The sequence below is a fragment of the Streptomyces sp. TSRI0107 genome (genome assembly GCF_001905845.1).
Lineage (GTDB): Bacteria > Actinomycetota > Actinomycetes > Streptomycetales > Streptomycetaceae > Streptomyces.
Window position 1 is genome coordinate 1 of the sequence record NZ_LIVZ01000021.1, and the last position, 56381, is coordinate 56381.

51 protein-coding genes (1 of these 51 running past the window's edge) are annotated in these 56381 nt (G+C 71.9%); 20 read left to right on the forward strand and 31 right to left on the reverse strand.

Annotated features, from left to right (window positions below; genetic code table 11):
* Positions 1-132: 132 nt before the first annotated feature.
* Both AMK31_RS37285 and AMK31_RS37290 read right to left on the reverse strand, forming a co-directional pair.
* Positions 133-864 carry a prepilin peptidase gene (locus AMK31_RS37285; RefSeq protein ID WP_073945187.1) on the reverse strand — a complete coding sequence of 244 codons (732 nt, stop codon included), beginning with the start codon at positions 862-864 and terminating at the stop codon, positions 133-135.
* A 33-nt stretch (positions 865-897) separates the two neighbouring features.
* Complete coding sequence (locus AMK31_RS37290; protein ID WP_073945188.1) at positions 898-1851, reverse strand: helix-turn-helix domain-containing protein; 954 nt, start codon at positions 1849-1851, stop codon at positions 898-900.
* Positions 1852-1959: 108 nt separating this feature from the next.
* On the opposite strand from AMK31_RS37290, the gene AMK31_RS37295 reads away from it, so the two are divergent.
* Entirely contained in the window at positions 1960-2988 is a 1029-nt protein-coding gene (locus AMK31_RS37295; protein ID WP_198948663.1) for a saccharopine dehydrogenase family protein, read from the forward strand.
* Positions 2989-3086: 98 nt separating this feature from the next.
* Here AMK31_RS37295 and AMK31_RS37300 read toward each other — a convergent pair whose 3' ends face one another.
* From AMK31_RS37300 to AMK31_RS37315, 4 genes are all read right to left on the reverse strand, one after another.
* A complete protein-coding gene (locus AMK31_RS37300; protein ID WP_073945189.1) occupies positions 3087-3665 on the reverse strand; it encodes a Type-2Aa cytolytic delta-endotoxin in 579 nt (192 codons plus the stop codon).
* Between the two features lie 85 nt (positions 3666-3750).
* Positions 3751-4278 (reverse strand): DUF1877 family protein, encoded by a 528-nt coding sequence (locus AMK31_RS37305; protein WP_073945190.1) that lies wholly within the window; start codon positions 4276-4278, stop codon positions 3751-3753.
* Positions 4279-4281: 3 nt separating this feature from the next.
* Positions 4282-5082: a maleylpyruvate isomerase N-terminal domain-containing protein gene (locus AMK31_RS37310; RefSeq protein WP_073945191.1), complete on the reverse strand. Its 801-nt coding sequence runs from the start codon at positions 5080-5082 to the stop codon at positions 4282-4284.
* A gap of 74 nt (positions 5083-5156) precedes the next feature.
* Entirely contained in the window at positions 5157-5546 is a 390-nt protein-coding gene (locus tag AMK31_RS37315) for a VOC family protein (protein WP_073945192.1), read from the reverse strand.
* 201 nt (positions 5547-5747) lie between these two features.
* Here AMK31_RS37315 and AMK31_RS37320 point away from each other — a divergent pair, with 201 nt between their 5' ends.
* Both AMK31_RS37320 and AMK31_RS37325 read left to right on the forward strand, forming a co-directional pair.
* Entirely contained in the window at positions 5748-6272 is a 525-nt protein-coding gene (locus tag AMK31_RS37320; RefSeq protein WP_073945255.1) for a DUF485 domain-containing protein, read from the forward strand.
* A complete protein-coding gene (locus tag AMK31_RS37325; RefSeq protein ID WP_073945193.1) occupies positions 6269-7885 on the forward strand; it encodes a sodium/solute symporter in 1617 nt (538 codons plus the stop codon). The genes AMK31_RS37320 and AMK31_RS37325 overlap by 4 nt, the downstream gene beginning before the upstream one ends.
* A gap of 100 nt (positions 7886-7985) precedes the next feature.
* Here AMK31_RS37325 and AMK31_RS37330 read toward each other — a convergent pair whose 3' ends face one another.
* From AMK31_RS37330 to AMK31_RS37345, 4 genes are all read right to left on the reverse strand, one after another.
* Positions 7986-10406: a SpoIIE family protein phosphatase gene (locus AMK31_RS37330; protein ID WP_073945256.1), complete on the reverse strand. Its 2421-nt coding sequence runs from the start codon at positions 10404-10406 to the stop codon at positions 7986-7988.
* Positions 10407-10544: 138 nt separating this feature from the next.
* The gene (locus AMK31_RS37335) at positions 10545-11237 is read right to left on the reverse strand and encodes a TetR/AcrR family transcriptional regulator (RefSeq protein ID WP_073945194.1); all 693 of its coding nucleotides are present in this window, start codon (positions 11235-11237) and stop codon (positions 10545-10547) included.
* 57 nt (positions 11238-11294) lie between these two features.
* Positions 11295-11924 (reverse strand): HAD family hydrolase, encoded by a 630-nt coding sequence (locus AMK31_RS37340; RefSeq protein ID WP_073945257.1) that lies wholly within the window; start codon positions 11922-11924, stop codon positions 11295-11297.
* A 10-nt stretch (positions 11925-11934) separates the two neighbouring features.
* Positions 11935-13134, reverse strand: coding sequence for an acetyl-CoA C-acyltransferase (locus AMK31_RS37345; protein ID WP_073945195.1), 1200 nt, complete (start codon positions 13132-13134; stop codon positions 11935-11937).
* A 209-nt stretch (positions 13135-13343) separates the two neighbouring features.
* On the opposite strand from AMK31_RS37345, the gene AMK31_RS37350 reads away from it, so the two are divergent.
* Entirely contained in the window at positions 13344-14186 is an 843-nt protein-coding gene (locus AMK31_RS37350) for an alpha/beta fold hydrolase (RefSeq protein WP_073945196.1), read from the forward strand.
* Positions 14187-14299: 113 nt separating this feature from the next.
* Positions 14300-15121, forward strand: a complete 822-nt coding sequence (locus AMK31_RS37355; RefSeq protein ID WP_073945197.1) for an SCO6745 family protein — start codon at positions 14300-14302, stop codon at positions 15119-15121.
* A gap of 29 nt (positions 15122-15150) precedes the next feature.
* Here AMK31_RS37355 and AMK31_RS37360 read toward each other — a convergent pair whose 3' ends face one another.
* From AMK31_RS37360 to AMK31_RS37370, 3 genes are all read right to left on the reverse strand, one after another.
* The gene (locus AMK31_RS37360; RefSeq protein WP_241842857.1) at positions 15151-15903 is read right to left on the reverse strand and encodes a maleylpyruvate isomerase family mycothiol-dependent enzyme; all 753 of its coding nucleotides are present in this window, start codon (positions 15901-15903) and stop codon (positions 15151-15153) included.
* 204 nt (positions 15904-16107) lie between these two features.
* Complete coding sequence (locus AMK31_RS37365) at positions 16108-16881, reverse strand: SDR family NAD(P)-dependent oxidoreductase (RefSeq protein ID WP_073945199.1); 774 nt, start codon at positions 16879-16881, stop codon at positions 16108-16110.
* The gene (locus AMK31_RS37370; RefSeq protein ID WP_107468838.1) at positions 16878-17885 is read right to left on the reverse strand and encodes an NADP-dependent oxidoreductase; all 1008 of its coding nucleotides are present in this window, start codon (positions 17883-17885) and stop codon (positions 16878-16880) included. The genes AMK31_RS37365 and AMK31_RS37370 overlap by 4 nt, the downstream gene beginning before the upstream one ends.
* A 264-nt stretch (positions 17886-18149) precedes the next feature.
* On the opposite strand from AMK31_RS37370, the gene AMK31_RS37375 reads away from it, so the two are divergent.
* The 3 genes from AMK31_RS37375 to AMK31_RS37385 all read left to right on the forward strand — a co-directional run bounded on the left by AMK31_RS37375 (position 18150) and on the right by AMK31_RS37385 (position 20072).
* Complete coding sequence (locus tag AMK31_RS37375) at positions 18150-18374, forward strand: twin-arginine translocase TatA/TatE family subunit (protein WP_073945200.1); 225 nt, start codon at positions 18150-18152, stop codon at positions 18372-18374.
* A gap of 144 nt (positions 18375-18518) precedes the next feature.
* Positions 18519-19496, forward strand: a complete 978-nt coding sequence (locus AMK31_RS37380) for a sporulation protein (protein WP_073945201.1) — start codon at positions 18519-18521, stop codon at positions 19494-19496.
* A gap of 120 nt (positions 19497-19616) precedes the next feature.
* A complete protein-coding gene (locus AMK31_RS37385; protein ID WP_073945202.1) occupies positions 19617-20072 on the forward strand; it encodes a tellurite resistance TerB family protein in 456 nt (151 codons plus the stop codon).
* Positions 20073-20169: 97 nt separating this feature from the next.
* Here the strand turns inward: AMK31_RS37385 and AMK31_RS37390 are convergent, their stop codons facing one another.
* The 6 genes from AMK31_RS37390 to AMK31_RS37415 form a co-directional block, all read right to left on the reverse strand.
* Entirely contained in the window at positions 20170-21114 is a 945-nt protein-coding gene (locus AMK31_RS37390; RefSeq protein ID WP_073945203.1) for a M56 family metallopeptidase, read from the reverse strand.
* A gap of 6 nt (positions 21115-21120) precedes the next feature.
* The gene (locus AMK31_RS37395) at positions 21121-21555 is read right to left on the reverse strand and encodes a BlaI/MecI/CopY family transcriptional regulator (RefSeq protein WP_073945259.1); all 435 of its coding nucleotides are present in this window, start codon (positions 21553-21555) and stop codon (positions 21121-21123) included.
* A gap of 119 nt (positions 21556-21674) precedes the next feature.
* The gene (locus AMK31_RS37400) at positions 21675-22793 is read right to left on the reverse strand and encodes an acyltransferase family protein (protein WP_107468840.1); all 1119 of its coding nucleotides are present in this window, start codon (positions 22791-22793) and stop codon (positions 21675-21677) included.
* Between the two features lie 242 nt (positions 22794-23035).
* Positions 23036-23734: a sulfite exporter TauE/SafE family protein gene (locus tag AMK31_RS37405; RefSeq protein ID WP_385312693.1), complete on the reverse strand. Its 699-nt coding sequence runs from the start codon at positions 23732-23734 to the stop codon at positions 23036-23038.
* Positions 23735-23742: 8 nt separating this feature from the next.
* Positions 23743-25161, reverse strand: a complete 1419-nt coding sequence (locus AMK31_RS37410) for an amidohydrolase family protein (RefSeq protein ID WP_073945205.1) — start codon at positions 25159-25161, stop codon at positions 23743-23745.
* On the reverse strand, positions 25158-26606 hold the full coding sequence (locus tag AMK31_RS37415; protein WP_079187101.1) for a uracil-xanthine permease family protein: 1449 nt from the start codon (positions 26604-26606) through the stop codon (positions 25158-25160). The genes AMK31_RS37410 and AMK31_RS37415 overlap by 4 nt, the downstream gene beginning before the upstream one ends.
* A gap of 367 nt (positions 26607-26973) precedes the next feature.
* Here AMK31_RS37415 and AMK31_RS37420 point away from each other — a divergent pair, with 367 nt between their 5' ends.
* The gene (locus AMK31_RS37420; protein ID WP_073945261.1) at positions 26974-28014 is read left to right on the forward strand and encodes a LacI family DNA-binding transcriptional regulator; all 1041 of its coding nucleotides are present in this window, start codon (positions 26974-26976) and stop codon (positions 28012-28014) included.
* A gap of 414 nt (positions 28015-28428) precedes the next feature.
* Positions 28429-29403 carry an SGNH/GDSL hydrolase family protein gene (locus AMK31_RS37425; RefSeq protein ID WP_073945207.1) on the forward strand — a complete coding sequence of 325 codons (975 nt, stop codon included), beginning with the start codon at positions 28429-28431 and terminating at the stop codon, positions 29401-29403.
* Between the two features lie 706 nt (positions 29404-30109).
* On the opposite strand, the gene AMK31_RS37430 is transcribed toward AMK31_RS37425, so the two are convergent.
* Positions 30110-30565, reverse strand: a complete 456-nt coding sequence (locus tag AMK31_RS37430; protein WP_073945262.1) for an Lrp/AsnC family transcriptional regulator — start codon at positions 30563-30565, stop codon at positions 30110-30112.
* A 123-nt stretch (positions 30566-30688) separates the two neighbouring features.
* On the opposite strand from AMK31_RS37430, the gene AMK31_RS37435 reads away from it, so the two are divergent.
* Positions 30689-31237 carry an RBBP9/YdeN family alpha/beta hydrolase gene (locus AMK31_RS37435; RefSeq protein WP_073945208.1) on the forward strand — a complete coding sequence of 183 codons (549 nt, stop codon included), beginning with the start codon at positions 30689-30691 and terminating at the stop codon, positions 31235-31237.
* Positions 31238-31623: 386 nt separating this feature from the next.
* On the opposite strand, the gene AMK31_RS37440 is transcribed toward AMK31_RS37435, so the two are convergent.
* Positions 31624-32349, reverse strand: a complete 726-nt coding sequence (locus AMK31_RS37440) for a dienelactone hydrolase family protein (protein WP_073945209.1) — start codon at positions 32347-32349, stop codon at positions 31624-31626.
* A gap of 367 nt (positions 32350-32716) precedes the next feature.
* Here AMK31_RS37440 and AMK31_RS37445 point away from each other — a divergent pair, with 367 nt between their 5' ends.
* Both AMK31_RS37445 and AMK31_RS37450 read left to right on the forward strand, forming a co-directional pair.
* Positions 32717-34159: a cytochrome ubiquinol oxidase subunit I gene (locus AMK31_RS37445; RefSeq protein WP_385312681.1), complete on the forward strand. Its 1443-nt coding sequence runs from the start codon at positions 32717-32719 to the stop codon at positions 34157-34159.
* A 7-nt stretch (positions 34160-34166) separates the two neighbouring features.
* A complete protein-coding gene (locus AMK31_RS37450; protein WP_338013070.1) occupies positions 34167-35195 on the forward strand; it encodes a cytochrome d ubiquinol oxidase subunit II in 1029 nt (342 codons plus the stop codon).
* A gap of 258 nt (positions 35196-35453) precedes the next feature.
* Here AMK31_RS37450 and AMK31_RS37455 read toward each other — a convergent pair whose 3' ends face one another.
* Positions 35454-36026, reverse strand: coding sequence for a hypothetical protein (locus tag AMK31_RS37455; RefSeq protein WP_073945211.1), 573 nt, complete (start codon positions 36024-36026; stop codon positions 35454-35456).
* Between the two features lie 42 nt (positions 36027-36068).
* Positions 36069-36536, reverse strand: a complete 468-nt coding sequence (locus tag AMK31_RS37460; RefSeq protein WP_079187102.1) for an asparagine synthase-related protein — start codon at positions 36534-36536, stop codon at positions 36069-36071.
* A 156-nt stretch (positions 36537-36692) separates the two neighbouring features.
* Here AMK31_RS37460 and AMK31_RS37465 point away from each other — a divergent pair, with 156 nt between their 5' ends.
* Positions 36693-38078, forward strand: coding sequence for an MFS transporter (locus AMK31_RS37465; protein WP_198948665.1), 1386 nt, complete (start codon positions 36693-36695; stop codon positions 38076-38078).
* 51 nt (positions 38079-38129) lie between these two features.
* On the opposite strand, the gene AMK31_RS37470 is transcribed toward AMK31_RS37465, so the two are convergent.
* The 4 genes from AMK31_RS37470 to lnt form a co-directional block, all read right to left on the reverse strand.
* The gene (locus AMK31_RS37470) at positions 38130-40097 is read right to left on the reverse strand and encodes a helix-turn-helix domain-containing protein (RefSeq protein ID WP_198948666.1); all 1968 of its coding nucleotides are present in this window, start codon (positions 40095-40097) and stop codon (positions 38130-38132) included.
* A 70-nt stretch (positions 40098-40167) separates the two neighbouring features.
* Positions 40168-40968, reverse strand: coding sequence for a 3-hydroxybutyrate dehydrogenase (locus tag AMK31_RS37475; protein ID WP_073945214.1), 801 nt, complete (start codon positions 40966-40968; stop codon positions 40168-40170).
* A 54-nt stretch (positions 40969-41022) separates the two neighbouring features.
* A complete protein-coding gene (locus AMK31_RS37480; protein ID WP_073945215.1) occupies positions 41023-41502 on the reverse strand; it encodes an NUDIX hydrolase in 480 nt (159 codons plus the stop codon).
* A gap of 89 nt (positions 41503-41591) precedes the next feature.
* Positions 41592-43202 (reverse strand): apolipoprotein N-acyltransferase, encoded by a 1611-nt coding sequence (lnt, locus tag AMK31_RS37485; RefSeq protein ID WP_073945216.1) that lies wholly within the window; start codon positions 43200-43202, stop codon positions 41592-41594.
* 240 nt (positions 43203-43442) lie between these two features.
* Between lnt and AMK31_RS37490 the strand changes: the two genes are divergently transcribed.
* On the forward strand, positions 43443-44477 hold the full coding sequence (locus AMK31_RS37490; RefSeq protein WP_241842858.1) for an O-antigen ligase family protein: 1035 nt from the start codon (positions 43443-43445) through the stop codon (positions 44475-44477).
* Positions 44478-45337: 860 nt separating this feature from the next.
* Here the strand turns inward: AMK31_RS37490 and AMK31_RS37495 are convergent.
* Both AMK31_RS37495 and AMK31_RS37500 read right to left on the reverse strand, forming a co-directional pair.
* Positions 45338-45883 (reverse strand): hypothetical protein, encoded by a 546-nt coding sequence (locus AMK31_RS37495; protein WP_073945218.1) that lies wholly within the window; start codon positions 45881-45883, stop codon positions 45338-45340.
* 93 nt (positions 45884-45976) lie between these two features.
* Positions 45977-46777: a glutamate racemase gene (locus AMK31_RS37500; protein ID WP_073945219.1), complete on the reverse strand. Its 801-nt coding sequence runs from the start codon at positions 46775-46777 to the stop codon at positions 45977-45979.
* Positions 46778-46834: 57 nt separating this feature from the next.
* Between AMK31_RS37500 and AMK31_RS37505 the strand changes: the two genes are divergently transcribed.
* The gene (locus tag AMK31_RS37505; protein ID WP_073945265.1) at positions 46835-48010 is read left to right on the forward strand and encodes a glycosyltransferase; all 1176 of its coding nucleotides are present in this window, start codon (positions 46835-46837) and stop codon (positions 48008-48010) included.
* Here the strand turns inward: AMK31_RS37505 and AMK31_RS37510 are convergent, their stop codons facing one another.
* Positions 48011-49291: a TerD family protein gene (locus AMK31_RS37510; RefSeq protein ID WP_198948667.1), complete on the reverse strand. Its 1281-nt coding sequence runs from the start codon at positions 49289-49291 to the stop codon at positions 48011-48013.
* A 298-nt stretch (positions 49292-49589) separates the two neighbouring features.
* Between AMK31_RS37510 and AMK31_RS37515 the strand changes: the two genes are divergently transcribed.
* The 4 genes from AMK31_RS37515 to AMK31_RS37530 all read left to right on the forward strand — a co-directional run bounded on the left by AMK31_RS37515 (position 49590) and on the right by AMK31_RS37530 (position 54262).
* Positions 49590-50027 carry a DUF6643 family protein gene (locus tag AMK31_RS37515; protein WP_073945221.1) on the forward strand — a complete coding sequence of 146 codons (438 nt, stop codon included), beginning with the start codon at positions 49590-49592 and terminating at the stop codon, positions 50025-50027.
* Between the two features lie 42 nt (positions 50028-50069).
* Positions 50070-50894: an MOSC domain-containing protein gene (locus tag AMK31_RS37520; RefSeq protein ID WP_073945222.1), complete on the forward strand. Its 825-nt coding sequence runs from the start codon at positions 50070-50072 to the stop codon at positions 50892-50894.
* A gap of 214 nt (positions 50895-51108) precedes the next feature.
* Positions 51109-51711 (forward strand): Rv1733c family protein, encoded by a 603-nt coding sequence (locus AMK31_RS37525; protein ID WP_073945223.1) that lies wholly within the window; start codon positions 51109-51111, stop codon positions 51709-51711.
* Positions 51712-51820: 109 nt separating this feature from the next.
* Positions 51821-54262 carry a right-handed parallel beta-helix repeat-containing protein gene (locus AMK31_RS37530; RefSeq protein ID WP_073945224.1) on the forward strand — a complete coding sequence of 814 codons (2442 nt, stop codon included), beginning with the start codon at positions 51821-51823 and terminating at the stop codon, positions 54260-54262.
* A 4-nt stretch (positions 54263-54266) separates the two neighbouring features.
* On the opposite strand, the gene AMK31_RS37535 is transcribed toward AMK31_RS37530, so the two are convergent.
* Positions 54267-56381, reverse strand: the 3' portion of a protein-coding gene (locus AMK31_RS37535) for a hypothetical protein (protein ID WP_073945225.1). It continues 216 nt past the right edge of the window; only the last 2115 of its 2331 coding nucleotides appear in the window; the start codon falls outside the window, past its right edge — the gene reads right to left on this strand; the stop codon is at positions 54267-54269.

Genomic DNA, 56381 nt, shown 5'->3' on the forward strand with positions numbered 1-56381 from the left:
TCGACGTCGTCCCGCAGCTCACCGAGGAGATCAAGACCCGCAAGGGCTGATCCCCATCGCGTCAGGTAACCCCCGCCGTAGCGGGGGTTACCTGTATTCGGGATGCGAGTACCCGGGATACGTAGACCGACGTCACGCGAGGGCGCCCAGCAGCACTCCGACGAACCCTCCGGTGATGAGGAACGGGCCGAACGGGATCGCCGTCTTGCGGTCGGCGCGGCGCGCCAGCATGAGGCCCACGCCGTACAGCGCGCCGAACAGGAACGCGGCGAAGGTGCCGATCAGCAGGATCTCCCAGCCGTACCAGCCGAGGACCGCGCCGAGCGCGGGGGCGAGTTTCACATCGCCGAAGCCGAAGCCGCCGGGGTTGATCCAGAACAGCACGAAGTAGCAAGCGCCGAGGGTGAGGGAACCCAGCAGCGCGGTCTTCCAGCTGCCGTCGGCGCCAGGCAGCAGCGCGACTCCTCCGAGCCCGATGAGCGCGGACGCCGCGAGCGGCAGGGTCACCACGTCGGGCAGCCGGTGAACCGCGATGTCCACGGTGGCGAGCAGAACGGCGCTGGGTGCCAGCAGCAGCCACACCAGGAGTTCTGGACGCGCCCCGGTGGCGGCCCCCAGCAGGGCGCACACGACGACCATCACCGCGGCGACGGTGGACGTACGCGGCCCGAACCTGTCCCCGTCGGCGCAGCGGGCCCGTCCCAGCCACCCGTCCCCGATCCCGGTGAACGGGTGCCCTGCCGGGCAGGTCTTCCGCCAGGGCTCCTCCGGCGTCACCGAAAGCCGGTAGGCGGCACGCGGTATGAGCAGGCCGGTCCCGACACCCCACACGACGGCCACCGCGATGATCCAGAACGTCTCCACGACACGGAGCCTAGGGCTGTGAACAGGGCGTTGTCAGCGGGGAAAGCGGGTCTGGGAGCGAAAGGTGCGGCGGTAGGTGTCCGGTGGGACGCCCACCGTGCGGGCGAAGTGGCGGCGCAGGGTGGTGGCGGTGCCCATGCCCGTGGCCGTGGCGATGGTGTCGACGGTGTCGTCGGTGGTCTCCAGCAACTCCTGGGCGTACCGGATGCGCTGGGTGTGGAGCCACTGCAGCGGGGTGGTGCCGGTCACCTGCTTGAAGTGGCGGCCCAGGTGGCGTGAGCTCATCCGCGCCTGGCGGGCCAGGTCCTCGACGGTGAGGGGCTCGTTCAGCCGCCCCATCACCCAGGGGAACAGGTCCGCGAGCGGATGGTTGCCCGGCTCGGGGACGGGGGTGGCGATGAACTGGGCCTGACCGCCGTCCCGGTGGGGTGGTACGACCAGACGCCGGGCGATCTTGTTGGCGATGGACGAGCCGTGGTCGAGGCGTACCAGGTGCAGGCACAGGTCCATGGCGGCGGCCTTGCCGGCGGAGGTGAGCACGCTGCCGTTGTCGACGTAGAGGACGTCCGGGTCCACCGTGACCTTCGGGTGGCGCCTGGCCAGTTCCCGGGTGTGCGCCCAGTGCGTGGTGGCGCGCTTGCCGTCCAGCAGTCCGGCGGCGGCCAGTACGAAGGCTCCCGTGCACAGGGAGGCCACGCGCGCGCCCGCGTCGTGGGCTGCGCGTACCGCGTCGACGAGTTCGGCCGGCGGGTCCTGGTCGGTGTCGGCCCAGCCCGGGACGATCACGGTGTCGGCGAGGGCCAGGTGGTCGAGCCCGTGGTCGGGCTCCAGGCGAAAGCGGCCGAGTCGTACGGCGCTCGGTCCGCAGAGCGAGAAGCGGTACCAGGGGTCCGCTATGTGGGTCAGGTCGGCGCCGAACACTTCGCATGCCAGGGAGAGTTCGAGGTGCAGCATGCCATCGGTGATGGCCAACGCGACGGAGGGCATGTCCGGAAGTGTATGGGTCATGTCGTTGCAGACACTCGTGTGGGGGTGCCGCTCCGCGTCAGGATCTCCGAGTACGGACGAGTTCGGACGAGTACGGGGAGCGGGCGTATGGGATCGGGCCAGAAGGTTGCGGTGTTCGGAGCGTACGGGCACACCGGGCGGTTCGTGGTGGCGGAGTTGGTCGAGCGCGGGTTCGTCCCGGTGCTGTCCGGCCGCGATGCGGGCAAGCTGGAGGCGCTGGCCTCCGGGGCCGGGCTGGAGGCCCGTACGGCGTCGGTCGACGACCCGGACTCGCTCGACCGTGCGCTGGCCGGCGCCGTGGCCGTGATCAACTGTGCCGGACCGTTCGCCGCTACGACGACTCCCGTGATCGAGGCCGCCCTGCGGGCCGGGATCCCGTACCTGGACGTGGCGGCCGAACTCGAGGCCAACATCGACACCTTCGCGCACTTCGCCGACCGGGCACGGGAGGCAGGCGCGGTGATCGTTCCGGCGATGGCCTTCTTCGGCGGTCTGGGCGACCTGCTGGCCACCGCGGCCATGGGTGACTGGACCAAGGCCGACGAGGCGCACATCGCCTACGGCCTGAGCAGCTGGCACCCCACCGCCGGGACACGGCGTTCGGGCGCGGTCTCGAGGGAACGACGCGGCGAGCGGCGCCTGCGCTTCGCGAACGGCCAGTGGGAGTACCGCACCGACGCCCCGCCGGCCCTCGAGTGGCGCTTCCCCGAACCGACGGGCCCCCAGCCGGTGATCGGGGAGTTCACGATGGCCGACGTGGTGACCGTGTCCAGCCACCTCTCCATCCCGGACGTGACCACCTACATGACGGTCCAGGCCGTACGTGACGTCGCGTCCCCGGACACGCCGACTCCGAGCGCGGCCGACGAGAACGGGCGGTCCGGCCAGACCTTCGTCATCGACGCGGTCGTGCGCTCGGGCGGCGCCGAACGCCGCGCGACAGCCCACGGCCAGGACATCTACGCCGTCACGGCCCCCCTCGTCGTGGAGGCCCTCGACCGCGTTCTCACCGGCCGCACCCGCACGGTCGGCGTCGCCGCCGCAGGTGAGATGTTCGACGCCCCGGACTTTCTGCGCTCGCTGTCCCCGCACATCACCCTGGAAATACTCCCGTAGCGATCCGGTCCAGCGATCCGGTCCATTGATCCGGTCGCCCCTGCCTCGCCGCGACGGGCTGTGCGATCTCACGGCCCGGGACGGCGGGCTGTGACTGATCAGGCCGCGTTCGCGAGTTTCTGGCGCACGACGATCGCGTTGAGCTGTACGGCGAAGGGTGCGGTGTCGGCGATGCCCAGGGCCCCCACACGGTCCTTGCCGAGGCCGACGGTGACGTCGGCGCAGAAGGCGACACCGTACAGGTACGCGCCGGCTTCCATGTCCTGGAGGGCGAAGAACAGATCGCGGTAGTAGCTGGTGCGGTCCCGCTGCTCCTCGTAGTAGGCCAGCCCCGGTTCGCCCTCCTGCGCGGCGAGACCGGTGAACGCGTCCACGAGGTCACGCTCGATGGTGTCCCAGAACGACGCCTGAGCCGCCTCCGCGGGGAGCGCCTGACGGACCGCTTCCTTGAGGGAGAGCACCATGACCACGAGCGGTGCCTCCTCCTGCAGCTTCCAACCGCGGATCACCTTGACGGTGTCGCTGTCGGGGAGCACGGCGGCGGCATCGCGTATGTGCGCGAAGTCGTAATTGACCGTGGCGGGCGCGATCGCCTCCTGGAAGGCGCTCCTGAGGGCCTCCGCTTGGGCCTGGTGCGCCTCGTCCACCACGGTGACTGTTCTGAAGCAGGCTGCCAACTCATCCTCCTTAAACGTTTTGTTGAACGGATGAGGCGTCAGTATGCCCTGACCGTGCCCGGCATGCGACCATGCCGGCCGCTTCTCAAGCCCACACCACTTTGACCACGGCGTGCCCTGCCGAAGCCGCCCGCCCGTAGAACCCCCGCAGGCTCCTGTGATGGTTGAGGAACTCCAGCCTGGCCTGCGCCTCGTCCCAGCCGCCCAGCTTGGCACCGGCGCGCTTCCACAAGTCGTCGAAAGAGACAGCCGCAAGGAAATCCGCGGCCTGTGACACCCCAGGCGGCTCCAGCATCATCATGGGCGGGTCGGAGGGGTCGGCGTCGGCGCTGTGCGGCACTGGGCGGCCGCCGTAGATCGGCAGTGCCCATGGCTTGTCCGCGTCGGCGTATGCGTGTGCCTGCGCGTGTGCGTGTGCGTGTGCGTCGAGGCCATCGGCTACGGCGTAGAGGTCGTTGACGGAGTTCCAGACCTTGTCGATCGAGCCGGCGACACCCGCTGCGACCTCGTCGGGGTGGTTGTCCCAAGCCTCGGACATGAACGCCGCGAGCCAGGTGTGGTCGTCGCGGATCTCGGACTCCGCGACGGCGCGGAAGTGCAGGTGGATGCTCATCTCCTACTCCTCCGGCTCCCAGACGCGGAGCAGGTCGAGCAGACCCGCGTCACCGTCGATCCGCACGGTGTCCGCCGGTATTCGGCCGTACAGGAAGAGGACCAGCTCACCGGCCGTGCCGCGGACCGCGGCACCGGCCGCTTCCAGGTCCTCGGGGGTAGCGGTGGCGGGCGTCGTTCCGGGCGCGGGAAGACGGGTGGAGCGTGCGCCGTCGCCGTCGACGGTCAGGCGCCAGGAGTGGCCCTCGGTGGCATGGAAGTCGAAGGCGGTGGGCTTGTGCGGCCAGGGGCTCCGCGTCGCGCAGCAGGTGGACAGGAACTCGTCGACCCCGTCGAGTGCCGTCTCGGCCCGCAGCGGCTGCGGGGCGCCCACGGTGAGCTGAGCGTCGTAGGTGTGCACCGCGACCTCCTGGAGCTGGTGCCGGGCGACGGCACCGCAGGTCTGCGGCGACTGCGACGCACCCCACCACGTCCAGCAGGCGCGATCCGGTCCGGCCTCGCGCAGTGCGGCCAGCAGCTCCTGCGTCGATGCGGCCGACCAGGCCAGCAGTGCCTCCCGCTCCCGGGGCGCGGCCGGGGCGCCCTCCGGGGCGGACTTGGCCTCGGCGGCGGGCCCCGCGGCGACGGTGGCGGCCCAGGAGCGGCGCCCCTCGCCCAGGTGTCGCACCAGATCGAACAGCGTCCACTCGGGGCACGTCGGCACCCGCACGTCGAGGCTGGGCGCGGCGGCGACCGCGGCGCGGAAGGCGGTCGACCGTTCGTCGATCAGGCGCAGCAGGTCGCGGAACTCCAGAGTCTTCGGCACCCCGGATGTCTATCACCGTGTTCCGGCAACCGGACAGCGGGTTTTCATGGCCGACACGGCGGGCGCGCGGCACGTCAGGCGAGGTAGTCCGCGCGCCCTTCGTCATCGAGTTCGAAGGGGCCCTCGGGGATGACGCAGAACTCGTTGCCTTCGGGGTCGGCCATCACCAGGAATCCGCCGGCGTCGTACTCCTCCAACCGGCGCCCGCCGAGGGCCTCTACACGCTGCTGCTCGGCGGCCGGGTCGGGCGAGGTGATGTCGAAGTGCATACGGTTCTTGCCCGACTTGGGCTCGCCGGTCCGCTGAAAGCCCAGTCCCAGGCCGTTCTCGCGCCGCAGCCACACGTAGGGTCCCATGCGGCCGACGACCGGCCTGCCGAGCAGCTCGGACCAGAACGCGGCAAGCCGTTCGGGGTCAGCGGCATCGACGATGAGGGCATTGATCTGCATGGGTGCGTACGCCATCCCTTGATCCTCTCAGAGCGTGATCCTCTCAGAGCGCCCAGGACCGCTCCTCGGCTTCCCGGTCCGGAGCGCCGCATCCGCATCGACCCCGAAACGTGACCCACCGCCTACTTACAGCCATGCCGACCAGTCGGTATGGTGCGCCGCTGAGCCACTCCCCGATCACCTCCACGGATCCGAGCCGCAGTGGAAGGCCAGGCGATGACATACCCCGACGAGAACCGGTACCCGCCACCAGCGTCACCGGGCTGGTCCCTGACGCACACCGATCGTCCGTCATACGGATCATACGGATACGACGTCCCTCCCCGGTACGCCCCGGACGGTCGATCCACTTGGGCCGAGCCGTACGCGCAGAACGAGGCGTACGCGCAGGACGACCGGTACGCGCAAGGCGACCGGTACGCACAGGAGACTCATCGGCACAGCGCCGACCTCGCCGCCCTCCGCTCGGCGTACCGCCTCCTCCGCCGGACCTCCACGCTCACGGCACTCGGCTCCTTCGTGGTGTACATCGTGCTGTCATGTGCCGCCCCGGGCCTGATGGGGTCCGAGATCGCCGGGGAGCTGAGTCTGGGCATGGCCCTGGGGGTCCTCCAACTCGTCGTGACCTTCGCGGCGGTCTTCTGGTACGGACGCAGCGCGCAACGGTCGGTGGATCCGCTGGCCCGCGCCGTCAGGGAGCAGGCGGTCGCCGCCGGCGGGAACACCGGTGGGGCGAGATGAACGACTTCAGCTCCGGGACGCAGGCCACCGTCCTTCTCCTGTTCACCGTGCTGGTCACCCTCACGCTGCTGATGTGCGTGATGGCGGGCCCTGACCGCGACGACCTGGCGAACTTCTACACCGGCTACCGCTCGCTCACCCCGTTCAAGAACGGCCTGGCCATCGCGGGCGACTACATCTCCGCGGCCACGGTGCTGAGCACCACCGGCATCATCGCGCTCACCGGATACGACGGCTACGTCCTCGCCGTCAGCACCGCCTTGTCCCTGGTGCTGCTGATGTTCCTGCTGGCCGAACCCTTGCGCAACGCCGGCCGGTTCACCATGGGTGACGTCCTGGCCCGCAACATGCCCGGGCGGGCCGTGCGTGTCGCCGCCTGCGTGGTGACCCTCTCGGCGACCGTGCCCTTCCTCGTCGTACAGCTCTCCGGGGCCGGGTCGCTGCTCACCTTCATCCTGGACCTCCCGCACCTGGCGGGCGCCAGGACGGGCAGCATCGTCATCGTCGGCAGCCTGATGATCATTTACGCGGCGCTCGGCGGCATGAGAGGCACCGCGCTCGTCCAGATGGTCAAGATCGTGTTTCTGCTCGCCACCAGCTTCGCCGTCGCCGCCCTGGTCCTGAACCGTTTCGACTGGAGCCCCGGCGCCGTGCTCAGGGCCGCCCAGCAGGGCAGCGGCGCGGGCCCCGCCTTCCTCCAGCAGGGCCTTCAGCTGGGCACCTCGGCCGGTGAGCGGCTGGACTTCATCGGGTTCCAGATCACGGTCGTCCTCGGCGTGGCCTGCCTGCCCCACATCACCATGCGCCTGTACTCGGCGCAGGACGTGCCCGCCGTACGTCGCTCCATGTCGTGGGCGGTCGCCACGGTCACCACGTTCTGCCTGCTCGTGATCGTCATGGGGACGGGCGCGGCAGCGCTGGTGGGGTCGCAGTCCATCATCGCGGCCGACCCCGAAGGCAGGACGTCGGTGCTCATGCTGTCGCAGATGCTCGGCGGAGCACCCGGCTCCACGGGCACGACGATTCTCTACTCGGCCGTGGCGGGCATGGTCTTCATCACCCTGCTGTCCTCGGTCGCGGGAATGACCCTGGCCGCGGCCTCGTCGCTCGCCCATGACCTGTTCGCCCATGTGTCACGGCGGGGGCAGGCGGATCCGCGCACGGAGATGACGGTGGCGGCGTGGACGAGCGTGGCCGTGGGAATCGCCGCCATCGGGCTCGCCACCCTGGTCCAGAACTGGGACGTCGGAGTGCTGACCACTCTGGCCATCTGCATCGGGGCATCGGCGGTGGCACCGGCGCTCACCTACTCCCTGTTCTGGCGGGGGTTCACGCGCACCGGCCTGGTCGCCACCCTCTACGGCGGCGCGGCCTGCGCGCTGGTGCTGCTGGTCTTCTCCGAGGCCGTCTCGGGCACGCCGTCCGCCCTCTTCCCGAACGCCGACTTCGCCTGGTTCCCCATGCAGTCCACCGGACTGGTCTCCATCCCGTTCGGCTACCTGGCGGGCTGGCTGGGCAGCCGTCTGGACCACCGTCGCCGCACCGCCGACAGCGTCGAGACCCGGCGGCTGTACGAGGAGAGCGAGGCACGGCTGCTCGCCGCAGCCGAATGAGCCGTCTCGGTCGGGCGGCCGACGCCCGTCGCCCGGTGACGTGCCGTCGGGGGCGTCAGGTGCGTCTGGTGCGTCTGGTGCCTCTGGTGCCTCTGGTGCTTCAGGCGAACATGCCGGCCAGTGGTTGCTCGGTCCACACGATCTTGCCCTCACGGGTGTACCGGGTGCCCCAGCGTTCGGTCATCTGGGCCACCAGGAACAAGCCGCGCCCGCCCTCGTCGGTGGTGCGGGCGCGGCGCAGGTGGGGTGAGGTGTGGCTGGCGTCACCGACCTCGCACACCAGGCACCGTTCACGGATCAGCCGCAGGGTCGCGGGACCGCCGGCGTAGCGGTAGACGTTGGTGACCAGTTCGCTGGCGATCAGCGCGGTGCTGAACGCCAAGTGCTCCAGTCCCCATTCGGTCAGCTTCGCGGAGGTCAGGTCGCGGGCCCGAGCGGCGCTGGCAGGCTCCAGCGGCAGACACCAGGAGGCGACATCGTCCGGTGGCAGCATGCGCGTACGGGCGATCAGCAGGGCGACGTCGTCGCTGGGGCGCGATGGCACGAGCGAGTCGACCACCGCCTGGCATGTGCGTTCCAGCGCGTCGGTGGGGCGGGTGAGCGCTGCGCGCAACTTGGTCAGGCCGGCGTCGGCATCGATGTGACGTTCGCCGATGAGTCCGTTGGTGTAGAGGCACAGCAGGCTTCCCTCGGCCAGTTCGACGTCCCGTGCCTCGAACGGCAGGCCGCCCAGGCCGAGCGGTGGGCCGGCGGGCAGGTCCAGCAGAGACACCTGTCCGTCCGGCGCGGTCACCACGGGCGGCGGGTGGCCTGCGCGGGCCATGGAGCACCGCCCGGAGACCGGGTCGTACACCGCGTACAGGCAGGTGGCGCCGACGACCTGCTCGCCCACGGGCGGTTCGCCGACCGCTTCCTGTTCGGCCGCCAGGAGGTTGACCAGGTCGTCGAGACGGGACAGGACCTCGTCCGGTTCCAGGTCGAGGCTGGCGAGCGTGTGTACGGCGGTACGCAGCCGCCCCATGGTGGCGGCGGCGTGGATGCCGCGTCCCACCACGTCGCCCACGACGAGGGCGACCCGGGCACCGGACAGGGGAATGACGTCGAACCAGTCGCCGCCCAGGCCGGAGGCCGCGCTGGCCGGCAGGTACCGCAGGGCCACCTCGACGGCCGACTGGTCCGGCACCTCCCGCAGCAGAAGGCTGCTCTGCAGGGTGAGCGCGGTCTGCTGCTGCTGGGTGAAGCGCCGGGCGTTGTCGATGGCGACGGCGGCGCGCGCGGCGAGTTCCTGGGCGAGGGTGAGATCGTCCGCCTCGAAGGGATCGGGACGGCGCGAACGCCACAGGGTCATCACTCCGAGCACCAGGCCACGGGCGGCGACAGGGACCACGATCAACGAGTGAGCGCCCAGCTCCGGAGCGCGGGCCCCCCGGTGCCCCTCGGCGGAGAACCAGGAGAACCAGTCGGGCGGGAGCACCGCTTCCAGGACGGGCCGTCCTTCGGTCAGGCATCGGGCCTGGGGTGTGTCCGGCGCGAACTCCACCGGCTCGGGGTGGGGCGGGCCGGCCTGGGCACCGATGCCGCTGGTTCCCACACGTACCACCGGCCCTGCGAGGGGCCGCGCCAGTTCCTCACCGCGCGTCACGGGCTGGAGCAGGTCCACTGACGCGTGGTCGGCGAGGTGCGGCACCATCACCTCGGCGAGTTCCCGGGCCGTCTCCGCCACGTCGAGGGTGGTGCCGATACGACCGCCGGCCTCGTCGAGGAGCGCGAGCCGGCGCTGGGCGCGATGGCGTTCGGTGATGTCCTCGATCATCTCGGCGACACCCAGGATGCGGCCGGAAGGATCCTCCATCGGGAAGGACGAGACCATCGCGACCCGCTCGCGTGCCGGATCCTGCTCCAGGCGAGTGAACTGCTCGGAGTAGATCAACGGCCTTCGGGTCTCCATCACCTGGCGCACACGGTCCACGGCCTTGCGCGCGTCGTCGGGGAGGAGGAAACAGCCGGTGGGCAGCCCCCGGAAGTCCGCTGCCGGGACGCCGCTGAAGCGTTCGACGGCCCGGTTGACCCGGAGAAGCCGCAGGTCGGGGCCGTGGACGACCAGGCCGATCGGGCACCGGCGGTACAAGCCCTCGAGAACCGCGCGGTCCCTTTGCCACTCCAGGACGTCAGCCGCGAGCGCCCCGGCGAGCAACCACTCGCGGACCCGGCCGTCGCGCCAGAGCGCGTGGGCCCTGAGCCCCATCTCGACGAGCCGCCCGTCGCGGTGCCGCACGTTGAGCACCCCGAACCAGCCGCCGGTTCTCCTGGCGTCCGCCGCGGCCTCTCGGACAGCCGGCAGATCGCCAGGATCCACGAGCACGCCGAGGGCCGAACGACCGATCACGGCTGTGTCCGGATGACCGAGCAGTTCCTGGGCCCGCCGGTTCCATCCGACCACGACGCCCCGGTCGTCGAGAACCGCCAGGGCGGCGAGGTGCTGGGCGAACGGATCGTCGTGGCTTTCGCTGAGCTCGGTCATCCGCTTCTCCACCGCTGGACACCACCTTGTGCAAGCCTATTGAATCCGGTGGCGCCGCGGCCTCGCCCACGCAGTGGCACGGCGTGGCGGGCATCGCGCTTCCGGCACCGCAAGGCCTCAGGCGGTCGGGCCGCCGGATCAGCGGTGGCCGGGGAACCGGAGGGCGTTCGCCCAGAGGCGGGTGACCGTCGACACCAGTTCCTCGAAGTCCGCAGGCGTGCCCCCTTCCTGCCGTTCACCGAGCACGAAGGCGTTGTACGCCATGACGCTGACCATGCCCGACAGCGCTCGGGAGGCCATCATCGGATCGACCCCGCGGTCTGCGACACCTCGCGCCTGCAGCTCGGCGATGCCGCGGGCATTGCGGCGGATGAACGCGTCGGCGCGCCGGCTCCGGAACTCGCGGAACTCCGGCTCCACTTGCGCGACCTGTTCCAGCAGGCCCATCAGCTTCGCGTTCCTTCTGTATGCCTCCAGATACGCGCGATTGCTCGCTTCGAGCACCGCGTAGGGGTCGTCGGCATCCTGCACCCGGCCCATGCCGGGGTGCATCATGTCCTCCTGCGCCTCCAGGAGGACGGCGGCAAGCACCTCTTCCTTGTTGGCGAAGTAGGTGTAGAAGGATCCCGCCGCGCATCGAGCCTCTTTGGTGATGTCGGTCAGGCGGGTGTCGAGGTAGCCGTCCCGTTCGAACACCTTCCGGGCCGCTTGCACCAATGCGGCCCGTGTCCGTGCTCCACGCTTCGTCGTGGGCGGCTCACGAAGCTGCGAGCGGGGTGCCATGGGCGGTGCCTGCTCGCCGTCGATCTCCTCGGGCCCGGTGGTCTCCATCCAGGGAACCTTACTTGAATCCGACACCACGTTCATGCCTCCGACCGGGGTGCGCGGTCAAGCGCCGATTCCGAAGCGTTCGGCGAGTTGACGGCGGGTGTCGGCGGCGCTGGTGTGCAGTACGCCCCCGATTCCGATCCGTGCCGCTCCGTCGAGGTTCTGCCGCAGATCGTCGATCATGACCGCCTTCCCGGGGTCGACGCCGAGGCGTTCACACGCGAGCGCGTAGATCCGCCGGGAGGGCTTGCGTATCCCGACCTCGCCGGAGATCACGATCACATCGGCGACAGCGGCGAGTTCGACGCCGTCGTAGGTCCCGGTACCGAACGAATTGGACACGAGCGCGACCGGATGGCCGGCGGCTCGGAGGTCACCGAGCAGCGCGAGCATGTCCTGGTCGATCGAGATCCCCGCCTGCATCCGGGCCGTGAGCCCCTCGGCGGATACGTCCGCGCCGTGGGCGCGGAGACGTTCGGCGAATCCTCGCTCGAAGGCTTCGGTGTCGATACGGCCGCACTCGTGGTCCGCCAGGAGCGCGCGCGACGGCTGGTCCCGAGAGAGGAGTTCCAGCGGCAGGCGCGGGTCGCCGCCGAGGGAGGCGCCGAACTCGGTGAAGGCACGCAACACGCTTGAGGTGATGACACCGCCGAAGTCCACCAGGACCGCGCTTCGCACATCGTCCGTCACGTTCGGCACCTCAGACAGCCTCGAACAGCCCGGCCGCGCCCATGCCGCCGCCGACGCACATGGAGATCACCACATACCGAACGCCCCGGCGCTTGGCCTCGATGAGGGCATGCCCGACCAGCCGGGCACCGGTCATCCCGTACGGATGACCGACGGAGATGGCGCCGCCGTCGACGTTGAACCGCTCCGGGTCGATGTGCAGTTCGTCCCGGCAGTACAGCGCCTGGGAAGCGAACGCCTCGTTGAGCTCCCACAGGCCGATGTCGTCGACGGTCAGGCCGTGCTGCTTCAGCAGCTTCGGAATGGCGAAGACCGGCCCGATGCCCATCTCCTCCGGCCCGCAGCCGGCGACGGCCATGCCCCGGTAGATCCCCAGCGGCTCCAGTCCGCGGCGCTCGGCCTCCTTCGACTCCATCAGCACCGACGCCGAGGCCCCGTCCGAGAGCTGCGAGGAGTTGCCCGCCGTGACGGTGGAACGCGCGCTCACCTGACCGTCGGGCAGCACCGGCCGCAGCCCGGCCAGGCCCTCCAGAGTCGTCGACGCTCGGTTGCCCTCGTCCCGGGCCAGGGTCACCTCCTCGTCCCGCACCTCTCCGGACTCCTTGTCCAGGACCTTCTTGACGCTGGGAAGCGCGACGATCTCCCGGTCGAACCGGCCGGCCTCCTGCGCCGCCGCGGTGCGCTGCTGCGACAGCAGCGCGAACTCGTCCTGGCGTTCACGGCTCACGCCGTAGCGCTCGGCGACGATCTCGGCCGTGTGCAGCATCGGCATGTAGATGCTCGGCTTGTGCTCGACCAGCCAGGGGTCCGCCATGCGGTGGGTGTTCATGTGGTCGTTCTGCACCAGGGAGATCGACTCGACACCGCCGCCGACAGCGACCTGCATGCCGTCCGTGACGATCTGCTTGGCGGCCGTGGCGATGGCCATCAGGCCCGACGAGCACTGCCGGTCGATCGACATCCCCGACACGGTGTCCGGAAGACCCGCACGCAGAACGGCCTGTCGCGCGACATTGACGCCGGAGGACCCCTGCTGCACGGCGCAGCCGAAGATCACATCCTCGACCTCACCTCCCTCGAGCCCGGCGCGCCGCACGGCGTGCGACAGGGCATGGGCGGCGAGTTCCTGCGCCTGGGTGTCGTTGAACGCGCCGCGGTAGGCCTTTCCGATGGGCGTCCGGGCCGTCGAAACGATGACTGCTTCCCTCATGTCGCCTCACTGCTCCTCTGGTTCGGTTCGTCCGTGAGCTTCGGTCGTTCGTGAGCGTCGGTCGTTCGTGAGCTTCGGGCCGTCCGTGAGCTTCGGGTCCGGAAGTCCGAGCGTCGTTATAGTTGAATTCGACGTCAGGTTCAACTGCCACCCTTGACAGCCCACCCCCTCCAAGGAAAAGCTACCGACTAGTTGGTATGGGGAGGTGAATGGTGACCCAGCTGAGCATCCCCACGGGTGCGGGCGTGTTCGATGCCATCGCGGCGGGTCCGCCCGAAGGCCGCCCGGTGCTGTTGCTGCACGGTTTCCCGCAGACAGGGCTGGTGTGGCGGCGGCAGATCGCGGCGTTGGCGGCGCACGGCTACCGGGTGGTGGCACCCGACCAGCGTGGGTACTCCCCCGGCGCCCGCCCCCAGCGCCCCGAGGACTATCGCATCGGCCTTCTCGTCGACGACGTGGTAGCGATCAGCGAACAACTGGGCTGGGCTGCGTTCGATCTGGTCGGCCATGACTGGGGAGGCGCGGTGGCCTGGTGGACCGCGCACACCCACCCCGGCCGGGTCCGCACCCTGACCGTTGTCTCGACCCCGCACCCCGGCGCACTGGCAAACACCCTGCGCACCGACGAGGATCAGCGCGCACGTTCCCAATACATGATCGACTGGCGCGAGACACCGGCCACCGAGGAACGCATGCTCGCCCACGACGCCCGAACGCTTCGCGGCTTCTACGCCGAGACCGTCCCGCGAGACAGTGCGGACGCCTACGTGCGCCACCTGTCCCAGCCGGGTGCTCTCACCGCGGCGCTGAACTGGTACCGGGCCGGCCGCCCCGACGGCGCGATCGGCGTCATCGACGTACCCACGCTGTATGTCTGGAGCACGGGGGACAGCGCGTTCGGGCCGGCAGCCGCGCAGGAGACCGCGAGGTGGGTCGACGGGCCGTACCGGTTCGAGACCCTCCCGGGCGTGAGCCACTGGATCCCCGAGGAAGCGCCCGACACTCTGAGCCGCCTGCTGCTCGACCACCTGCGAGCGCACGGCGAGCACTGAACCGGCAGCTAATACGCCGTTCACCGAACGCCCTCGTTCACCAGACGCCCCATTTCACCGAACGCCCTCGTTCACCGGACACCCCGCCGTCGACTCTCCGAAGAGGTGACCCCATGAAGGCAGCACGCGCGGCCTGGCGCCGTCTCGAGCCCGTACACGCCATGATCTACTTCGTCCCCGAGGGAAGGCGACGGTACGCCGAGCTCGGACTGGGCGGACGCGCCGGGTACTTCACCTCCCGGAGCGCCGCGTTCGGCCGGGCATCCGCCGAGCTGGTCATCTCGACCTTCTACAACTTCAACCCCGATGCCGTACGGCGGGCGGTCGACGGAGCCTGGGACGCGACGACGCCGCAGCAGGTGCTGGACGCGCGGTACGCCGCGGCGGGCGAGGCCCTGCGGCGAGCGGGCATCCACGAGTTGCCCGACCTGCACGAAGTCCTGGCGCTGACCCGCCGGGCCGCCGAGGCGGCCTGCGAACACGCGCAGGGCCGCCCGTTGTTCGCGGCTCATGCCGCGCTGCCCTGGCCGGAGGAGCCGGTACTGCAGCTGTGGCATGCCCAGACACTGCTCCGGGAGTTCCGCGGAGACGGCCATGTCGCGTGCCTGCTGAGCGAGGGCGTCGGGGGCTTGGAGGCCCTGATCCTGCACGCCGCGACCGGCGACGTTCCGGTCGACTTCCTCAAGGCGAGCCGTGCATGGCCCGAGGAGGCGTGGACCGCCACCCAGGAGCGCCTGCGCGAGCGCGGTCTCCTCGACGGAGACTCCCTCAGCCCGGAAGGCGTGAGCCTGCGCCGGCACATCGAGGACCGCACCGACCGTCTGGCCCTTCCCGCCTACGCGCCTCTGGGTGACGCCGGCTGTGAGCGTCTCGCCGAACTCGCGAGCCCCTTCGGCCGTGCGGTCGTCGACGCGGGCCTTCTCAAACTGCGCTGAGGCGGGCCCTTGCCGGGGCCCGTCGGGCCTCAGAAGGCCGAGTTGGCGAACCAGTGAGCCAGCAGGTCCTCGTCCCCCTCGTGAGCGAGGCCGTCTGCCTCGTAGGGCAGGCGGCCGTAGACGAGCAGGAGCAGATCGGCCGCGGTTCCCCGGACGGTCGCGTCGGCGGTGTCCGGGGCCGGACGGGACGTGTCCAGTCCGAAGCCGTCGGGCCGCAGGCGAACCAGCCAGGCGTCGTCTCCGTCGGTCGTGCGGAAGCGGATGGTCCTGTCGGGGCCGCGCAGGTCGGCCACCTTGGGGGCGAAGAAGGCCGCGAAGGGCAGGTTGACCAGGAACTCGTCGATCCCGTCGACGGCGACCTGACGGTCGATGACGGGCCGGAGGCCGAGTGCGAGCTCGGCGTCGGCCCGGTGCAGCAGGGTCTCGAAGAGCATGCGGCGTGCCCAGAAGCGGGCGTGCTGGTCGACGCCCCACGCCCACATGGGAAAGTCCGGGTCGGTGGCTGCGAAGGCGTCCGCGGCCACGGTCGCGCTCTCGGCCAGCCAGTCGGCGTATCCGTCCTCCTGTTCGGGGAGCCGCAGGTCCACCTCACGTGTACGCGGGGGTTCCTGGACGCGCGCCCGCAGCAGGGCCGAGAACCAACGCTGGACACTGCCCGTGTGCTTGACCAGGTCGGCGAGCGTCCAGCCGGGGCAGCTCGGCACCGCGGTGGCCAGGTCGGCGCCCCTGACCGCCGCGACGAACCGGGCGGTCTCCGCCGCGACCTCTCTGCGGTGATCCACCGGGGGGACAACGGATGCGGGCTCGGCGTGGTCGGCCGTGGTCATCGTGAGACATGCCTTTCGAAGATGCTGCGGGGTCAGCCGGAGGGCTGACCGAGGACGGCTTGAGGAGCGGCAGAGGCGGCATGGGCAGGACACCCTGTGCGCCTGCCGGTGCACCGGTGCACCGGCAGCCCGTGTCCGCCACGGACTGCCGGTGCGCCCTCAAACGCCGACGGGCTTGCCCGGACCAGGCACGTGACGGAAACGGAACGGCTCCGGGTCACGTCCGGCCTGCACGAACCAGCACTCCCCGGTGCCGTCGCCGGTGACGATCCGCAGCACCGTGTCCGCCACGACCTCGGCCGGGATGATCGGCATTTCCTGCTCGGAGAGCATGTCGCGCAGGTGGTCGATGATCCGTGACTCGGCGAACCCCGGGCAGACGGCGTTGAAGCGCACGTTGTGCGGCGCGAGAGCCGGTCCCAGGGAGCGTGCGAGTCCCACGACCGCGTGCTTGTTGGCCGCGTACAGCGGATCCAGCGGTACCGCCGCCAGCCCCGCCAGGGACGCGGTCGCGACGATCGCCCCTCCGCCGCGGGCCCGCAGCGCCGGCAGGACCGCATGCGTGCCGAACACCACGCCGTCCAGGTTGGCGCCCATCGCGCGGCGGTAGCGCGCCAGGTCGAAGTCCTCACCGACGCCGCACCCGGACGCCACTCCCGCGTTGAGGAACGCGATGTCGACACCACCGCACTGCTGCTCGGCGAATTCCACGAGCGCACGGTTGGCCTCCAGGTCGGAGACGTCGCAGGCGCGGAAATGGCCGTCGACCATCTCGGCCACCTCGCGGCCGCCCCGCGCGTCGAGGTCCGCGACCACGACGCGCGCCCCCGCCTCCGCCAGCGCCAGCGCCGTGGCGCGGCCCAGTCCGCTGGCGCCGCCGGTGACGATCGCCACCTTGCCCTCGAGCGCGGCCCCGCTCTCGGCGGCCGTCACGCCAGCTCCAGGACGAGCTTGCCGACGTTCTCACCGCGGAAGAGCATCTGCAGCGTGTCGGGGAAGTCGTCGACGGTCCCCCTGACCACGTGCTCCTTGACCTTGATGCGGCCGGCACCGATCCAGGCGGCGATCTCCCGGGCGGCCTCCGCGTAGCGCTCGGCGTAGTCGAAGACGACGAAGCCCTCCATACGGGCGCGACGCACCAGCAGCGAGAGGTAGTTGGAGGGGCCCTTGACCGAAGTGTCGTTGTTGTACTGACTGATGGCACCGCACACCACGACGCGCGCGTGCATCGCCAGTCGGGTGAGGGCCGCGTCGAGGATGTCGCCCCCCACGTTGTCGAAGTAGACGTCGATGCCGTCCGGGGCGTGGTGGCGCAGCGCCTTCCTGACGTCCTCGGCGCGGTAGTCGATCGCCGCGTCGAATCCCAGTTCGTCGGTGAGCAGTGCGCACTTCTCCGGCCCTCCGGCGATGCCCACGACCCGGCAGCCCTTGGCCTTCGCGATCTGACCCGCGATGGTACCGACCGCGCCGGCCGCTCCCGACACCACTACGGTCTCGCCGTCCTTCAGCGCGCCGACGTCCAGCAGGCCGAAGTAGGCGGTCATGCCGGGCATGCCCAGCGCGCCCAGATACGTCGAGGGCGGGGCGAGAGAGGTGTCGATCTTCATGGCGCCCTTGCCGTCGGAGACCACGTACTCCTGGACGCCGAACGTTCCGACCACGTGATCACCCGGCTGGAAGCCGGGGTGGTTCGATGCGGTGACCTCGATGACCGATCCGGCACGCATCACCTCACCGATGCCCACCGGCGGCAGGTAGGAGGGACGGTCGTCCAGCCAGCCCCGCATCGCCGGGTCCAGGGAGATCACACGTGTCCGGCCCGCGAACCGGCCCGGGCCCGGTTCATCGACGGAACCCGCACAGTGCTCCCAGTCCTGGGGTTTGACCTCGCCCACGGGGCGGGCTGCCAGACGGATCTGGCGGTTGGTCGCAGACATCGCGCCTCCTGTCGTCGCGGCTCTCCGCGAGGATACCGACCAGTAGGTACGTCGGCTGCCGTGACATTGACCACACAGCGCGCTCCACTTCGGACACCGCCGCCCCAACGCCTCACCTCGGGGGCACTCCCGGTCAACGAGCCCAGAAGAAGCGCTTGTTGGCGATCAACCCCGGGAAGAAACTTCTACAGCATCGTAGATTATCGTGCGTAACCAGCAGGCCGGCAGCGGTCGGCCTGCACCACCTGGGAAAGGGCCTACCTGATGTTCGGCTTGAGCGAGCTCGCCGTGATCCTCGTCGTCGTGATCGTGGTCCTCGCGATCAAAAGGCTGCCCGAACTGACCCGCTCGGCCGGTAAGGCCGCCCGGATCCTCAAGAGCGAGACCAAGGCGCTGAAGGAGCAGGATTCCCCCAAGGGAGCCGCAGGCTCCGGCACCGTGGTCACCGGCACGGTGATCGAGCGGGAGGAACCGCCGTCTCACAGCTGACGGGAGTGCGGGACTTCCGTACCGCGAGGGCGGATCGCCCCCCGTCCGCGCCCCGACCCCCTATGCTTCTACACACTTGTAGAAGGGGTGGTCGGCGGCATCACCCCTCAGCGACGCACGCACGTGTAGGGAGTGGACGCCACAATGGTGTTCAAACGACTGCTCGGCTCGCTCGGCGTAGGCGGTCCCACCGTCGACACGGTCCTCGACCCGGGACCGGTCCAGCCCGGCGGCACGCTCTCCGGCCAGGTCCATCTCAAGGGCGGCAACGCCGGCTTCGACATCGAGCACATCACGCTGGAGCTGGTGGCCCGGGTAGAGGCCGAGCACGACGACGGGGAGAGCGAGGGCGTCGTCGCCTTCGAGCGCTACACCGTCGGTGGCGGCTTCCGGCTCGCCGAGGGCGAGCAGCGCAGTGTGCCGTTCAGCGTGACCCTGCCGTGGGAGACCCCGATCACCGAGCTGTACGGCCAGCCGCTGGGCATCGTCCTCGGTGTGCGCACGGAGCTGTCGGTGGCCGGCGCCAAGGACAAGGGAGACCTGGACCCGCTGACCGTCGGCCCGCTGCCCGCCCAGGAGGCGATCCTCGAAGCGCTCGGCCAACTCGGCTTCGGCTTCGAGTCCGCCGACCTGGAGTACGGACGCATCGGCGGCACGGGACAGCAACTGCCCTTCTACCAGGAGATAGAGATCACCCCGTCGCCGCAGTACGCGCACCAGGTGAACGAGATCGAGGTGACCTTCCTCGCGAGCCCCGGCGGCCTGGAGGTCGTCCTGGAGGCCGACAAGCGCGGCGGCTTCCTCACCTCGGGCCACGACGCGCTCACCCGCTTCACCGTCGGCCATCACGACGCCCGCGACTGGAACACCGAGGTCGACGCCTGGATCCGTCAACTGGTCGAGCACCGGGCCTCGTACGGCGCTCACGGCGACCCGTACGCCGGCCACGGACGCTACGGGCACGACGGGCACGACGACCACCACCGGTCCGGGCCCGGCATGGGGACGGCCGCCGCCGCGGGCGCCGCCGGGCTGGCGGTGGGCGTCGTCGGCGGCATGGTCGCGGCCGAAGTGGTCGACGAGGTCGGGGACTTCTTCGAGGGCGACGAGGACGAGGGCTGAGCGATCGCCCTCGGCGGGAACCATCGCGCTAACTTCTACGTTGCTGTAGAAGATGCGGGCGTCCGACCGGGCGCCCGCCGCGACCCCCCCGTATCCAGTTGTATCCAGTTTGGAGTTCTCATGGCCCTGTGGGACCGCGTCAAGGAGTCCGCGTCGACGATGCAGACCCAGCTCGTGGCGAAGAAGAACGACCTCAAGAGCGGCGCCTTCCGCGATGCGAGCATGGCCATGTGCGCGCTCGTCGCAGCCGCCGACGGCACGGTCGACCCCTCCGAGCGGCAGCGCGTGGCCCAGCTGATCGCCACCAACGAAGTGCTGCGGAACTTCGACGCCGACGACCTGCGGCGCCGCTTCGAGCAGAACCTGGACAAACTCGCCACGGACTTCGCATTCGGCAAGGTGAGCGTCATGCAGGAGATCGCCAAGGCGAAGAAGAAGCCGGCCGAGGCCCGTGCCGTCATCCAGATCGGCATCGTCATCGGCGGCGCCGACGGCGACTTCGACAAGGACGAGCAGGCCGTGGTCCGCGAGGCGTGCTACGCCCTCGGTCTGCCGCCGCACGAGTTCGACCTCTGACCTGACGAGGATCTGCGGCGGGCCGACGACCTTCGGACGGCCTTCGGCGCCGGCCCGCCGCACCCGCCGCACCCACTGGGACTTGACCGGGTCCGGGTCAAAGCGGCGTCGCCGCGCGCAGGATGAGGACCATCGTCACGGCCGAGTTCGCCGACGACATCGCCGACACGGCCGTCCCCACGGCCGCGCCCCATGCCGCCAGACCCACCGACGTGAACACCGACGTGAACACCGACGGCCAGCCGCGGGCCACGGGAGCGGGCCCGAGCAGGGCCGCCACCCTGCGCGGCACCGGCCCGGCCGCGGCGAAACCCGCCAGGGTGGCCACGGGCGTCCCGCGCGACACGAGTGCCGCCTTGCCGATCGCGCGGGCCACGGTCCGCCGGCTGCCGACCGCCTGGGCCGCGTCCTCGTCCGCCCACCGTTCCGCCGCGTACGTCACCGCCGTCCGCAGTGGCCGCAGGAAGGGATTGGCCCGCGCGGCCAGCTGGACCGCGAGGAGGAAACGATGATGGCGGGCGGCGAGATGAGCCCGCTCATGGGCGAACAGCGCCCGGCGCTCGGCCGGTTCGAGACAGTCCAGCAGGGCCGTGGTCACCACCACGCGACCCCTCCGGCCACCCGGCAGCGCGTAAGCGTAAGGGTCGTCGTCCGGCAGGACGGCAACCTCCGTCTCCCGCAGCCCGGCCAGCGCCCGGTGAGCACGACGGCGCACCCGGCCGTGCCGCCACAGCATCCGGCCGCACGCCACCAGCACCGCGCACAGAGCGGGAATCGCCGCCTTGCCGACCACCTCGTCGTACGGCACCGCCTCGCGCACTTCGGGGTCCGACCAGCCGTCCGGCAGCGGATTGCCGGGGAGCTGGGCGGTGCCGACCACCATCACCAGGCCCAGGCACACCGTGCTGCACGCCGCCATCACCGCGGCCACCCCGGTCAGCAGCCGGGCCGTGGTGCGCGGGTGCAGATGCTGCTCGGCGAGGCGCGCGATCGGCCACGCCGTCAGGGGCAGCACCAGCGGCAGAAAAACGAACACCCCCATGGAGCTTCAGTCGTCCTCTTCGTCCCTGGCCCGGCTCAGCAATTCTCTCAGCAGCCGTTCGTCGTCCGGTCCCAGGCTGGTGACGAAGCTGGCCAGCACCGCCTCACGGTCGCTCTCGGCGTCCAGCACCTTGCGCATCTTGTGCGCGGCCAGTCCCGCCTGATCCGAGGCCGGCGTCCAGGCGAAGGACCGGCCCGCCCGCTCGCGCGTGACCGCCCCCTTGGCCAGCAGCCGGGTCAGGATGGTGATCACCGTCGTATAGGCGAGGTCTCCGCCCAGGCGCTCCTGCACCCAGCCGGCCGTCGCCGGGCCGTCCGCTTCCCGCAGTGCCGACAGGACCAGAGCCTCGAGCTCCCCCTGCCCCCGCCGCCGGGAACGCTGCCGCTGCTCCTCCGTCACGCCCTGTCTCCATCCGCCGCCGTCCGTTTCCCGGGCGGACATCGTATAGACGCCCATGGTCACGTTCGGGCGATCGGTACGTCACAGCGGCCGGCGTCGCCTGCCGGCCGGCTCTCTCCGCAGGCGCTCCGCTCCCAAGCGCTCCAACCGCTCCCCCCTTGCTACTTCCGCACGACGCCCTCGCCCTTCCCCGTCAGGGTCATGCTCTTCCGGAAGGCCCAGTCCATCCTCGGCTCCATGGCGAACCGGAGAACCTTCCGTACGGGTGAAGTGCACAGCAGGGTCACGACCGCGGCGGCGATGAGGGAAACGGTGATCTCGCCCAGCGGCTGGTGGAACCAGTCGAGGCGGGACCAGTGCCAGTGGTTGGCGGCCTGGATGACGAAGCCGTGCAGCAGATAGCCGTAGAGCGTTCCCGCGCCCAGCGCCGTGATCCACATGCGGCGTCCGGGCACCCAGGCGAGGAAGCAGGCGACCAGGATCGTCGAGCAGCCGAAGACGGCCAGGGTCATGAGCGGCCCGTACCAGGCGGGGACGCCGAAGTCCTCGGCGGCGGCGCGGTGGAAGAACCAGGCGTAGTCCATCCGGGGGACCGCCCAGTACGCGACCATCAGCGCACCCGCGAAGACCGGCACGGCCATGACGCGCACTCGCCACCGGCGCACCAGCCGGAAGTGCTCCTGCTTCAGGCACAGGCCGAGCACGAAGTACGGCAGGAACTGCAGCGCGCGTTGCAGGTCGAGGTCCTTGCCGATGGACGGCGAGAGCGTCGCCAGGGCCGCGACGCCGAGGGCGACGGGCAGCGGCCACCGCACGCTCTTCCAGATGGGGGTGGTCAGGCGCCAGACGAGCAGCGCCGCGAGGAACCACGTCAGATACAGGGGGTCCAGCAGGCTGACCTGGCGGTCGGGGACGCCGTCGCTCCACCGGGTGAAGTAGGTGTACGCCGTCTCGAAGACGACGTACGGAACGGCGACGCCGGTGATCAGGCGCTTGATCTTCCCCGGGCTCGCGTCGAAGCCGCGCGAGAAGTAGCCCGAGATCACGATGAACGCCGGCATGTGAAAGGCGTAGACGACCATGTAAAGCGCGGTGACGGCGCGGCTTCCCGAGCGCAGCGGCTCCCAGGCGTGCCCCATCGCGACCAGCACGATCGCCACGTATTTGGCGTTGTCGAAGAAGGCGTCCCGCCGCTTCGCCTGCGCGGGCCCGGTCTTCTGCACGGCCGTGGGTGCCGAAGCCGCCGCCTGAGCGGGCACAGCCTCGGCGATGCCGCTCACCGCTCCCCCCGTCCAGCTCGTGCGGAACCAGCGCGAAGAGGAGCGCGCCTAGCGCGTCTTTCAAGGCGTACGGCTGCGATGTGGAGGCACGGCATCCGGAGCGTCTTGCCCCTTCGCGGCGAAGTAAACATCTCGCGCGCATGGAGCGGTGGCCGTCCCGTCGACGGCGTGCCGCCCCATGCGCGTTCCTTCGGCCCCGTGAGGCGCGCGGCGAGCCCGTGCGCCTCACGGGGTCGTACCACTCACCCCCCGAGCATCAGGACGAGGCCGGAGACCAGGGCGAAGACCAGCACGAACAGGCGCATCCTGCGGGCGTCCAGACGGTGGTGCACCAGGCGGCTGAGCCACGCGCCGACAGCGATCGCCGGCAGCAGGAGGGCAGCCTGGCCGAGCTCTGCGACCTCCGCCTTGCCGGTACCGAACAGCAGCGCCAGGGAGGCGACCTCCCCGACGAGAAAGCACGCGGCGACGGTCGAGCGCAGTTCGGCGGGCGGCCGATGCTGGTAGACCAGCGCGAGCGGGGGCCCGCCGACGCCGGTCGCGGTCTCCGTCAGTCCGGTCACCGCCCCCGCGCCGACATACGCGGCCCGGCCGGGCGTGAACGCGGGCGCGGCCAGGCTCACGACGGCTGCGAGCACGGTGGCGACGCCCACGAACACGCCGAGGCTGTGTTCCGGGATCAGCCAGAGCAGCGCCAGTCCGGCCGGGGTGGCCGCGAGCCGCGCCCCGGTGATCCAGCCCGCCCCCCGCAGGTCGAGCGAGGCCCGTTCCCGCCAGGCGACGTAGAGGTTGAGCGGGATCATCGCCGCCAGGACGAAGACCGGAACCAGCCGGGCATCGAGCATCCCGGCCACCGGCGCGACGATCAGCGCGAAGCCGAGCCCGCTGCTGCCCTGGACGAACGCGGCCACGGCCACCGTGACGGCGAGGACCGTCAGCATCTCCGAGGTCACTGCCGCGTGCTCCGCTCCCCCGACCGGTGCAGCGCCCGAGCCACCGTGGAGGTGGGATGCACCCGGGTCACGTCCGCCCTGCCCACGGCGGCGCGGGCCAGCTCGGCCGCGCGCCGCACCAGCGCGGGCCCGTCCCAGTCGGTCGGCAGGCCCTTCCACAGGCGCAGGCGTCCGGCGACGTAGACAGCCGTGATCTGGTCCCGGTTGCCGCGGCGTACGAGTTCCCAGGGCAGGTCCCAGGAGAGCGCGAGCTCCGGTGTGCCGACGTCGACGAGGAGGAAGTCGGCCGCCATGCCCTGGGCGATGGTGCCGGTACGGGCACCGAGGCCGACGGCGTCAGCACCGCCGCGGTGGGCGTGTTCCAGCCACGTCCAGCCGGCCCCGCACGAAGAGTCGCCGGTGCCCAGACCGTACGCCAGCCGCTGCGCGAACTCCGCGGCCTCCGCGAGCCGGAAGCCGTCGCCCCGGGTGCCGTCGGTACCGAGACCGAAGCGGATGCCGCGCTCGGCCATGGCGGTCGCGGGCGCGACCGCGTTGCCCTTCCACGCGCTGGCGACCGGGTTGTAGCTGACGGCGGTCCCGGTGTCGGCGAGCAGGGTCAGCTCGCGCGGGGTGAGGAGCGTGGCGTGCGCGGCGAGCAGCTGGGGGCCGAGCGCGCCGACGCGGTGCAGGTGTTCCAGAGGCCGCAGCCCGTGCCGGACCAGGGAGCGTTCCACGCCCGCGAGGTGCTCGTTGACATGGATCTGTACGACGGCGCCGGCCTCGGCGGCGAGTCGGGCGGTGGCGCGCAGGGTCCCCTCCGTGGCCGCCTCCGGGATGGAGACGGCCAGTGAAGCGTGGACGAGGGGGTCGCCGGCATACCGGGCGAGGTGCTTCTCGGCGTTCTCGACAACGGCCGGGTGACTCGCCTCGTCTCCGCTGTCGGCGTCGTTGCAGACGAGTCCCAGGACGCAGCGGATTCCGGCGTCGCGCGCGGCGGAGGCGACCACGTCGACGTCCACACCGGCGCGGGTACCGGCGTCGGCGACGGTGGTGAAACCGCCGCGCAGCGCTTCGAGTGCGGCCAGCTTGGCCGCCGTGTAGGCCGACTCCTCGTCCAGCGCGCCCTCCAGCGGGACCCAGACCCGGCGGAATATCTCGGACGGCTCCCCGAAGGCGAGCGCGGCGCCGAAGCTCTGGGTGAGGTGGTGGTGGGCGTCGACGAAGCCGGGCATCAGCAGATGGCCGGGCAACCGTACGGGCGGCAACAGCGGGTAAGTGCGCTCCAGTTCGTGCGCCGGTCCGACCGCCTCGAAGCGGCCGTCGCCGATCACGACGGCCCAGCCGTCGGCGGGACCTTCGGGGAGCAGGACCGCGTCCGGTTGGAGGAGGAGGGGGCCGGGGGCGGCGAGAGCGTCGCGGTCGGGCTGGTTCATCGGTCGCTTTCTGTGCGTGCGGTGGCCAGACGGGCGGTGATGCCCGGCCGGACGTGGTGGAAGAGGACGTTGAGGACGGCGGCGACGAACGCGCCGACGGCGACTCCGCTTTCCAGCAGGATGCGGACGTTCGCGGGGAAGTGGCCGTACACGCCGGGGATCAGGATCGGCAGCAGTCCCAGAGCGAGGGCGACGGCGCAGATGAACGTGCTGGTGTGCTTGTCGAGGTCGGAGCGGCCGAGCATCTGGATGCCGAGCACGGTGATGACGGCGAAGACGACCATGGCGGTGCCGCCGATGACCGCGGAGGGGACCACGCTGATCGCGTTGGTGACGGGCGCGAGCAGCCCGATGACGATCAGTACGATGCCGGCCGCGGCGGTGACGAACCGGCTGCGGACGCCGGTGACACGGACGATGCCGATGTTCTCCCCGCTGGTGACCATGAGCGGCAGGCCGAAGAAGCCTCCGAAGAGGGAGGTGAGGGCGTCACCGCGGACGGTCTTCGGCACGTCGGTCCGCTTGTCGATGTCCTTGCCGACGGCGTCGGCGTTGATGACGGTCTGGCCGGTGGCCTCGGCCATGGATGCCAGGCTGTAGAGCATCAGCGGCAGCGCGGCGACGAGGTTGAACTCCGGTGAGCCGAAGGGCAGCAGGCGCGGCAGGCTGACCAGTCCCCCGCCGGCGCCCGCGAAGTCGACCGCGCCGAGCGCGGCGGCGAGCACGGTGCCGGCGAGCAGGCCGAGCATCACGGCGAGCTGGCGCAGGATCCCGGTGAAGAGCAGGTAGAAGACGACGGTGAAGGCGATGGTCGCCATGCCCAGGCCGAGGTTGAGGGGATCCGCGAAGCCGGGCGTGCCGGGACGTCCGGTGACGAGGACCGCGCCGACCTTCACCAGGTTGACACCGACGATGACGATCATCGTGCCGATGACCAGGGCGGGGAAGAACTTGAGCAGCCGGGAGAAGACCGGCAGCACGACGAAGTAGAACGCCGCCGTGAGGATCACCGCTCCGGTGGCGGTGCGCAGTCCGTGCTGTTCCGCGATCGCGAGGAAAAGGATCAGGGGCGCCCCGCCCGGCAGCATCACGAACGGCAGCCGTGGCCCGAACTTCCAGGGACCGAGCGACTGGATCAGTGAGCCGACGCCGGACAGCACGAAGGCGGCGGACAGCAGGTCGACGGTCAGCTCCGTGCCGAGCCCGAGCGTGGCGCTCATCAGGAAGATCGCCGAGATGGGCGTGGCGGCCATGACGAGGACGTGCTGAATCCCGAAGAGGAGGATCTTCAGGACCGGGCGCGATTCGTCCACGGGATGGGTGGTTCCGGGCCTCCGGGGGTCGGCGGGGGCGGCTGCGGGCTCGCCGCCACCGCGCGTGACCACCGCACGGCCGGGGGCGGCGGGCTGTCCGGCTTCGGGCAGGCTCTCGCTGGGACTGGACACGTTCGGGCTCCGTTCGGGGCGTACGGGAACGCTCGGAATTTCAGCCGCGATCTCGCCCTGGACGGTGAGCCAAATCGATTTGGCCAAATCGATTTGGCCGCCAGTATGTGAGGCCGTCGACCCACCGTCAAGGCCCGCCGCAGCACCGGATGCGTTCAGGACGGGACGAGGACGGCGCCCCGTGGAGCCAGGCGCGAGATCGCCGAGCTCACGGTCGAGGTCCCCGGCTGCGCGAGACGGCCTCGCGGGCACACCACCCGTACGACCACCCGTAAAAGCTCCCGCACGACCTCCCGCACGACCTGATGCCGAGATCGGCGAAGATGGTGGGATCAACCGTCCGTGTCCGCGAGGGGTGTCCGAGCAGATGGCTACGTTTGCCTCCGGTCAGAAACCGCCGACGATCGCTGATGTCGCACGCGTCGCCGGGGTTTCGCGCACGACCGTGTCGCACGCCCTCAACGGGCTCGGCAAGGTGGACCCCCGGACGCGCGAGCGCATCAGGCAGGTCGCGTCGGAGCTCGGCTACCGCCCCAATCTGCGGGCGCAGCGGCTGCGGCGCGGGGAGGCGAAGGCGATCGCCCTGGTGTCCTCGATGCCGTTCGCGGTGGCCGGCGGCCCGTCCCGGCTCGGGTTCTACATGGAGGTCGCGGCCGCCGCGGCGGAGAGCGCCCTGGTGCACGACTACGCGCTCGTGCTCGTCCCGCCCGTGCAGTCGGGTTCGGCCCTGTACTCCCTCGACATCGACGGGGCCATCGTGGTCGAGCCGGACGTCGAGGACGCGGCGGCGGCCCAGCTGCGCGAACGCGGACTGCCGTATGTGGCGCTCGGCCGGCCGGTGTCACCGAAGGAGGACGCCCCGTACGTCGATCTGCGCGGCAGGCTGGTCGCCGAGCTGCTGCTGCGGCACCTGCACGAGCAGGGCGCCGTCCGGCCGGCCCTGATGGTGGGCGCCGGTTCCCGGCACTCGTCGGTGGACGCGGTCGCCGCGTACGAGGGCCTGGCCGAGGAGTACGGCTGGACGCCGATCGTGGCGAGAGTGCCGGAGTCGGGCGGCGAGCAGGCGGGCTACGAGCGGTGTGCCGCCCTGCTCGCGGAGCACCCCGGCATCGACGCGGTGTGCGCGCTGGTGGACGCCTTCGCGGTGGGTGCGGTCCGGGCGATACGGGAGAGCGGGCGTGCCGTACCGGACGACGTCATGGTCGTCACCCGCTACGACGGCCTGCGTTCCCGCACCTGCCAGCCGCCGCTGACAGCGGTCGACCTGCACCTGGACCGGGTGGCCTCCGACGCGGTACGACTGCTCCTGGCGCGCCTGCGCGGTGACACCGCCACACCTCCGGTGTCGGTGGCCCCCGAGCCCCGGGTGATCGCCCGTGCGTCCTCGGTCCGGGCGGGCCGGGGCTGAGCAGGCGATCGCGACAGAAGCTGGTTTCCCCCGCTCCGTCCAACCTCAAGCGCATCGTCGCCGCCAGCCCCATCGGTACCACCATCGAGTGGTACGACGTCTCAGGTCATGCCTTAAGTTCTGGCGGCCTTGTACGGCTGGGGTCGAGCTCGCCAGTGATCGAGTTCAGGACAGCTCTCGGGAGGATGTGTGTCAGGCCGGGGCCGTGTTGTCGATCAGGAACCGGCACGGTGCTGCGCAGACACCGCTTCCGAGTGGTCGCGCGTAGGGGGTGAGTGGTCAGCACGCTGAACACCGGTCCCCCACAAAGGTGCGCCCCACATCCGAATGTGACTGTCCGCATGGGATCTAGTGCACTGAGTGACGACTTCTTTATGGTCAAAGCGACGCCAACACCGCATCCCTGGAGGATCCGTGGCACGCTTCCGCACTCGCCTGGCCCTGCTCTGCTCGGCCGCAGCTCTCGCTGCCGGCGCTCTTGCCCCCGCGCAGCTCGCCAGGGCACAACCCGCCGCCGCGGCCGAGGACCACCAGTGGGTCGCCCTGGGTGACTCCTTCACCGCCGGGGTCATCCGGGCCGCGGGCAACACCTTCGAAGTCCCGCGCGACGGCTGCGAGCGCACCGACCGGTCCTACCCCCAGGTCATCGAGCGCGACCTCTATGGTCTCTTCGAGCTGACCAACGTCAGCTGCGGCGCCGCCACCATCGAGAACGTCACCGACACACCCCAGCACCCGATCGGCCGTCACCTGCCGCCCATCGCCGAGGACCCGGACTACCCCTTCCCCGCGGTGCCGCCGCAGTCCGAGGCGGTGGGCCCGGACACCGATGTCATCACCGTCGGCGTGGGCGGAAACACCCTCGGCTTCGCCGACCTCCTCCTCAAGTGCCCGGAGCTGGGCGGCGAAAGCAGCGGCAAGGGCACCCCGTGCAAGGACGCCCTGGCCGCCGGCATCCCGGACCGGCTGAAGAAGGTGCGTCAGGAGTACGAGCGGATGCTCGCCGTGCTCCACGAGCGCGCCCCGCACGCGAAGATCCTGGCCGTCGGCTACCCCACGCTCATCCCCCAGGACACCTCCAGCTGCAACTTCGGCGACCTGACGCAGTTCGGCACGATCACCCAGGGCGACCTGGACTGGCTGCGCGATGACGTCCTGGAACCCCTCAACAAGGCCATCAACAACTCGACCGGCACCCAGGAAGCCGCCAGCTTCGTCGACCTCTACACCCCGTCCCGCAACCACAGCGTCTGCGACGACTCCAAGTGGGTCGAAGGCTTCATCACCCTGCCCGACCAGCTGTCCTTCGTCCACCCCAACGCCCTCGGCCACCGCAACGCCGCCGACCACGTCGAAGAGGCAATGCTCAACGCCATCGACGCGAGCTGACCCCCACCCGGCATCCCCGCCGACCCCCGCAACGAACTGCCCCCCGGCACCAGCCGGAGGCCATTTCCGTATGACCGGCGCCGCCCACTCCTGACAACCCACAGCGAGCTCTGGAAGACAGGCCCGAGGGCGGCCACCGGCCCCGCCAGGGCGGCGGGGCGGGTGTCAGGGGCCGGCGGGGGCTGGGACTTACGGGTCCGCGGCAGGCGGTTTCATCGCCCCTTGGTCAGGACTCGTCGAGCGGGACGTAACGGGAGTACGGCCAGAAGTCGGCGGTGAGCGGTTCGGTCGCGGTGATGCAGATCGTCGTTCAGCGTCGCCTCGGTGATCCGGCCCAACCCGGATGAGGTCACGGCCCAGGCGGTGCCGGCCGTCGCGGCGAACCCGGAGCGCCCCCTGGCCCGGCAGCGGCGGCCGTTCAAGCCGGCCGACCACACGCTGGAGGTGTTCGGCGACTACCACCGGTCAGGTCACACACCCAGCCGCGCGAGCGGCGGTCAAACGGCTGCACGCGGAGGGCAAGACGTCCAGCAACGGCGTCGCCCCGCGTCCCCGGGAGGCGGGGTGGTGGGCCGGTCCACCACCGTCTGGCTCCAACGCCGCCTCCGATCTCGTTGTCGTCCAGCCGGGAGCGCCCGGTTCACCGCCCTGCGCTACTTCACCCTCGACGGCACCGGCCACCGCATCCGGCACGAGATGTTGCGGGTCATGACGTTGTTGTCGTGGCATCGGTCAGCGGTTTCTGGGGGTAGGCGCGGAGCACGAGGGATGTGGTGACAGGGCCGTAACGGGCAAGTGCGTCGACGACTTCTTCGAGTCGTCCTGCCTGCGGGCAGTAGACGTCGAAGATGAGGCAGTCCTCCCCGGTGACTCTGAGGGTGGAGGCGATCTCGGAGGTCCTGGAAGCGAAGTCCAGGGCGCGTGAGAGCTGGGCGTGCGTGGTGCGGAGCCGGATGACCGCGTGAATGTGCAGCCCGAGGGCTGCCGGGTCGACCACCGCTCGGTAGCCGGTGATGACGCCGCTTTTCTCCAGCCGCTGGATGCGCGCGCCGGCCGCGGGTTGTGAGAGTCCGACGCGGCGTCCTACCTCTGCGCCGGTCAGCCGGCCGTCGGTCTGGAGCAGGGCGAGGATGTCTCGGTCTATCCGGTCGAGTGATTCCATCGTTGTCCGCACCATTTTCTTTTAGATCACTTGCGCTACCGCCGTTGCGCTGATCGATCCAACAGAATCTGCGCCAGGCGCCCCCGTGATCGTAGGGGGCGACGAGTGAAACGGTGGTGGGCAGTGGTCGCTTACGTCGTCATCCCGGGTATCGACGGCTCGGACGGGCAGCACTGGCAAACCTTGTGGGAGCGGCAGTGGGGCACCTCGGCGGTGAGGATCACCCCCGCCTCGTGGTCCGCACCCGATCTGGACGACTGGGTCGACGCTGTCCAGGAGGCATACGACTGTGCTTCCCGGCAGGACAGCCGCGTTGTGCTGGTAGCCCACAGCCTGGGCTGCTGGGCTGCGTCAGTCTGGCTGAACAAGAATCCCTCCAGCTCGACAGGTGGCGCCTTCCTGGTCGCGCCGCCCGACCCTCAGGGGCCGGCGTTCCCACGTCAGGCTGCCGCGACGTTCACGGAGGTGGCGGCACAACCGTTGCCGTGCCCGGCCCTGGTGGTGGGCAGCGCCAACGACCCGTACTGCACTCCCGAGGCGGCCGCCGGCTTCGCGGCGCAGTGGGATGCGCGGTGGCACTTGGCGGGCGCGTGCGGGCACATCAACTCCGCCGGCAACCTGGGCTCGTGGCGGTACGGCCGTGAACTTCTGGACTCGCTGACCCGGCAGTGACCAACCACCGCATGGGACGTCTGCCACCTGGTGCCACCCGTTCGGACAAGGAAGTCCTCCCGTTGACGCACAGAACGCGCCGCTGCCCGTCGAAGGTCGCCACGGGCTCGTTGTTGAACAGTGTCGGACGCGGCCTCATCGCACACGTGGCAGCCGAAATGGGCGCCTGCCGCACGGTCAGGTTGGTCCGACCGACCGTACGCCGTGACCAGCACGAACCGGTCCTCCAGCGGCAGGCCCAGCTGATCACTGCGTTGCGATGGGAGCGGACTCATGCGCAAGGGCCGGCCGTGAGTTGCCAAACTGCCGTGGTGGCTCAACCCCGCGAACGGGGGTACCCAGGACGGCTCTGACGACGTGCTCACCGCGACCGAAGTCTGCCCAGATCACTCCATTACGGGCAGGCACTCGGCGAGCAGGTCGACGACGTCCCGCCAAGCTCGCTGCGCGTGCTGAGGGTGATAACCGACCCCGGGAAGCACGATGTGGTCGACCGGTGGGTGATGGAAGGCGTGCAAGGCGCCGCCGTAGACCACGAGGCGCCAGTCGACGCCCGCAGCCTGCATCTCGGCGGTGAATGCGTCCCGTTGCTCGGGCGACATGATCGGGTCTTCCGACCCGACCCCGGCCCACACCGGGCAGTGAATGCGCGCCGTCTCGCCTGGTCGGCCCGTGGTCAGTCCGTTGACTGTCGCGATCGCGCGCAGGTCGACGCCGTCGCGCCCGAGTTCCAGCGCGATTGCGCCCCCGGTGCCGTAGCCGACGGCGGCGATCCGGTCCGGGTCGGTCCGCGGCTCGGCGCGGAGCACGTCGAGCGCCGCGTGGCCGATGCCTCGCATCCGGTCGGGATCGGCGAGCAGCGGCATGCAACGGGCCAGCATCTCCTCAGGGTCGCCCAGATAGCGCCCGCCGTGGATGTCGAAGGCCAGCGCCACGTATCCCAGCTCGGCGAGCGCATCGGCCCGGCGGCGCTCGACGTCGCTGAGCCCCAGGCCCTCGGGCCCGACCAGGACCGCGGGCCGGCGGTCGACACCGGCCGGGAGCGCGAGGTGCCCGATCATCGTCAGGCCGTCGGCCGCGTATTCGATCGTGCGCGTTGCAACCGTCGTCATGAGTTTGGACTGTAGTGATCGCCGAGCCCGGCCGGGCCAGTGTTCTGCCGCTGGCAGAGGGCAGGTCTCTGGCGTGTTCCAGAGCCGCGTGCGAGGCCGCCCGACTCCGGTGCTGGGCACGGAGATCTCCGAGAAAGCCGTCGCGCCTTGACGTGGAAGGTCTCTAGTTGAACCAACCGGCCGTGCAGGACGGACTGCGCCACAACCGTCGCGTCGGTCACCGAGGTGACCCGCACCATGCGTTCGACAGACCCCTGAGGCTTCACCGCCGAACCCCACCGTGGCCGGCTGGGTGATCCTCTGCCGCCATACGGACGACGCAGTGGCTGCACGGCTTGCGTCGGCACCCCCGAGTGGAGCCACCTGTGTGGGGACCGTACTTGTCGATACCTATCCGTACTCGTCCGTCCTGATCCGCCGCATGCCAGTCTCACCAGGGGAAACCATGCCGTCTTTGGCCGATGCCGCATTCGGGGAGCCGGATCTCGGCGCCGCGCGGATGCAGATGGCACTGTCGCTGGGCTGGCACATCATTCTGGCCTGCCTGGGCGTGGGTATGCCCGCGATCACACTGATCGCGGAGTGGCGTGGACACCGCACAGGAGATCTGAACTACCGGCTGCTGGCGCGGCGCTGGGCGCGGGCGATGGGTGTGCTGTTCGCGGTGGGCGCGGTCTCCGGAACGATCCTGTCGTTCGAGATGGGCTTGCTGTGGCCGGGGCTGATGGGGACGTACGGCGAGGTGATCGGCCTGCCGTTCTCGCTGGAGGGCATCGCGTTCTTCATCGAGGCGATCTTCCTGGGGATCTACCTCTACGCCTGGGACCGGCTGCCGCCGGTTCCACACATGCTGTCCGGGCTGCCCATCGTCGTGGCCGGGGTGGCCAGTGCCTTCTTTGTCGTGACCGCCAACGCCTGGATGCAGCAGCCCACCGGCTTCGACACGGAGAACGGGCGCATCGTCTCGGTGGATCCGTGGGCAGCGATGTTCAATCCCGCGACTCCGCCGCAGACCGTGCACATGATCCTCGCGGCGTTCATGGTCGCCGGCTTTCTCATGGCGGGTGTCTACGCCGTGGCGATGCTGCGCGGCAGACGCGACCGCTACCACCGTCTCGGCTTCCTCATTCCCTTCACGGTCGCGGCGATCGTCACCCCGGTGCAGATCGGAGTCGGGGACTGGGCGGCCCACTTCGTCGCCGAGAACCAGCCCGTGAAACTCGCCGCCATGGAAGGCGTCTTCCACACCGAGCGCGGAGCCCCGCTGCACCTGGGCGGCTTCGCCATCGGCGGCGAGCTTCGCTATGCGCTGGAGATCCCCAACGGGCTGTCCCTGCTGGCCCATTGGTCGCCCGACGCGGAGATCGTCGGACTGGAGAACGTACCGGAGGCCGACCGGCCACCGGTCAACGTCACGCACTGGGCCTTCCAGATCATGGTCGGTATCGGCTTCGGTCTCCTGGCGCTGTGCGCGTGGCTCGCGTTCACCTGGAAGCGCCACCGGGACCTGCCACGCACACCGTGGTTCCTGCGCGCCTGCGCCCTGTCGGGCGTGGGTGCGGTCCTGGCACTCGAAGCCGGCTGGACCGTCACCGAAGTAGGGCGCCAGCCCTGGATCGTGTACGGCGTGATGCGCACCTCCGAAGCGGTCAACCCCGCTCCCGGCCTCGTCTGGGGGTTCGTCCTGGTGGCGCTGGTGTACGCGGTACTGACCGTTGCCACCGTCTACGTGCTGCGACGCCTGGCCCGCGACGAACCCGTTCCCGTCGCCCCGCAGGAACGCGACGTAACCGACTACAAAGTCATCTGAGGTTGCCGTGCACCTGCCCGAGATCATGCTCGTCGTGCTGTGGATCGGCCTGACGGCGTACGTCCTGTTCGGCGGCGCCGACTTCGGCGCCGGGGTGTGGGACCTGCTCGCCGGAGGAGCCGAGCGGGGCCGCGTCCAGCGCGACCTGGTCGAGCACTCCATCGGCCCGGTGTGGGAGGCCAATCACGTCTGGCTGATCTTCGTGATCGTCCTCACCTGGACCGGCATCCCCTCCGTCTTCGCCGCGATCGCCTCCACCCTGTACATCCCGCTCACCGCCGTGGCGCTCGGCGTCATCGCGCGCGGCGCGGCCTTCGCGTTCCGCAAAGTGAGCCGCGAGCTGTGGCGGCAACAGCTGTTCGGGGCCACCTTCGCCTTCTCCTCGCTCGTCACACCCTTCTTCCTCGGCACTGTCGCCGGCGCCATCGCCTCCGGCCGCGTACCACCCGGCATCGCGGCCGGGGACCTCGTCACCAGCTGGGTCAACCCCACTTCCCTCATCAGTGGCGTACTGGCGGTGGGGACCGCGGCGTACCTCGCCGCCGTCTACCTCACCCGCGACGCCCAGCGCACCGGCGACGAACCGCTCACCCAGGCTTTCAGGCTCCGCGCCCTGTACACCGGGGTGTTCGTCGGCGTGATGTCGGCGGTCGGGCTGTTCGTCCTGCGCGCGGACGCCCGGCCACTGTTCGACGACCTCACTTCCGGCGCCGCCTTGCCTCTCCTCGTGCTGTCCGTGGCCGCCGGCGTCGTCTCGCTGGCACTGCTCGCATGGGGCCGCTCCTACTTGATGGTCCGGCTGACCGCCGCGCTCGCGGTCACCGGACTTCTGTGGGGATGGGGCATCGGCCAGCAGCCCGTACTGCTCCCGGGTGTCACTCTCGACGAAGCAGCCGCGACCGACGCCGTGCTGGGAGCCAGCCTCGGCGCGCTGGCGGCCGGCGCCGTCCTGCTCCTGCCGTCCCTGTGGTGGCTGTACGCCACTTTCCAACGCGACCGCACCGGGGGGCACCGCGAGCCTACGACCCGCTCGTGACGGCAACGAACGGGGTCCCCCAGAGGCTCAGCCACTGTCGAGCGCGCCATAGGCTCCCGGACCGTCGCCACTCGCCACTCGCCACGAGAAATGCGCCCACATCTACCTCGGCACCGTCACCCTCGCGACCCTCGCGATCCGGCTCCGAACATGATCCGAGAAACAGCACCTAGGAGAGTTGTGGCGGAAATGGCAAGCAGCGACGCTCCCGGGTGTCGCGTCGGAGGCGGTTGCGGACCTGGTCGGCCCCCTCGGTGATCATGTGAGCGATGCCCCGCCGTCGCAGAGGGCCGGCGAGTCGGCCCCCACGCTGCGCGGAGGCGAGCCAGCGTGCCGCCCGCGTTCACGGTGCAGCGGCTCGGTGGCGTCCTGGGCCGCGCCGAGCAGTCGCTCACGGCACAGCTGTACGGTCTGCTCGCTCGCCCAGGGCGGAAGATATGGGCGTAGCCCCCAGCGCAGGTCGTCTCCATGCACCGGCGTGCGTAGCAGTCCGGCGGTCTCGGTGAGCCAGGCAGCGTAGGAGCCCCGGTCGAGCAGCGCCCTTGTGATCGTCCCGAGGGGCTGGCGGTGTCGCGCGCGCCACCCGGCCGCGTGGCGCAGGCCTGCTGCGGGTGAGCGCCGCGGCAGGCCGTGCACATACGAGGGTCGCGACTGGATGACCTGGTCCCCGCCGAAGCCGGACAACCGCAGCCGGGCCCCGCGCGCCCGCATCTGCTCGGCCAGGTACCGCTGCTCCACCCGCGTACGCACGATCGCGGACGGCTCGTCGCCCAGATCCACGCGCTCCTCCAGCCCGCTGAACTGGGCGGGCACATCGGCCGGCTCGAACACCAGATGCTCGACGTGGGGCAGGTGCCCGGCGGCCCGGGTGGCCTAGAGGCGGTCCTCGTTGGTGGGTGCGCCCGCGTCCAGGGTGACGGTGACCAGCCGGGCGCCCGCCTTCGCCGCCAGGAAGCACAGCGAAGTCGAGTCCATGCCGCCGGACAGGTCCGCGCCCACCACCTCGTCCGGTCGGACCCGCAGAACGACCGCCCGCTCAAGTGCCTCCCGCAGCCCGGCCGCGGCCTCGTCCAGGGGCAGTTCGGCCGTCGGCGGCCGCCACCAGCACCGGGTGCGCATCTCGCCGCCGGGCGCCAGCTCCAGAGCAGTGCCGGGCAGTACGGCATGCACGCCACGCCACAGCGCACCCCAGGCGAGCGGGTGCGGAACGGTGTCACCGGTGAGCCGCAGCGCCAGCTGCGCGGTGTCCAGCTCCGCCGCGGTCAGCCGGGCGAGGACGCGGGCCTGGTCGGCGCAGACCGTGCCGCCGCCGGCCTCGGCCCGGTACAACCTCCGCTGCATCGAGGCTGTGCAGGAGGCCCTGCCGCCACCCCATGGTGGGAACGCGCACCCTCCCGCCCAAAACTATGGTGTCCCACCACATACGCCTCTGACCTGCCCCTTCCTACGGTGTGGCGACACGCAAACGTCCCCGTCGAACGTCAGGAAGTGGTGCCGATGTCGTCGCCCGCGACCGCTCCCCCCGCTCCGTCCAACCTCAAGCGCATCGTCGCCGCCAGCCTCATCGGTACCACCATCGAGTGGTACGACTTCTTCCTGTACGGCTCAGCCGCCGCGCTCGTGTTCAACGAGTTGTTCTTCCCGGAGTCCGACCCGCTCGTCGGCACGCTGCTGTCGTTCCTGACGTACGCGGTCGGGTTCGCCGCGCGGCCGTTGGGCGCGCTGGTGTTCGGGCACTACGGTGACCGGCTCGGGCGTAAGAAGCTGCTGGTGCTGAGCCTGCTGCTGATGGGTGGGGCGACCTTCGCCATCGGGCTGCTGCCGACGCACGCGACGATCGGGACCGCCGCGCCGGTCCTGCTGACCGTGCTGCGGCTCGTGCAGGGATTCGCGCTCGGCGGTGAGTGGGGCGGCGCCGTCCTGCTGGTGTCGGAGCACGGGGACGCGCGGCGGCGCGGGTTCTGGGCGTCGTGGCCGCAGACCGGCGCGCCGGCCGGGCAGCTGCTCGCGACCGGCGTGCTGTCGCTGCTGACCGCTGTGCTGTCCGACGACGCCTTCTCCGCATGGGGCTGGCGGATACCGTTCCTGCTTTCCGGTGTGCTGGTGATCGTCGGGCTGTGGATCCGGCTGTCCGTCGACGAGTCGCCGGTGTTCCGGCAGGCGCTCGCGCAGGCCGAGGCGCGCAAGGCGTCCGGGGCTGCCGACGCCGAGAAGCTGCCGCTGGTCTCCGTGCTGCGCCACCACTGGCGGGACGTCCTCGTGGCGATGGGCGCGCGTATGGCCGAGAACATCAGCTACTACGTCATCACCGCCTTCATCCTCGTCTACGCCACCACCGCCGCCGACGTCTCCAAGCAGACCGCGCTGAACGCGGTGCTGATCGCCTCCGCCGTGCACTTCGCGGTGATTCCGCTGTGGGGCGCCCTGTCGGACCGGGTCGGACGTCGTCCCGTGTATCTGCTGGGCGCGGCCGGGGTCGGGCTGTGGATGTTCCCGTTCTTCGCGCTCGTCGACACCGGTGACTTCGGCAGCCTGCTCCTCGCGGTGACGGTGGGCCTGGTGCTGCACGGCGCGATGTACGCCCCGCAGGCCGCGTTCTTCTCCGAGATGTTCGCGACCCGGATGCGTTACTCCGGTGCCTCCATCGGCGCCCAGTTCGCCTCGGTCGCGGCCGGCGCGCCCGCGCCGCTGATCGCCACCGCGCTGCTGTCCAACACGGGGGGCTCCACCTGGATCGCCCTGTACGTGATCGCGGCGGCGCTGCTCACGGTCGTCGCCGTGGGCGTGGCCAAGGAGACCCGCGAGCGCGACCTGGCCGACGTCGAGCCCGACGCCAGCGCCTCCTCCGAGGACGCCCGGGCCGCGGACGCGCACACCGTCTGACCGGCGCCACTGACCGCGGCCCCCGTACGCCCTCGCGTGCGGGGGCCGCGGTCAGTGGCGTTCCGGTGCCGCCAACCGGTGCAGGCGCAGGGCGAGCTGGATCTCCAGGGCGCGGGACGGGGTGTGCCAGTCGTCGCCGAGCAGACGGCCGACGCGTTCCAGGCGCTGGGCGACGGTGTTGACGTGGACGTGCAGCTCGTCCTTGGTGCGGGCGGGGCTCATCCCGCAGGCGAAGTAGGCGTCGAGGGTGCGCAGCAGTTCGGTGCCGCGTCTCTCGTCGTAGGCGACGACCTGGCCGATGGTGCGGTCCACGAAGCCCGCCACGTCCCGGTCGCCGGCGAGCAGCAGTCCGAGGAAGCCGAAGTCGTCGGCGGCGGCGCCGTCTCCCGTACGGCCCAGCAGGCGCAGGGCGTCCAGGCAGCGGCGGGCCTCCGCGTAGGCGCCGGCCACGGTGTCCGGGTGGGCGGCGAGGTCGCGGACCGGTGGGGAGGCGCCGACGGTGACCGATTCGTGGACGGCGGTGCCGAGGTGGCGGGCGGTACGCCGGGCCAGTTCGGTGGCGCTGTCGCCCGCGGTGAGGGGCAGCAGCAGGACGGTGCCGCCGTCGCGGGCGGCGGCCAGCCCCTGCCGGGTCGCGGCGAGGTGGGAGGCGGCGGACCAGAGGCGGCGCCGGGCGGCGGCCTCCTGGTCGGCGTCGGCGGCGGGGCCGTCGAGCCGGGCGGCGAGCAGGACGTGGGTGGCGTCGAGGTCGGCGTGCAGCCGGGCGGCGCGCTCACGGAGCAGGCGGGGGTCGCGGTCGCGGGCGTCGAGCAGGTCGTCCAGGAGTTCGCCGCGGACCCGCTGTTCGGCCTCGGCGGCGGAGCGGCGGGCGAGCAGCAGCAGGGAGGTGACCATCGCGGCGCGTTCCAAAGTGCGCTGGTCGACCGGGTCGAGGCCGGGATGGCCGCGCAGCACCAGCGCGCCGAGGAGTTCCCCGCCGGCGGCGACGGCGGCGATCCAGTCGTCCTGGTGGCGCACCGCGTGACCCTCGGCGCGGGACTCGTCCAGGGCGCGGGCCGGGGCGTCGGCGGCCTCGGTGAACTCGACCGTGCCGTCCAGCACCTCGGAGACCGCGGCGGCCACGTCGTGCACCCCGCCGCCGCGCAGGACGAGTTCGGCCAGCCGGTCGTGCACGTCGGAGGCGCGTTCTATGACGGCGCTGCGGTCCTGGATGATCTCGTTGGCGCGTTCCAGGCCGGCGAGGGCCGCGCGGGTCTCGGTGAGCAGGTTGGCGGTGTCGATGGCGGCGGCGGCCAGGGCCGCGAAGGAGCCGAGCAGCGCGATCTGCTCGCGCTCGAAGACCCGGGCGCGGCGGTCGGCGGCGAAGAGCACCCCGATCACGTGGTGCCCCAGCATCAGCGGCACGCCGAGGATGGCCACCAGCCCTTCGTCGCTCACGCCCGCGTCGATGGTGTCGGTGTGCTGGAAGCGTTCGTCGCGGAAGTAGTCGTCGGTGACGTACGGCCGGGCCGTCTGGGCGACGAGTCCGCCCAGCCCCTCCCCCATGCCGAGCCGGAGCTGCTGGAAGCGGGCCGCGACCGAGCCCTCGGTGACCCGCATGTAGGTGTCGCCGCGGGCCGGGTCGTTGAGGCTGAGGTAGGCGACGTCGGTGCCGAGCAGGGACCGCGCGCGCTGCACGATCGCCTGGAGGACGGCGTCCAGGTCGCGCAGGCCGGCGAGGTCGTGGGCGGTCTCGAACAGGGCCGACAGCTCGGCCTCGCGGCGGCGCCGGCCCTCCAGCTCCGCGCGCACCCGCAGGGCGAGCAGCTTGGCGTGCTCCAGTGCGGCGATCCGCTCGGCCGGCCGGCCCTCGGCGCGGGCGAGCAGCACCGGCTGTTCGTACGCGTCGGCGGACGCGCCGCGGGCCAGCAGCTCGAGGAACGGCGCCTCGACACCGTCCTTCGGTGTGTCGAGGCCGGTGTCGGGCGCCGGGGCTCCGGTGGTGGGGCGCTCGGCGGACTGCACGTGATCGCGGGACATGCTCACAGGATTCACCATGACGCGGGCGCCTCGTCAGCCCTGTGGAAAACTCCGGCCGGCGCCCGGCGGCTCAGTGCGCGGTCCAGCCGCCGTCGAGGACGAGCGAGGTGCCGGTGACGAAGGACGCCTGGGGCGCGCACAGGTACGCGACCGCCTCCGCGACCTCCTCCGGCTCGATGAGCCGCTTCACCGCGCTGTCCTGGAGCATGACCTCGGCGAGGACGCGCTCCTGCGGGATGCCGTGCGCCCGTGCCTGGTCGGCGAGCTGCCGTTCGACCAGGGGCGTGCGGACGTAGCCGGGGTTGACGCAGTTGGAGGTGACACCGTGCGGCGCCCCTTCGAGGGCGGCGGTCTTGGACAGGCCCTCCAGGCCGTGCTTGGCGGCCACGTACGCCGACTTGTACGGCGACGCGCGCAGGCCGTGCACGGAGGAGATGTTCACGATCCGGCCCCAGCCCTGTCCGTACATGTGCGGCAGGGCGCCTCTGATCAGCCGGAACGGTGCCTCCAGCATCACGGTCAGCACGGTGTGGAACACGTCCGGCGGGAACTCCTCCAGCGGCCGTACGAGCTGGAGTCCGGCGTTGTTGACGAGGACGTCGGTGCCGGCGGCGACCTGTTCGGCGGCGTCCAGGTCGGTGAGGTCGAGGACGTGCGGTTCGACGGTGCCGGCCAGACCGGCGGACTGGTCGGCGAGGGCGGTGAGGCCGCTGTCGTCCCGGTCGACCGCTCTGACCTTGGCCCCGGCGGCCGCGAGCCGCAGCGCACAGGCGCGGCCGATGCCACCGGCGGCGCCGGTGACGAGAGCGGTGCGGCCGCCGAGGTCGAGCGTGGGGGCGGACGGGCCGGGGAGGTCACGGGGCGGGGTCATGGGTCGACCCTAGGCAGGGCCCGCCCCGCACCCCATGTGGTCATCCCCCACAGTTCACTCTGAAGCCATAGGTTCGTACCACGTGGGTGCGTCCGACAGCGCCTGCTTGATCCGGAACAGCCCGAACTCGTGCAGCTCCGGCAGCGCGTCGACCTCGAACCAGCCGACCTCCAGCGACTCGTCGTCGTTGACCCGGGCCTCGCCGCCGACCGCGCGGCAGCGCAGGGTGATGTCCATGTACTGGCAGGTGTCACCGTTGGGGTAGGTGACGGGGTCCAGTGCCTGGACGAGGACGACCCGCTCGGGGACGCAGTGCACCCCGGTCTCCTCGTAGACCTCCCGCACCGCGCAGACCGCGGGCTGTTCACCCGGGTCGGGGATGCCGCCGAGCACCGACCACTTGCGGGTGTCGGCGCGGCGGTTGAGCAGCACTCTGCCGTCGTCGTCGAAGACGATCGCGGTGATCCCGGGGAGCCACAGCAGCTGGTGACCGGCGGAGGCCCGCAGGGTGCGGATGAAGTCAGGAGTAGCCATGCGCCGACCCTAACGGGCCGCCCCGGCGCCCCCGGTGAGGTTCCGGGGGCGTACGGCAGTCCTACGGCAGGCGTACGGCGGTGGTACGGCTACACGTCACCCGCGCGCCGCCCGCGCACGCGAACGGCGACCGCCCAGCCGAGACCGCCCACGGCGACCAGCACCAGGGCGAGCTCCGGCAGGACGCCGAACCGGGTGGCGGGGGTCTCGGACGAGCGCAGCGGCACCTCCTGGACCAGGGAGTCCGCGACGAACATGCCGCTCCTCTGGGAGATGGTGCCGTCCGGCAGGATGATCGCGCTGACGCCGCTGGTCACCGGCACGGTGACGGTCCGGCTGTGCTCGACCGCGCGGATCCGCGACATGGCGAGCTGCTGGTAGGTCATCTCGCTGCGGCCGAAGGTCGCGTTGTTGCTCGGCACGGAGATCATCTGGGCGCCGTGGGTGACGGTGTCCCGCACGGCCCAGTCGAAGGCCGCCTCGTAGCAGGTGGCGAGGCCGACCTTCGTGCCGTCGAGGGTGAACACGCCCGGCTCGGAGCCCCGGCTGAAGTCCTGGCGGACCATGCTGGTCCAGCTCTTGTTGATCATGTCGAGCAGCGAGCGCAGCGGCAGGTACTCGCCGAACGGCTGGATCTGCCGCTTGTCGTAGGTGTCGAGCGGGCCCTTCTCGGGGTCCCACAGGATCTGCTCGTTCAGCAGCCTGCCGTCGCGTTCCACGACACCGCCGACGGAGATGGGCGCACCGATCGCCTTGGCCGCGCGGTCGATGACCGTGCGGGCGTCGGGGTTGGCGAAGGGATCGATGTCGGAGGAGTTCTCCGGCCACAGCACGAAGTCGGGCCGGGCGACCTTGCCTGCCTTCACCTCGGCCGCGAGCCGCTCCGTCTCGCGCGCGTGGTAGTCGAGCACCGCGCGGCGCTGCTCGTTGAAACCGAGTCCCGCGCGGGGCACGTTCCCCTGGATCACGGCGACGGTGGCGGTGCCGGTCTGGGCCTCGTCGCTGACCAGCGGCAGGGCGGCCAGCGCCGCGAGGGGCGGCACCGCGAGGCTGAGCAGTGCCGTGATCGCGGCGGCCCGCGGTATCGCGCGGGTGCGGCGCGCCTCCACCGCGAGGCGGATCACCTCGTACAGTCCGAAGCCGCACAGGACGACCGCGAAACCGAGGACCGGGGTGCCGCCGACGGCGGCGAGCGGCAGGAAGACGCCGTCCGCCTGGCCGAAGGCGATCTTGCCCCAGGGGAAGCCGTGGAAGGGCACACGCGCGCGGGCCGCCTCCCCCGCGATCCACACCGCGGCCGCCCACACGGGCCACGCGGGCAGCCGGGACACCGCGGCGACGCCCGCGCCGACGAGGGCGACGAACAGTGCCTCGATGGCGACGAGCGCGAGCCAGGGGCCGGGGCCGACCTCCACGCCGGTCCACACCAGCAGCGGCAGCAGGAAGCCCAGGCCGAAGAGGTACCCGAGGCCGAGGCCCGCCTTCACACTGCGGCCGCGCAGCACCCACCCGAAGGCGGCGAAGGCCGGCAGGGCCAGCCACCACAGGATGCGGGGCGGGAAGCTGACGTAGAGCAGCACTCCGGAGAGCGCCGCAGTGGCGGCCGGGACGAGACGCAGGAGTCGCGCCCCGCGCTGGGCGGGTGCGGTCCGCGGCTGGACGTCGTCCGACTCGCCGACGGAGGTTGCGGTGACGGTCACTCCGGGAGTCTACGGCGGGTGACGAAGCCACCGACAGCGCGGTCGGAGGGGCCGGCGGTACCTGGCGCCCACCTCTGCAGCATCGTTTCCGCACCGGTCCTCGCTACTCATCCACAAACCGCCCATCAGCCGTTACCGTGAGCCGAAGCCTCGGGCCGTGCGGCCGTGTCCTGGACCGGCGGACGGGGCCCGTCACAGGTCGGGGGACCGGTTTCGGGGGGACGGGTGGGTTCCACGGGGATGTCGTCTGCGGTCGGACCGGAAGCGGACGGCGACAGACGAAACGTTTCTGATGCGGCGGGCGTGATGGTGCTCGGCGCCTGTGCCGTCTGGTCGATGATCACGGCCGCGGTCCACGGCGGCCGGCCCGAGGGCATGCTGCTGGCGGTGCTCGCCGTGGCCGGCGGGTACGCCGCCGGGCGGATCTGCGGATCGCTGCTGCCGGTCGCCGCGCCCTGTGCCGGGGCTCTCGCCGGCCTCGGTCTGACCGTCGCCGCGCCGCGCCTCGTCCTGGGTCCGCAGCCCGGTGCCCCGCTCGGGCACGCCGGGGCGACCGCGGCGCTGCTCGCCCTGGCCGCCGGCGCCGCCTGCTGCGCGGCCTGGTCGGCCCGCCCCACCGCACTGCGGCTGGCGCTGCGCGCGCTGGCCGTGGGGATCGCGGTGACCGCCGCGGCCGTGGGCTCGGTCACGGGTGCCCTCGCCTGTACGGCGGTGCTGCTGGCCTCGCTCGCCGCCGGGCGGGTGCGGCACCGGGGGCTGGGCGTCGCCGGACTGGCACTGGCCGCGGTACTGCTGGTCGGAGTCGCCCTGGCGGTCGCGGGGCGCGTGCTGCCACCGGGACTGTCCGCGTCCCTGGAGGGCCCGCTGACCCGGCACCGGGTCGATCTGTGGCGGGACGCACTCGCCCTCGCCCGCGCGGACGCCGTGCTGGGGGCGGGGCCGGGGCGGTTCGGGGAGCTGAGCCAGGCCGTGGCCGGCTCGCCGCTGTCCGACGGCAAACCGCACTCGGCGCCGTTGCAGCAAGCGGCCGAGCAGGGAGTGATCGGGGTGCTCCTGCTGGCGGCGGTGTTCGGCTGGATGCTCTACACGCTGTGGCGCACCGCGCGGCCCACGCCGGTCGCGCTCACCGCGGGCGCCGCGCTGACGGCGCTCGTGGCGATCTCCGTGGTCGGCAACGCGCTCAGCTTCACCGCGGTGACGGCGGGAGCGGGCCTGCTGGCGGGGCTGGCGACGGCACGCACCCCGCTCGGGGAGCCGTCGCGGCCGGGAGAGTGAGCGGACCGCGCGGAAACGCGGATGGCGGCACCGGGCGGAGAGCGAACGCACCGCGCGGAAGAGCCGATGGCGGCGCCGGGGCTCCGGGACCGGACCCGGCCGAGCTGTGGCCGCACCATGCGGGGCCACGTCACGGCGCCGCGGCTGCGGGACCGGACCCAGCCAAGCTGTGGCGCACCACGCAGAAGCGCCGCCCGGTGGAGCCGCCGCCACACCGCGCGGGACCGCGCCACGGCTCCGGGCGTCCGGGACCGGACCCAGCCGAACCGTCGCCGCACCACGCGGGACCACGCCACTGCGCCGGGACTCCGGGACCGGACCCAGCCCAACTGTGGCGCACCGCGCCGGGCCGCGCCGCTCGGCGAAACCGCAGCCACACCGCCCGAGACCGCGCCGCCCGGCGAAGCCGTCGACGCGCCACGCGGAACCACGCCACGGCGCCAGGGCTCCGGGCCGGACCAGCCCAGCTGTGACGCACCACGCCGGGCCGCGCCGCCCGACAAGCCGTCACCGCACGGCGCGAGACCACGCCACGGCGCCGGGACTCCGGGACCGGACCCAGCCCAACTGTGGCGCACCGCGCCGGGCCGCGCCGCTCGGCGAAGCCGTCGACGCACCACGCGGAACCACGCCACGGCGCCGGGGCTCCGGGACCGGACCCAGCCCAGCTGTGGCGCACCACGCGGAAAGCACGCGGCCCGGCGGAGCCGTGGCCACAGCGCCCGAGACCCCGCCGCCCGGCGAAGCCGTCGACGCACCACGCGGGACCACGTCACGGCGCCAGGGCTCCGGGCCGGACCCAGTCGAACCGTGGCCACGCCGCGCCCCCGACAAAACCGGCACCGTAGGTGACGCCGACGTCAGCGCGTCGTCTCCGGCGCGCTGGGCAGGAGCCGGTTCCGGATCACCCGTACCGCCGATTCCGCGTCGTCCACGGTGATCGTGAAGGTGTGGCCGTCCCACAGTCGCAGGACCAGGCCCTCGCCCCGGCGTACGACGACGGCGGTGCCCTTCTCGGGGCGCCAGCGGTAGCCCCATCCGCCCCAGTGACGCGGTGTGACCAGCGGAGCGAAGTCCGCGCCGGCGACCTGTGAGAGGGGGATGCGGCGGCGCGGCACGCCGATGTGGCCGCAGCGGATCTCCAGGCACTCCGCGTCCACCCGCAGCGCGACGTGTACGAAGGCGAGGGTGCCGAACAGGACCAGCAGGCCCGCCGCGATGCAGCCGACGACCGACATGACCAGCGGGACGATGCCGCCCGTCCACGCGGAGTCGATGGCCAGCCCGATGCCGAGCGCCATGCAGGCGGCACCGAAGAGCGCCAGCAGCCACTGGAACCGGTTGGTGGCCCGACCGGTCCAGACATCGGCGTCAGGGGCGCTCTCGGGGCGGGGGTGGTCCCTCATGCTTCGAGGTTACTCAGCTTTCGCTGCGCGGGTAGCCCGTCGCACAGCGTGACTGGGCCGGTCGGGCGTCCAGGGCCCTGGCACCGGGAGTGGTCAGCGCGGGTCGGCCACCGGGGCGGGGACGTCCGAGGTCAGCAGACGGCCTTCCGCATAGGCCAGCGCCGGCGCGGGCAGCGCGCCCTCGCGTCCGCTCAGCAGCACCGTGACCTCGCCGTGCGACGCGGCCTCGGGCCGGGCGTCGGCGCCGATCCGGCGCAGGGCCTGCGCGGCCACGGCGCCGGCCGAGCCGTGCAGGGCCAGCGGCGGACGGCCCGGGCGCTGCACGGCGGCACGGATGCGTTCGGCGACCAGTTCGTAATGGGTGCAGCCCAGGACCACGGTCGTTACATCGTTGGGCGTCAGCTCGGCCGCCGCGGCGACGGCGGCGTCGATCGCCGCCTCGTCCGCGTGCTCCACGGCTTCGGCGAGGCCCCAGCACGGCACCTCGGTGACCGGCACGCCCGCGGCGAAGTCCCGGATGAGTCCCCGCTGGTAGGGGCTGCCGGTGGTGGCGGGCGTGGCCCAGATGGCGACGTGCCCGCCGCCGGCCGCCGCGGGCTTGATCGCCGGGACGGTGCCGATCACCGGCAGGGCGGGCTCCAGGAGGGCGCGCAGCGTGGGCAGGGCGTGCACGGTGGCGGTGTTGCAGCCGACGATGAGGGCGTCGGGGCGGTGCTCGGCGGCGGCCTCGGCGACGGCCACGGCCCGCGCGGTGAGGTCCTCCGCCGTACGCGGGCCCCAGGGCATGCCGTCCGGGTCGAGGGAGAGCACCAGATCTGCGTCGGGGCGAAGGCGCCGTACCGCGGCGGTGGCCGCCAGCAGCCCGATTCCTGAATCCATGAGCGCGATCTTCACCCGGCCACGATAGTCGATGTGCCTTGCGGGCCCTCCCCCGTGGGGCAGACTGCGTGGGTGAGCGCCCTCGCATGGACTGCCGCCGGATCCCTGGCCGCCTGGCTGTGGCTGCTGCTCGGCCAGGGGTTCTTCTGGCGCACGGACGTCAGGATGCCGCCCCGCCGCGATCCCGGCGACTGGCCGCCCGTGTGTGTGGTCGTACCGGCCCGTGACGAGGCCGCGGTGCTGCCGGTGAGCCTGCCGTCGCTGCTGGCGCAGGACTATCCGGGGCGGGCGGAGGTCTTCCTCGTCGACGACGGCAGCACGGACGGCACCGGGGAGCTGGCGCGGGAGCTGTCCCGGCGGCTGGGCGGGCTGCCGCTGACCGTGGTCTCGCCGGGCGAGCCGCCGGCGGGCTGGACCGGCAAGCTGTGGGCGGTGCGGCACGGCATCGGTGAGGCACGCGCGCGTGGACCCGAGTACCTGCTGCTGACGGACGCCGACATCGCGCACGCGCCGGACAGTCTGCGCACGCTGGTGGCGGCGGCCCGCACCGGGGGCTTCGACGTGGTCTCGCAGATGGCCCGGCTGCGGGTGGAGAGCCTGTGGGAGCGTCTGGTCGTGCCGGCGTTCGTCTACTTCTTCGCGCAGCTGTACCCGTTCCGCCGGATCGGCCGGCGGGGCGCGCGGACGGCGGCCGCCGCGGGCGGCTGTGTCCTGCTGCGGAGCGAGGCCGCCGAGCGGGCGCGGATCCCGGACTCGATCCGTCACGCCGTGATCGACGACGTGGCCCTCGCGCGGGCCGTGCGCGGCAGCGGCGGGCACATCTGGCTGGGCCTGGCGGAGCGGGTGGACAGCGTGCGCCCGTATCCCCGGCTGCACGATCTGTGGCGGATGGTCTCGCGCAGTGCCTACGCCCAGCTGCGCCACAACCCGCTGCTGCTGCTCGGTACGGTCGCCGGGCTGGCCCTCGTCTATCTGGTGCCGCCGGCGGCCGTGACGGCCGGGGCCGTCGTGGGTGATACGGCGGCGGCTGTGCTCGGGGGCTTGGCGTGGCTGGTGATGGCGGGGACGTATCTGCCGATGCTCCGTTACTACCGGCAGCCGTGGTGGCTCGCTCCGCTGCTGCCGTTCACCGCGTTCCTCTATCTGCCTATGACGGTCGATTCCGCCGTGCAGCACTACCGGGGGCGGGGCGCGGCCTGGAAGGGCCGCACCTACGCGCGTCCGGACGCCGTCCCCGACGAGAGCTGATCACTTCCGTCCGGGGGTCCAGTTCATGCCCCACCCGTAGGCGTGGTCGACGGTCCGCTGCGGGCTCACGCCGCGCTCGGGGATCAGGTAGCGGGCCTCACGCTGGACGATCAGGTCGCCGCCGGTGTTGGTGATCAGGGCCAGCGCGCACACCGGGGAGGGGACCGTGCACTCGTCCAGGGAGAAGTCGACGGCGGCGCCGTGCTGCGGCTGGAGGGTGACCGTGGCGTGCAGGTCGGCGAAGGAGCGGGCGCCCTCGTAGATGGTGACGAAGACGAGGATGCGCCGGAAGGCGTCCTTGTAGTCGAGGTTGACGGTCAGGTTCTCGCCGGTCGCCACGGCACCGGTGCGGTCGTCGCCGTCGAGGTGGATGTACGGCGGGTGGTGCAGCGAGCCGAAGGCGTTGCCGAGGGCCTGGACGACGCCCTTGCTGCCGTCGGCGAGTTCGTACAGGGCGCACAGGTCGAGGTCGAGGTCGGAGTGCATGGCGACGGCCCTGCCGAGCTTGCTGCCCCAGCCGGAGAACTGCTTGCGCACCTCCCAGTTGAGGTTCACCCGCAGGGCGCCCGAGGTGCCGCCCTGCTTGGTCAGCGACACGGTGGGGGCGGCCTTGGTCAGCGTGACCTTGGTGAGCCGTACGGGCGCGGCGGGCGGCGCGGCCGGCGGGGGCGGGGTGACCGGTGCGGTCGCCGGCGGGGTCCGGACCGGCGCGGCGGGCGGGGTGCGGACCGGGGAGGCCGGCGGGGTGGCGTGCTGCGGTTCGTCGACGGTGATGCCGAAGTCGGTGGCCAGTCCTTCCAGGCCGCTGCTGTAGCCCTGGCCGACCGCGCGGAACTTCCAGGCGCCCTGGCGGCGGTAGAACTCGCCGAGGACGAAGGCCGTCTCGACGGACGCGCCGGTGCTGTCGAAGCGGGCGACCACGGTGCCCTGGCTGGCGTCCTTGACCTCGATGTACAGGCCAGGCACCTGGCCGAAGGCGCCGCCGTCGGCGGAGGCGGCGAGCACCACCGTCTCCACGGCGCTCTCCACGCGCGTGAGGTCGACGAGCAGCGTGTCGGTCACCATGCCGCCGGTGTCCCGCTTGCCCTCGTGGCGAACAGCGCCGGAGGTGTGCGCGGGCTGGTTGTAGAAGACGAGGTCGCTGTCGGAGCGGACCTTGCCGCCGGCCAGCAGCAGCGCCGAGGCGTCCGCGTCGGGGACGCCGGGTCCGCCGCGCCAGCCGACCTCGACCCGCAGCGCGGCCGTCGGCACCGGCGTATTCGATCCTTTCGGCATGGACATGTCCGCCCCCATCACGCGTTCTTCCGGGATCTCTGCGGACCCCAACCTATTGCCCCGGACAGAGAACTCCCATGGCCCGTGCCGGATGTCCGGCGAACCTCTTTCGGAGTCGTACGAAGATCAGAGGCCAACCGCCGGTAACCCGCCCGGAACTGAGCCTTTACACGATCCGAACGCCGCGCGGTGCCCCTTTTTCCCATGTTCGCTCGCATTGGGGATCCGGCGTCACCGCAGACACGGAAAACAACCCCATTATCGGTCTCCCCAACCAGCACATCGTGGGCTTAACTTATGTGCCATGACCTCCCCCCGCTCCACTTATGGTGGCGGCTACTACTCCGCCTCCTTCCCGGACACCCCGATCTACGACTCCCTCGTCGCCGAGCGGGGCACCCCGCAGATCGCCCCGATCCGGGTCCCCGCCGCTTACGACACGCCGGGCAGCTCGCTGCCCGCCCTGCCGGCGGCGCTCCCCGCCCTGCCGGCGGCCCCGTCCCAGCCCTCCTACGGCTACCCGCAGACGCCGCAGCCCGCCCCGCTGCACGCGGCGCCGACGGCGTACATCCCCCAGCAGGCCTCGGCGCCGCGCGGCTACCCGGGGCCGCAGGTGCCCCAGCAGCCCCGCCCGGCCGCCGCGCCCGGCATGGGCTACGAGGCGATGCGCCCCGCGGCGCCGCGCCCGGCGCCCGCCCCTTACCAGGATCCGTACAACCAGCAGCAGTACCGCGGCTACTGATCGACTCCCCGGGCTGTCGGTGCCACCTGGCACGATGGCCCCATGGGGAACGCGGAACTGCAATCGATCCATGTCCATCCGGTCAAGGCGTTCCGGAGCCTGTCGCTCCGGGAAGCCGTCGTGGAGCCCTGGGGGCTGGCCGGAGACCGACGCTGGGTGCTGATCGACGACGGGGGAAAGGTCGTCACGCAACGCCAGCAACCGCGCCTCGCGCTGGCCGCCGCCGAGCTTCTGCCCGGCGGCGGCCTTCGGCTCTCCGCGCCCGGCCTCGACCCGCTGACGGTGTCCGTGCCGGAGCCGATCGGCACGGTGACGCTGGAGATCTTCCGGGACAAGGTGGACGGCGTCCCGGCCGACCCCGCCGCGCACGCCTGGTGCAGCGCCCACCTGGGCATCGACGTCCGTCTCGTGTACATGGACGACCCCGCCACCCGCCGCCCCGTCGACCCGGAGTACGCGCTGCCCGGCGAGACGGTCAGCTTCGCCGACGGTTACCCGCTGCTGCTCACCTCGTCGGCCTCCCTCGACGCCCTCAACTCCCTGATCGCGCGGGGCGACCGGCCCGAGGAGGGCCCCCTGCCGATGAACCGCTTCCGGCCGAACCTGGTCGTGGCGGGCACCGCGCCGTGGGCGGAGGACGGCTGGTCCCGACTCGCCGTCGGGGACGTCGAGTTCCGTGTCGCCAAGCCCTGCGGGCGGTGTGTGGTGACGACGACCGACCAGACGAGCGCGGAGCGCGGCAGAGAGCCCCTGCTCACCCTGGGCCGGCATCGCCGTATCGGCGGCAAGCTGGTCTTCGGCCAGAATCTGGTGCCTCTCTCCACCGGCGCGATCCGGGTCGGCGACCCGGTGCGGATCCTCGCGTAGTCCCGGCCGTCGCGCCCGCGGGACGCCGCCGGGGGGCAGAGAGATCCCGCCATGTCGGCAAGGCGCGGGAACCACGGTGCGCGGCCCGTACGTTGGGGTGTGGTGAGAAGTTCGTGAGGGACCCCGGTCGCCGGTGAGGTCGACGCTCTCCATGACCGGTCTCTCGCATGGACGGCTCCGCCGGGGGGACCACGGAGCTGGAAGGGGGTGCGGGGTGCGAGCCCTGAGCGGACTCTGGCGCTGGCGGCACAATCCACTGCGCCGCGCGACCGATCTGGCCGAGGCCTGGCTGGCCCTGACGGCGCTGCTGCTGGTGCTGCTCGTCGCGCCGCTGATCGGTGTCCTCGTCGGCTCCGCCGCCCAGGAGTCCCTGCAGCGTTCGGCCCGCGAACAGCGCCAGTCCCGGCATCAGGTGACGGCCACCGTGCTGCGCCGGCTGGAGCGCGGCGCGCTGGCCGCCGACCCCGAGACCGCCACCCGCGACACCCGCACCAGAGTCCTCGCCGACTGGACGGCCCCGGACGGCAGCTCCCACCATGGCGCGGTCATGGCCCAGCTCAAGTCCGCGGAACCCGGCGACCGGTTCAGACTCTGGACCGACCCGCTGGGCAGACCGGTGAGCCGCCCCCTGGACCCCGCCACCGCCACCTCGCACGCCGCCCTCGCCGGCGTCGGCGTGGCCCTGCTCGCCGCCGGCCTGGTCGAGTGCGGCAGACGCCTGGTCCTGTGGCGCATGGTCCGCCGCCGGTACGCCCGGCTGGACCGCGCCTGGGAACAGGCCGGACCGGACTGGGGCAGGACCGGCGCGGGCAGCTGACCGGCTTCCGGCTCCGGTCAACCCACCGTCCGCGCGCACGCTACGGTGGACCGGCCGAACTCATCGGCATCGAAACCCGCGTACGACGAGGTGGGGGCGCAGCAACGCCATGGCACAGGGCACGGTCCAGGTGACGCACACCGGCACTTCGCGGTGGCGGCGCCGCACGGGTGAGTACGCATCGCTCGCCGCCGCCCTGGAGGCCGCGACCGACGGTGACGTGCTCACCATCGCCCCCGGCACCTACCGCGAGAACCTCGTCGTCCAGCGGGCGGTGACGCTGCGCGGCCCGGAGGGCTCCCCCGGTTCCGTGCGCATCGCGCCGGTGGACGGGGTGCCCCTGGTCGTACGGGCCTCCGCGGTGGTGCAGGACCTGCACGTGGAGGGCCAGGACGCGGCCGCGCCCGCGCTGCTGGTCGAGGAGGGCGCGCCCGAGCTGATCGACGTACGGGTCGTCACCCGGTCCGCGGCCGGTGTCGAGGTGCGCGGCGGCGCCCGGCCGAGCGTGCGGCGCTGCACCGTCGACAACCCGGCGGGCATCGGCATCGCCGTCGTGGACGGCGGCGGCGGGGTGTTCGAGGAGTGCGAGGTGGTCGCGGCCGGGCAGGCCGGCGTCGCGGTGCGCGGCGGTGCCCATCCGCGGCTGGAGCGCTGCCGGGTGCACCACGCCTCCGGCTCCGGACTGACCGTCACCGGCGAGAACTCCGCGCTGGAGGCGGTGGGTTGCGAGGTGTACGAGGTGCGCGGCAGCGGAGTGCAGATCACCGGCCGGGCCACCGCCCACCTCACCGACTGCGATGTGCACCGCACCACCGCGGACGGCGTCACCCTGGACACGGACGCCGTGCTCACGCTGGCCGACTGCCGCATCCACGACATCCCCGAGAACGCGGTCGACCTGCGCTCCCGCTCGGTGCTGACGCTGACCCGCACCAGCGTCCGGCAGTTCGGGCGCAACGGTCTGTCGGTGTGGGACCCCGGCACCCGCGTGGACGCCAACCAGTGCGAGATCTTCGACAGCACCGGCGACTATCCGGCGGTGTGGGTCAGCGACGGCGCGACCGCGGTGCTGGACTCCTGCCGGGTGCACGACGTGCCGGACGCCCTGTTCGTCCTCGACCGGGGCTCCCGCGCGGACGTCGTCGACAGCGACCTGTCCCAGGTGCGCAACACGGCGGTGTCGGTGAGCGACGGCGCGACCGCGCAGCTCGACGACTGCCGCATCCGGGACGCGGCGACGGGCGCCTGGTTCCGCGACCACGGCAGCGGCGGCACCCTCGCCAACTGCACGGTGACCGGCACCCAGACCGGCGTGATCGTCACCAAGGGCGCCGACCCCGTCATCGAGCGGTGCACCGTCGACGCGCCGTCCGAGGCGGGTTTCTACGTCTCGGCGGACGGCCGGGGCAGCTTCCTGGACTGCCGGGTGACGGGCAGCGGCGGCTACGGCTTCCATGTGATCGACGGCTGCCGTGCCACGCTCAGGAAGTGCCGTACGGAGCGGTGCGCGCGCGGCGGTTACGAGTTCGCGGACGGCGGCCCCGGCACCGGCTCGGGCACGGGTCCGGTCGTGGAGGACTGCACCAGCGACGAGAGCGCGGGCCTGCGGCCGTCTCCGGCGCCGCAGGAGACGGCCGTGGAGACGGCGGGCCGGACGCCGGGGCTGCTCGGCGCGATCCCGGGGCAGCGGCCCGTCGAGCGGGAGCCCGTCGTGGCCGCCGCCCCGCCCGAGCCGCCGGCCCGGACCTCCAAGGCCGTGCTCGGCGAACTCGACGCGCTGGTGGGCCTGGAGAGCGTCAAGCGTGAGGTACGCGCGCTGACCGACATGATCGAGGTGGGCCGGCGCCGTCAGCAGGCGGGTCTGAAGGCGGCGTCGGTGAAGAGGCACCTGGTCTTCACCGGCTCCCCCGGCACCGGCAAGACGACGGTCGCCCGGCTCTACGGCGAGATCCTGGCCTCGCTGGGCGTCCTGGAGAAGGGTCATCTGGTCGAGGTGTCCCGCGTGGACCTGGTCGGCGAGCACATCGGCTCCACGGCGATCCGCACCCAGGAGGCCTTCGAACGGGCCCGTGGCGGTGTCCTGTTCATCGACGAGGCGTACGCGCTGTCCCCGGAGGACGCGGGCCGGGACTTCGGCAAGGAGGCCATCGACACGCTGGTGAAACTGATGGAGGACCACCGTGACGCGGTGGTGGTGATCGTCGCGGGTTACACGGCCGAGATGGAGCGCTTCCTGTCGGTCAACCCCGGTGTCGCCTCCCGTTTCTCCCGCACCATCACCTTCAGCGACTACGGCCCCGAGGAGCTGCTGCGGATCGTGGAGCAGCAGGCCGAGGAGCACGAGTACCGGCTGGCCCCGGGAGCCGCCGAGGCCGTGCTGAAGTACTTCACGGCGATCCCCAAGGGCCCCGCCTTCGGCAACGGCCGTACCGCGCGGCAGACGTTCGAGGCGATGGTGGAACGGCATGCGAGCCGGGTCGCCCAGCTCGACGAGCCGACCACGGACGATCTGACACTGCTGTTCGCGGAGGACCTGCCGGACCTGGCCTGACGCCTCAGGGCCCGGCCTGCGGCCGCTGGGCCGGGAGGTCGGGTCGGAGCCGGGCCAGCAGACGGTCGCGTTCCTCGGTGAAGGCCGGGTCGTGCTGGTAGTCGGAGTGGCCGAGGACGGGCGCGGGCAGGGGATGGTCGTCGGTGCGGCCGTGCGCGAGCGGGTCCTTCAGCGGGGCGCGGTCGACCTCGGGGCCGCCGTCGGCGGGCACCCGGACGGGGCCGCCGATGGGGTCGGTGAGCCGGTACAGGTTGCGCCAGCAGTCGACCTCGTGGTGCAGGGCGCTCAGCGCGTCCGGGCCGAAGTGCGCCGGGAACCAGCGGCCGTACAGGCGCTCCAGCGGTGAGCCGTAGGTGAGTAAGGCGACCCGTTTGCGGGTGGCCGGGGACAGCTGCCAGGCCGTGGCGGCGGCGAGGACGCTGCCCTGGGAGTGGCCCGAGAGGACGAGGCGGCCGCCGGTGGTGCGGGTCCAGGTGTCGATCCGCCAGGTCAGGTCGGGGACCGCGCGCTCGGCGTAGCAGGGCGGGGCGAAAGGGTGGGCAGCGCGCGGCCAGAAGGTGCCGACGTCCCAGAGGATGCCGATGGTGCGCCGCGCGGAGGCGTCCTTGTAGGCGCGCCGGCCCCAGCTCACGAACAGTATGAAGCCGACTCCGATGAGCCAGGAGCCCAGCGCCTGCGCGGTCTCGGCGGCGCCCTGGACGAAGCCGTGGGCGTCGCGGGCGGCGCCGCTCGGGGTCCGGCCGCTGGTCAGGGCGCCGACGAGGGCGAGGGCACCGAGCAGCAGGGTCGTGGCGGAGACGACGGCGACGAGGAGAGGGCCCCGGTCGGTGAGGGCGGCCATCGCGCGGGTGCGGGCGATACGGCGGGTGCGGTCCGGTTCCTGGAGCTCGCCGGAGTAGTCGTCGGCCACGGCGGCCCGTTCGGCGCGGGCCTGGCGCAGGGTGTGCCGGGCCAGCAGGGCGACGAGCGCCAGCACGAGGAGGAGCAGCGGCGGGATCACGGACGCCTGCCAGGTCAGCAGGACCGGCGGGCCGGGGATGGCGGCGTGGGTGCCGTCCAGCCAGTCGGCGACGCGCTGGGACACGCCGCCGGACATCACCCCGCCGAGGGCGCAGGCCAGCATGGCGACGGCGGGTCCGCCCAGACCCCGCAGGGCGGCGCGGGCGTCGGGCCGGGTGCGGTGCAGCAGGTGGGCGACCACGGCGAGAGCGATCACGATGAGGCCCTGGACCAGGGTGATGCCGCCGAAGGCCGCGTCGCCCGGCAGCCGGCCGGACGACTCCCACGCCGGGCGCTCCCATCCGGCGTACGGCAGGGCGAGGGCGAGCAGGAGGAGCGCGGCGAGCGGCAGGCCGCGTACGAGGGACGCGTCGGTGTCCTGGTCGACTCGGCGCTCGCTGCGGCCCCGCCGACAGACCACCGCCACGGCGAGGACGGCGACGGCGAGCAGTGCGGCCGCCAGCAGCCGGCCCGCGATGTCGAGGGCGGCCGGTCCGCCGGGGGCGCGGTCGTGGCGGACGGCGGGGCCGATGACGGCGGCGGCCACGGTCAGCAGGCCGGCGGCGGTGTGCGCGGCGCGCAGCCGGGCGACCAGGCGCCGCCCGTACCAGAAGCCGGGCCGGGCCAGGGCGGTGGCGGCGCCGTCCTCGTCGGTGCCGGGGGCGGGGGTCAGGGGCAGCTGGGACTCGTAGGCGTTCCAGGTGCGACGGGAGAGGTACCAGAGCAGGCCGACGAGGGCGGTGGGCAGCAGTGCGGCGACGGCGAGCCGGCGGCCGGGGCGGCTCCACCAGCCGCCGTCGGAGACGGTGGGTGAGAGGAAGCCGAGCCAGGAGTGCCGTTCGGCGCACGCGCGCGTGCCCGCGCACTGCCAGGCCCCGAGGTCGAGGGCGACCTCGCAGGCCGCGGCGACCAGGAGCACGGTCAGGGTGAGGCCGGCGAGCCGTACCAGCAGTCCGTACAGCCGGACGGTGCGGGTGCGGTCGCGGGCGCCGGGGCGCATCCAGTGGGCGAGGTTGACCACCATGAACGGCAGCAGCAACAGCCACAGGGCGCGGGAGCCGTTGCCGGAGGTGAGGTTGCACCAGACGTACGCCTCGGGCACCGGGCGGCCGTCGGTGCC

Coding starts and splice junctions, on each gene's coding strand:
- AMK31_RS37325 (WP_073945193.1), top strand. CDS start 6,269: ATGAACGACTTCAGCTCCGGGACGCAGGCCACCGTCCTTCTCCTGTTC.
- AMK31_RS37420 (WP_073945261.1), top strand. CDS start 26,974: ATGGCTACGTTTGCCTCCGGTCAGAAACCGCCGACGATCGCTGATGTC.
- AMK31_RS37490 (WP_241842858.1), top strand. CDS start 43,443: ATGTCGTCTGCGGTCGGACCGGAAGCGGACGGCGACAGACGAAACGTT.
- AMK31_RS37515 (WP_073945221.1), top strand. CDS start 49,590: ATGACCTCCCCCCGCTCCACTTATGGTGGCGGCTACTACTCCGCCTCC.
- AMK31_RS37465 (WP_198948665.1), top strand. CDS start 36,693: ATGTCGTCGCCCGCGACCGCTCCCCCCGCTCCGTCCAACCTCAAGCGC.
- AMK31_RS37345 (WP_073945195.1), bottom strand. CDS start 13,134: ATGAGGGAAGCAGTCATCGTTTCGACGGCCCGGACGCCCATCGGAAAG.
- AMK31_RS37290 (WP_073945188.1), bottom strand. CDS start 1,851: ATGCCCTCCGTCGCGTTGGCCATCACCGATGGCATGCTGCACCTCGAA.
- AMK31_RS37350 (WP_073945196.1), top strand. CDS start 13,344: ATGGTGACCCAGCTGAGCATCCCCACGGGTGCGGGCGTGTTCGATGCC.
- AMK31_RS37335 (WP_073945194.1), bottom strand. CDS start 11,237: ATGGAGACCACCGGGCCCGAGGAGATCGACGGCGAGCAGGCACCGCCC.
- AMK31_RS37305 (WP_073945190.1), bottom strand. CDS start 4,278: ATGAGCATCCACCTGCACTTCCGCGCCGTCGCGGAGTCCGAGATCCGC.
- AMK31_RS37390 (WP_073945203.1), bottom strand. CDS start 21,114: ATGGGGGTGTTCGTTTTTCTGCCGCTGGTGCTGCCCCTGACGGCGTGG.
- AMK31_RS37430 (WP_073945262.1), bottom strand. CDS start 30,565: ATGGAATCACTCGACCGGATAGACCGAGACATCCTCGCCCTGCTCCAG.
- AMK31_RS37495 (WP_073945218.1), bottom strand. CDS start 45,883: ATGAGGGACCACCCCCGCCCCGAGAGCGCCCCTGACGCCGATGTCTGG.
- AMK31_RS37320 (WP_073945255.1), top strand. CDS start 5,748: ATGACATACCCCGACGAGAACCGGTACCCGCCACCAGCGTCACCGGGC.
- AMK31_RS37410 (WP_073945205.1), bottom strand. CDS start 25,161: ATGAACCAGCCCGACCGCGACGCTCTCGCCGCCCCCGGCCCCCTCCTC.
- AMK31_RS37510 (WP_198948667.1), bottom strand. CDS start 49,291: ATGTCCATGCCGAAAGGATCGAATACGCCGGTGCCGACGGCCGCGCTG.
- AMK31_RS37480 (WP_073945215.1), bottom strand. CDS start 41,502: ATGGCTACTCCTGACTTCATCCGCACCCTGCGGGCCTCCGCCGGTCAC.
- AMK31_RS37375 (WP_073945200.1), top strand. CDS start 18,150: ATGTTCGGCTTGAGCGAGCTCGCCGTGATCCTCGTCGTCGTGATCGTG.
- AMK31_RS37370 (WP_107468838.1), bottom strand. CDS start 17,885: ATGTCTGCGACCAACCGCCAGATCCGTCTGGCAGCCCGCCCCGTGGGC.
- AMK31_RS37530 (WP_073945224.1), top strand. CDS start 51,821: ATGGCACAGGGCACGGTCCAGGTGACGCACACCGGCACTTCGCGGTGG.
- AMK31_RS37355 (WP_073945197.1), top strand. CDS start 14,300: ATGAAGGCAGCACGCGCGGCCTGGCGCCGTCTCGAGCCCGTACACGCC.
- AMK31_RS37295 (WP_198948663.1), top strand. CDS start 1,960: ATGGGATCGGGCCAGAAGGTTGCGGTGTTCGGAGCGTACGGGCACACC.
- AMK31_RS37460 (WP_079187102.1), bottom strand. CDS start 36,536: ATGCAGCGGAGGTTGTACCGGGCCGAGGCCGGCGGCGGCACGGTCTGC.
- AMK31_RS37405 (WP_385312693.1), bottom strand. CDS start 23,734: ATGCTGACGGTCCTCGCCGTCACGGTGGCCGTGGCCGCGTTCGTCCAG.
- AMK31_RS37385 (WP_073945202.1), top strand. CDS start 19,617: ATGGCCCTGTGGGACCGCGTCAAGGAGTCCGCGTCGACGATGCAGACC.
- AMK31_RS37315 (WP_073945192.1), bottom strand. CDS start 5,546: ATGGCGTACGCACCCATGCAGATCAATGCCCTCATCGTCGATGCCGCT.
- AMK31_RS37440 (WP_073945209.1), bottom strand. CDS start 32,349: ATGACGACGGTTGCAACGCGCACGATCGAATACGCGGCCGACGGCCTG.
- AMK31_RS37475 (WP_073945214.1), bottom strand. CDS start 40,968: ATGACCCCGCCCCGTGACCTCCCCGGCCCGTCCGCCCCCACGCTCGAC.
- AMK31_RS37470 (WP_198948666.1), bottom strand. CDS start 40,097: ATGTCCCGCGATCACGTGCAGTCCGCCGAGCGCCCCACCACCGGAGCC.
- AMK31_RS37330 (WP_073945256.1), bottom strand. CDS start 10,406: ATGACCGAGCTCAGCGAAAGCCACGACGATCCGTTCGCCCAGCACCTC.
- AMK31_RS37380 (WP_073945201.1), top strand. CDS start 18,519: ATGGTGTTCAAACGACTGCTCGGCTCGCTCGGCGTAGGCGGTCCCACC.
- AMK31_RS37520 (WP_073945222.1), top strand. CDS start 50,070: ATGGGGAACGCGGAACTGCAATCGATCCATGTCCATCCGGTCAAGGCG.
- AMK31_RS37395 (WP_073945259.1), bottom strand. CDS start 21,555: ATGTCCGCCCGGGAAACGGACGGCGGCGGATGGAGACAGGGCGTGACG.